The sequence below is a fragment of the Streptomyces sp. NPDC085524 genome, from assembly GCF_044541755.1.
GTDB lineage: Bacteria > Actinomycetota > Actinomycetes > Streptomycetales > Streptomycetaceae > Streptomyces.
The window spans coordinates 1-54,869 of sequence record NZ_JBITTH010000005.1 but is presented as its reverse complement, the minus strand read 5'-3'; the positions used below and the strand labels follow the sequence as shown (position 1 = coordinate 54,869).

Sequence of the window (54,869 nt, the reverse complement as noted above, 5' to 3'; positions counted from 1 at the left end):
CGACCGGGTGGTTACTGTGCAGTCACTTAGGCCGAGAACGCGGCCGACCGCACATCGGAGGCATTCGGATGGCTCTGCTCGACAAGGACGGCGTACGACTCACCGTCGACGACACGCTCGCCACGGTGACACTGACCAATCCGGCCAAGCGAAATGCCCAATCCCCCGCGCTCTGGCGGGCTTTGGCGGAGGCCGGACGGTTGCTGCCGGGCACTGTCCGGGTCGTCGTGCTGCGCGGCGAAGGCAAGTCCTTCTCCGCGGGACTCGACCGGCAGGCGTTCACCCCCGAGGGCTTCGAGGGCGAGCCGTCCTTCCTCGATCTGGCACGTGGTTCGGACGAGCTGCTCGACTCCACCATCGCCGAGTACCAGGAGGCTTTCACCTGGTGGCGTCGCAATGACATCGTCTCCGTCGCCGCCGTGCAGGGGCATGCGATCGGCGCCGGCTTCCAGCTCGCGCTCGCGTGCGACCTGCGCGTGGTAGCGGAAGACGTCCAGTTCGCCATGCGCGAGACCAGCCTCGGCCTGGTCCCCGACCTCGCCGGCACCCAGCCGCTGACCTCGCTCGTCGGCTACGCCCGTGCGCTGGAAATCTGCGCCACGGGCCGCTTCGTGCACGCCGAGGAAGCGGAGCGGGTCGGCCTCGCCAACCTCGTGGTCCCGGCGGACGAGCTCGACGCGGCCGTCCAGGACCTCGCCACGGCCCTGCTCGCCCCGCCGCGGGACGCCGTGATCGAGACCAAGGCGCTGCTGCGGGACGCGCAGTCGCGCCCGTACGACGACCAGCGCACCGCCGAGCGCGCCGCCCAGGCCCGCCGCCTGCGGGACCTGGCGGGCCTCTCGGACTGACGCCGCCCCGGGCCCGGTCCCCGAACGCTCCTGCGGCTGCCGCCGGGAGGTTCGCGGGCCGGGCCCCGGCATGTCCGCGCGCCACACCGGTCACCCCCTCCCCGCAGCCCCCGGGAGGCCCGCTCCCGGACGCCGCGGATTCCTCCGGGTGCGCCGCCCTGGGAGCGCCATGCGGGCCGTGCGCTTACGGTGGTCGGGAGTCCGCACGCGCGAAGGGCGCTGCATCCTTCGAGGCGCCTCGTTCCCGGGGCACCTCATTCCTGAGGAGATGCGATGACCGAATCCGCATCGGGAAGCTCCGGGCGGCAACCCGCACCCGGCGACCGGGGCCGTACGACCATCGCCGACGGGGTGGTCGAGAAGATCGCGGGGCTGGCCGCCCGCGAGGTGGTCGGCGTGCACGCCCTGGGCAGCGGCAGTGGCCTGTCCCGTACGTTCGGCGCGGTCCGCGACCGCGTCCCGGGCGGCGCCAAGGCCTCCGTCAGCCGCGGGGTCAAGGCGGAGGTCGGCGAGGTCCAGACCGCGCTCGACCTGGAGATCGTCGTCGACTACGGCGTGGCGATCCGCCAGGTCGCCCGGGAGGTCCGTGAGAACGTCATCTCGGCGGTCGAGCGGATGACCGGACTGGAGGTCGTCGAGGTCAACATCGCCGTCAGCGACGTCAAGCTGCCCGACGAGCCCGACGAGGAGCCGGAGACCCGGCTCCAGTAGCCCGGAAAGCAGCCGAGAGGAGCCAGCACATGAGGATGGCGGTCGCCGGCATGTTTGCCGGCATGGCCCTGGGGTTCGCCGGATACTTCGGCGGTTTCGGAGCCTTCCTGCTGGTGGCGGCCCTCGGAGCCGTCGGCTTCGTCGCCGGGCGCTTCCTCGACGGGGACCTGGAACCGGGGGACCTGTTCCGCCGCCGCGACGACCGGCACGGGTGAGGCGCCCATGAACGACCCGACGAGCGACCCGACGAGCGCCCGGACCGGCCACCCGACGAGCACCCCGACGAGCGCCCGGACCGGCGACCCGACGAGCGCCCCGGCGGGCGACCCGACCGGCAGGCCGGGCAGTGCGGCCAGGGCCACCCCGCCCAGGGCCGCTCCCGCCGACCGGGGTGCCACCCGGATCGCCGACGGGGTCGTCGCCAAGATCGCCGGCCAGGCGGCGTGGGAGGCGCTGCCCGCACCCTCGGGTGCCCCCCCGCACGCCACCGTCACCGTGCACCACGACATCGCCCGGGTCCGGGTCAGCCTGGAGCTCGACTACCCCTCCGACCTCGCCGCCCAGTGCGCGGCCGTGCGGCAGCGGGTCACCCTGCGCGTCGAGGAGTGCGCGGAGATGTCCGTACCCGAGGTCGACATCGACATCGAGCACCTGCACTCCACGCAGACCCGGCTCGGCGCCGGGCGGGACCGGCGGCTGCGGTGACCGCCCCGGCCGCCCGGTTCCGGTCCTCCCGGCGCATCCCGGCCGCCCTCACGGCGCTCGCCGTGCTCGGCGTCGCGGCGCTCTTCCTCTACGACCTGGCCGCCGTACGGGCCGACCGTCCCGGCATGCGCTGGCGCCGCGAGCTCGCCGTCCGGCTCGACCGGCTCACCCCCGCGGACCTGGCCGTGCAGCTGACCGGCGGGGCCCTCGCCGTGGCCGGGGCGCTGCTGCTGTTCCTCGCGTGCACCCCCGGCCTGCGGCGGCTCCTCCTGATGCGGCCCCCCGGGGAGGCCGCCGGGGTGCGGGCCGGGCTCGGCCGCAGGGACGCCGCGCAGGTGCTGCGGGACCGGGCCATGGAGGTGTCCGGGGTGCGGTCCGTGCGGGTCAAGGTGGGCCGGTCCCACGCGGTGGTGCGGGCCACCTCGCACTTCCGCGAGCTGGACGACGTACGGGCCGACCTGGACGAGGTGCTCGCCGTCGCCATCGGGGAACTCGGCCTCGCGCACCCGCCGCGGCCGCGCGTACGGGTCAGGAGGTGAGCGGGAGGTGCTCGGGAGGGTGAACCGGATCCTGCTGGCGGTGGCCGGAGCGGTCCTGCTGGCCGTCGGGGTCGTACTGCTCACCGGCTCGTGGCCGCTGCACGGCCGGCACGCCCCGCTGCTCACGGCCGCGGACCGGGCCCGGTACGGGCAGGCCGGCGGCTGGTGGTGGGCGGTGCTCGCCGGTCTCGCCGTGTGCGTGCTGCTGGCGCTGTGGTGGCTGCTGTCCCAGCTGCGGCGGGCGCGGCTGGCCGCCGTCGAGGTCGACACCGGGGACGGGGCCTTCGCCGTGCTGCGGGGGCGCGCCCTGGAGGAGGCGGTCGCCGCGGAGGTCGGCGCCCTCGACGGCGTGGCCCGGTGCAAGGCCTCGCTGCGGGGCCGGCGCGGGTCGCCGGCCCTGCGGCTCGCGATGGAACTGGAACCCCACGCCGTGCCCGCCGACGCGCTCTCCGCGCTCGCGGGCCCGGTCATGACCCACGCCCGTACCTCGGCGGGCCTCCCGGAGCTCCCGGCGGAGGCCCGCCTCAAGGTGACCTCCCACCGGGCGCAGCGGGTGGTGTAGGGCGCCGGCGGTGGGCGCCCGGGCCGGAGGGGCACCGGCCCCGGAGGGTCAGAAGCCGTGCCGGGAACCGCCGTCCACCGGGAGCATCACGCCCGTCAGGTACGAGGCGGCGGGGGAGAGCAGGAACGCGGCCGTGCGGCCGAACTCCTCGGCGGTCCCGTAACGGCGCAGCGGGATGCGGGACTCGTTGCCCGCGCGGGCCGCCTGCGCGTCGCCGGACAGCGCGTCGAGTTCGCGCACCCGGTCGGTGTCGATGCGCGCCGGGAGCAGGCCGACGACGCGGATCCCGCGCGGGCCGAGGTCCACGGACAGGGACTTCGCGAAGCCCGCCAGGCCCGGCCGAAGGCCGTTGGAGATGGTCAGGCCGGGGATCGGCTCGTGGACCGAACCGGACAGGACGAAGCCGATGACCCCGCCCTCGCCCAGCTCGGCCGCGGCCGCCCGGGCGAGGCGGACCGCCCCCAGGAAGACCGCGTCGAAGGCGGCCGCCCACTGCTCGTCGGTGTTGTCCGCGGCGAGGCCGGGGGCCGGGCCGCCGACGCTGACGAGGATCCCGTCGAAGCGGCCGAAGTGCTCGCGGGCGGCGGCGATGATCCGGCCGGGCGCCGAGGGATCGGCGTTGTCGGCGGCCACGCCGACGGCGTTCGGGCCGAGTTCGGCGGCGGCGTCCGCTGCGCGCTTCGCGTCCCGGCCCGTCAGGACGACCTTCGCGCCGTCGGCGGTCAGTTCACGGGCGGAGGCGAAGCCGAGGCCGCGGGTGGCCCCGGTGACTACGTAGACACGGTCTTTCAGTCCAAGATCCATGCCGACACGCTACGCCGTCGCGGGCTCGGCCTCCACGGCGGCGGCCTTGGCCGCCTCCTCCTCGCGGTCCCGCTTCTCCCGCCGTACGAGGACCAGCCAGCCGACCGGCACCGCGGACGCGAACAGCCACCACTGCACGGCGTACGCCATGTGCGCGCCGATCGAGTCGTGGTCGGGCTCGGCGATGATCTCGGGGCCGCCGTCGGCCGGGGCCGGACCGGTGAGCTCCATGTAGCCGCCGAGGACGGGCCGTCCCAGGTACTCGGCCTGCTGCGCGCTGTTGATCAGCATCACCTGGCGGTCCGGCAGGCCCTTGCGGTCCTTGATGCCGCTGCCGCCGCTCGTCTCGTCGGCCTTCAGCCGGCCGGTGACGGTGACCTCGCCGGAGGGCGCGGCCGGCACCGGCGGATAGGCGCGGGGGTCGTCGCCGCCGGGCACCCAGCCCCGGTCGACCAGCACCACCCGGCCGTCGGAGAGGACGAGCGGGGTCACGACGTGGAAGCCGACCTTGTCGTCGTTGGAGGTCCGCATCCGCACGGCCACCTCGTGCGCGGTGTCGTACGTGCCGGTCGCGGTGACGGCCCGCCAGACGTCCGCGCGGGGGACCGTGTGGCCGGGGGAGGTGACCTGTGCCACGGGGACGGGCTTCGCCCGCAGGTTCGCGGTGATGAGCTCGTTCTGCGCGACCCGGTGCTCATGGCGGTGGTACTGCCAGAACCCCAGCTTGATCATCACGGGGATGAGGACGAGGGCGACGAGGGTGAGGCACACCCACTGCCGGGTCAGCACAAAGCGGTACACGCAGACGACGTTACCCCCAGCGCGGAAGACCCCGGCGGCCGGGTGGCCGTCCGGGGTCCGGAGACGGAACGGGGGGACGGGGTGCGGGGGAGTCAGACGCGGTCGACGATGCCCACCTTCCCCTCCGCGCGGGCGCAGTGCGCCCCGCAGAACCACTGGCCCTCGACCTCGACGCCCTGTCCGATGATCTGGACCCGGCAGTGCTCGCAGACGGGCGCCATGCGGTGAATGGCGCAGGAGAAGCAGTCGAAGACGTGCACCGCGCCCTGCGCGTGCACTTCGAAGGACATGCCGTAATCGTTTCCGCAGACCTCACAACGTGCCATGCGCCGAATGCTGCGCACGCCGGGGGACCGGAACAAGATCCAGCGGGGTGAGTCGCCGCGCCTGCACCCACCCGGCGCAACGGGTCAGGATTCCGCCGGGGAATCCGCGTCCGCCACGTCCCGCAGCAGCTGGGTGAAGGCCGCCTCGTCGACGACGGGGGTCCCGAGGGACTTCGCCTTGACCGTCTTCGAGGTCGCCGAGTCGGGGTCGTTCGTCACCAGCAGGCTGGTGAGCCGCGACACGCTCGTGGCGATGTGCAGGCCCGCCTCGACCGCGCGGTCCTCCAGCAGCTCCCGCTCCACCGAGGTGTCGCCGGAGAAGGCGATCCGCATCCCCTGCTTCAGCGGCTTGCCGTCCTCGTAGCGCCCCGGGTTCGGGTACGGGCACGGCGGCCGCTTGCGCGAGGGCCGCCAGCTGCTGTTCCCGTACGAGGACTGGTAGCCCACCCGCGGAGCGGCGGCGGAGTCCGACCACTCCGTCAGCGGCCGGCACTCCAGCAGGGGCAGCCGTACGCCGCCGCGGGCGGCCGCGTGCAGCGACGGGCGGAAGGCCTCGGCGAGCACCCGGGCGTCGTCGAGCGCGTGGTGGGCGCGCTGCTGGACCACGCCGAAGTGCGCAGCGAGCGACTCCAGCTTGTGGTTGGGCAGCGGGAGGTTCAGCTCCTTCGACAGGGCGATCGTGCACAGCCGCTGGCGGACCGGCGCGGTCACCTCGGCGCGGGCGTACTCCCGGGCGATCATCTGCCAGTCGAAGATGGCGTTGTGCGCGACGAGCACCCGGTCCGCGAGCCGGCCCGCGAACTCCTCGGAGATGTCCTTGAAGAGCGGGGCGTCGGCGAGCATCGCGCTCGTCAGGCCGTGGATCCACACCGGCCCGGGATCGCGCTGCGGGTTGACCAGGGTGTACCAGTGGTCCTCCACGTTGCCCTGCGCGTCGAGCCGGTAGACGGCGGCGGAGACTATCCGGTCGTCGCGAGCGAGCCCGGTGGTCTCCACGTCGACGACCGCGTACCCCTTCGGGTACGCGGTCGGCCACGTCGTCTCTGCGGTCGTACGGTCGGCGAGCATGGTCACAGAGGATATCGGCCCCGACCGACAGCCGTGGCCGCGCCGGCCTACTGCCCCAGCTCCGCCAGCAGGTCCCCGGCGCTCACCCGGGCGAACTCGCCTGATGCTTCGGCCGGTCCGGGGAAGAGCCGGTACGCGGTCCCCGAAGCCCCCGCCGGGGCCGTGCCCGCGTGCACCGTCGCCAGGAACACCCGCTTCCCCGCCGCCACTTCGGCGCCCTCCGCGTCGGCGTCCGCCGCCCGGCGCCGCTCCTGCGGCGGCTCCAGGGCCAGGACCCGGGCGGCGAAGGCGGCCACCGGCTCGCCGTCCCCGGCCCGGTAGGACCACAGCTCGTCCGGCAGCCCCGGACCGGCGCCCCGGCGCACGACGGCCACCTCGCGGGAGCGGGCCGCGGCCCGCCACACCGCCAGGTCCCACATGCTCGTACGGACGCCGGAGCCGAAGTGCTCCCACACGTCGCGGGCGACGGACCCCAGCCGGTCCCCGTGCGCGGCCACGCTCTGGAAGCCGCCCGACGGCGGCAGGTGGACGTCCGCCCACAGGGCCCGGCGCGAGGCCAGGTCCACCACCATCGGCATGCAGACCCGCGACTGCCCGGCCAGGTCGAAGCGCTGGCGGACGGTGCGCGGATCGTACGAGGAGTCGCGGGGGCGGTCCGCCGGCAGGGCCATGAAGCCGGCGAAGGCGTCCGGGAGCTCGTCGAACGGCACGTTGTTGTAGCTGAAGACCAGCGGGACCGCGAAGGCGTCGCCGCTCGATGCGAGCGCGGCCGGGTCCAGGTCCACGTACTCGGTGGCGCCGTCCGGCGCGGGCGCCGAGGTCAGGTCGCCCGAGTGGGTGGCGGCCCCGGCCGGGCCGTGCCGCAGCGAGGTGTAGTCGCACAGACCGGTGAACCGCCACCCGGAGTCGAAGAAGGCGACGGACAGGTCGAGGTCGGTGATGACCCCCGCGGGCTCCGTCCAGTGCAGGAACAGCCGCAGCACCTCGCCCTCGGGCAGCGTCTGCGTACTGCCGCGGGGCACGGCCACCAGCGCCCTTGCGGCAGTGCGCTCGCCGAACGGCACGGTCAGGTCCGCGAGGCCGGAGTCGAGGACGGCCAGCTCGTACGGTTCCCCCTCGGCCGCGGCGAACCGGCGCAGCACCTCCCCCTCCAGCCGCGCCACGACGTCCCGGGCGAGCGGCGCGGGCAGCGGGGCCCGCTCCTCCCACGCCACCTGGGAGCGGGCGACCTCGCCGCGGGGGAAGAACACCCGGCGCCCGCCCCGCCGGTCCTCGGCCCGGGCCCGCAGCGCGCCGAGCGCGGACAGCAGCGGGCCCGCGCCGACGGCGGGCAGCCCCCGCTCCAGCGCCTTCTCCAGCTCGGGGACGAGCTCCTCGCCGGGATGCAGGCGCAGCAGATGGTCCAGGCGGCGCACGAGTTCCCCGGGCCGCTGCCCGGCCAGTGCGGCCGCCGCTCCCGCGTCCCCGCGGGCGAGGGCCTCCTCGATCCGGCCGGCCCAGGTGGCGGGGCGGATCCGGTCCCCGTCCACGCGGACGGCGTCCGGGTGCGCCGCGGCCGTCTCCAGCAGCGCCGCGCCGAACGGGGTGGCGGCGGACAGGGTGGTGCCCCGCAGCACGGCGAAGGCCAGCGCGGCCCGCGGGTGCCGGGCCTGCTGCTCGAAGGGGTGCAGGCGCTCGGCGGCCCGCTTCCAGGCGACGGGGTGCCGCAGCAGGTCTTCGACCAGGTACTCCGGGTTCAACGCGTCCAGCACCGCGAGGAGTTCCCGGCGCAGGCGCCGCCCGGGGTTCGCGAACCGGGGCAGCGGCAGCAGGCCCGCATCCCCGCCGGAGACCACCGCGAGCAGCCGCAGCACGTCGGTCGCGGTGGTGAGCCGGGTGGCGAGCAGCGCCCGCGCCGCGTCCTCGGTCCGCCAGTCGCGCAGCAGCGTGCCGAGGACCAGCGCCTTGGTCTCCCGTACGGGGATCTCTTCGGGCAGCCAGCCGAGGTCCGCCGGGGCGGAGGCGATCAGCAGGGCCAGGTCCTCGCGGTCCTCGGGGGACAGCGGGGTCTGCCGGGCGAGCAACGAGGCGACCACGCGGGCGCAGTCGCCGGGCAGATCGGTGCCGAGGCGCAGCAGCCGCAGCGGGCCGACCGGCAGGTTCTTGGCCTTGCGGCCGGCCCGCTCGGCGCGCTCGTCCCGGTCCGGGTGCAGGAAGGGATCGGCGGGGTCGACGCGCCGGTTGCAGACGGGGCAGCCGGTGTGGTCGGAGCCGTCCCAGCAGGCGCGGCACACGAGGTGGGCGCAGGGCGCGACGGGGTGGACCGTGCCGTGCTCGCCGCAGAGCACGCACGGCTGCTCGGGTTCCTGGAGCAGCAGGGCGAGGACGCGGCCGACGTACCAGCGCTCGGTGTCGTGCGGGATGGAGAAGGGGAAGCGGCGGAAGAGCGGCTTGTGCACCCGGTCGGCGCCCATCAGCTCGTCCACCAGTGCGAGCAGTCGCAGCCGCTCCTCGGCCAGGTCGGTCGGCGCGAGCACCGACAGGGCCGCGTGCAGCTCGGGGGCGAGCGCGTGCCCGCGCTCCAGGAGCTCGCCCTCCAGGGGCCGGACCCCTTCGCGGCCGGGCGAAGCGGCGGCCGGCGGCTGGTCGACGTAGACGGCGCCGAGCCGGCGCAGCAGTACGGACTCGATGGCAGACACTGGTGGATCCCCCTCCGGACACGACAGAGCGGGGGCGGAGAGTGGGCGCGCGGGATCTTCGACAGAGGTGAGACGGATGCACGCCGGGGAGCCGCCCCCGCACCGCCGATCCCACCACGGGCCCGCGCGCCGCGGCAAACCGATTAGCTGCGCGGTGGCAGCAGGGTCGAGGTGAGGGCCTGTACGGACAGCAGGAACAGCCGCTCCGGATCCGCCGGGCGGGCCAGCGCGCGGGCCAGCGCCGGATCGTGCGGGGCCGTGGCCGGATCCCAGAGCTCGCTCTCGGCGGGGGACTGGGCGGGGGAGCGCTCGCGGTTGCGCTCCACGAGCAGGAAGCCGACGATCTGGAACTGGATCGCGCGCACCACGTCGGCCGCCCGCGCCCCGCGCAGCCCGGCGACGTGCACCTCGTGGACGAGGGCCTGCTGCGCCGGCAGGAACATCCGCTCGGTGAGCCCGCGTTCGTGGACCATCGCGATCAGGTGCGGTCGCGCGCGCAGCTCGCGGCGCAGGATCCGGGCGACCGACAGGATCCGCTCGGCCGGGCCGTGGCCCGCCGGTCTGATCGCGCCCATCTCCTGCACGGTCCGCTCCACGAGGGCGTCCAGCAGCTGCTCGCGGTTGCCGACGTGCCAGTAGATGGAGGTCACCGCGGTGCCCAGCTCGGCGGCGAGCTTGCGCATGGTGAGGGCGGCCGGACCGTGCTGCTTGACCAGGGACGCGGCGGCGTCCAGTACCTCGTCACGGGTAAGCGTGCTTCTGGCCATGGATCCGGTCCGCCAATCTGTCGCATCGTCAGAAACTGGCACATCGTCAGTTCTGTTCGTGCAGAGGTCTTTACCCTTCATCGGTGGCGGTGTAACTGTGTTACAGAACCGACTCCGCTCAAGACGAGGGTGGTGCGTGAACATGGCACGCGTACGGTACGGAGCGCGAACCGAGGCAGAGATCGCGGCATCGCGCGAGAAGAACTCCAAGCTCCCCGACATCTGGTCCACCGGCGTCGTCGCCGTCTGGGAGACCGACCCGGACGTGGTGGCGGCGGTCCTCCCGCCCCCGCTCAAGCCCGCCGAACGGCCCCTCGTACGGGCCAACATCAGCAAGGTCGACCTGCCCGGCTACCCCCTGGGCGCCGGCTCGGTGGCCGTCGCCGCCCAACACGGCGGGGTCGAGGGCTGGTACCCGCTCGTCATGCCCATGAGCATGGAGCGCGCGCTGACCGGCGGCCGCGAGGTCTTCGGCGAGCCCAAGAAGCTCGGCGAGATCAGCGTCGAACGCGACGGCCTCGTCGTCCGGGCCGCCCTCGCCCGGCACGGGATCGCCTTCGTCGAGGTGCGCGGGGCCGTCGACCGCGAGCTGCCGCTGCCCGAGCCCACGCAGAAGGTCGACTTCTACTTCAAGTTCCTCCCCGCGGTGGACGGCTCGGGCTTCGACGCCGACCCGGTGCTCGTGCACTGCACCCGCAACGAGAAGGTCCGCAAGCTGGAGCACATCACCGGTGACGTGGTGCTCCGCGAGTCGATGTACGACCCGGTCGCCGACCTTCCGGTGCGCCGCGTCCTCGAGATCACCATCGGCGAGAAGACCACCGACCAGCAGGGCAAGGTCGTCGAACGGGTCAGCGCCCAGGCCCTGCTCCCGTACATCCACCAGCGCTACGACGACCCGATGCAGATCCTGGACGCACCCCCGTCGGGAAGCACGGAAGGCAGCGTCTGACATGCGACTCGAACCAGGACAGGTGGCCGTCGTCACCGGAGCGGCCAGCGGCATCGGCCTCGCCATGGCCCGCCGCTTCGCCGCCGAAGGACTGAAGGTGGTCCTCGCCGACGTGGAGGAGGGCGCCCTGAACAAGGCCGCCGCGGAGCTCACGGACGACGGGGCGGAAGTCCTCGCACGGACCGTGGACGTCAGCGACCGCGACTCCGTCATCTCCCTCGCCGACGCCGTCTACGACGCCTTCGGCGCCGTGCACGTGCTGTGCAACAACGCGGGAGTCGGCTCCGGCGCCGAAGGCCGGATGTGGCAGCACGAGCCCAACGACTGGAAGTGGGCCTTCTCCGTCAACGTCTGGGGAGTCTTCCACGGCATCCAGGCCTTCGTCCCGCGCATGATCGAGGGCGGCGCCCCCGGCCACGTCGTCAACACCTCCTCCGGCGACGGCGGCATCGCCCCGCTGCCCACCGCCTCCGTGTACGCGGTCACCAAGGCGGCCGTGGTGACGATGACCGAGTCCCTCTACGCCCACCTCAAAGCCGAGGGCGCGGCCGTCGGCGCCTCCGTCCTCTTCCCCGGACCGCACATGCTGCGCACCGGGCTGTGGGAATCGCACCGCAACCGGCCCGAGCGCTACGCGAAGGAACGGCCGCGCAAGTCCCCGTACCGCAGCCTCGACCAGTACGAGGCAGCCATGAAGCAGGCCGGGCACGAGGTGAACTTCACCCCCGTCGAGGAGGTCGCGGAGCACGTCGTCGACGGCATCCGCGCCGACCGCTTCTGGATGCTCCCGGCCAGCGAGCACAGCGACCGGCAGATCCGCGCCCGGTCGCAGTCGATGCTCGACCGCGCCAACCCCGCCTACCTGGAAAGCTTCATCCTCGACTGAGGGGCCCGCAGTGAGTGACGCACCGTACGAAGACCCGTACCTGATCATCTCCTCCGACTGCCACGCGGGACTGCCGACCGAGCAGTACCGCCCCTACCTCGACTCCCGCTTCCACCCGCAGTTCGACGAGTTCCTGGGCCAGCGCGACGCCCGCCGTGAGGAGGCCACCCGCCTCGGCGTGCGCAACGAGGCCTTCGCCGAGAAGTGGTTCCACGATCACGAGGAGGGCCTCAGGGGCGGCTGGGACACCACGCAGCGGCTCAAGGAACTCGACGGCGACGGCGTGGCCGCCGAGGTCGTCTTCCCCGACGCGGACGCCGTCGACAGCCAGACCGCGGCCCCCTTCGGCGTGGGCCTCGGCCTCTCCGGCGACCAGGACCCCGAACTGGGCATGGCGGGCGCGCAGGCGCACAACCGCTGGCTCGCCGAGTTCGTGGCCGACGGGACCGTCGAGCACGCAGCACGCCACTGCGGCGTCGCCCTGCTCCCCATCACCGGAGAGCCGGACAAGGTCGTCGCCGAGATCCACCGGGCCAAGGAGTCCGGGCTGGGCGCGCTGATGATCCCCTCGATGTGGGTGGACAAGGCGCCCTACCACGACCGCCGCTACGACCCGATCTGGGCGGCCGCGGCCGAGACGGCGATGCCGATCGTGACCCACTCGGGGGCCGCGCCCCGCCACGAGTACGGCGATCACCTGGGCATCTACGTCTCCGAGGTCACCTGGTGGCCCTCGCGCCCGCTCTGGTTCCTTCTCTGGTCCGGGGTCTTCGAGCGCCACCCGGGCCTGAAGTTCGGCGTGGCCGAGTCGGGCTGCTGGTGGCTGCCGAACCAGCTCTGGTTCATGGACCGCCTCTACCTCGGCGCGCACGGCGGCAAGAAGCTCTCGCCCTTCGCGGAGCTCAAGCGGCCGCCGAGCGAGTACCTCGACCGCCAGGTCTTCATCTGCGCGACGAACACCAAGCGCCGCGAACTCGCCCAGCGCTACGAGATCGGCGTCGACAACATCCTCTGGGGCTCGGACTTCCCGCACCCCGAAGGCACCTGGCCCAACACCCGCAACTGGCTGAAGAACACCTTCCACGACATCCCGGTGGCCGAGACCCGCCGGATGCTCGGCCTGGCGGCGGCCGACGTCTTCGGCTTCGACACCGAGAAGCTCGCCCCGATCGCCCGCCGGATCGGCCCCACCCCGGCCGAGCTGGGCCAGTCCCCCGACCAGGCCGCGGTGGAGGCCTCCTGGGCCCGCTCCCGCGAGGTGGGCCGGCACTGGCTGACCGAGAACGACTTCCCGGTGCTGGGGGTGGACGCGTGACCTCGCAGGACCGCTACACGGTCATCTCGGCGGACTGCCACGCGGGCGCCGACCTGCTGGACTACAAGCCGTACCTGGAGAAGCGGTACCACGACGAGTTCGACGCCTGGGCCGCCACGTACGTCAACCCGTACGAGGACCTCCTCGCGGACACGGCGGACCGCAACTGGAACTCGGCGCGCCGCCTCGCCGAACTCGAAGCGGACGGCATCGTCGCGGAGGTCCTCTTCCCGAACACGATCCCGCCGTTCTTCCCCAAGGCCTCCCTGATGGCGCAGCCCCCGACGGCCGCCGAGTACGCGATGCGCTGGGCGGGGCTGCAGGCCCACAACCGCTGGCTGGCCGACTTCTGCGCGGACGCGCCGGGGCGGCGGGCGGGTGTGGTCCAGATCCTCCTCAACGACGTGGACGCGGCGGTCGCGGAGATCCGCCGCACCCGCGAAGCCGGCCTCACGGGCGGCATCCTGCTGCCCGGGGTCCCGCCCGGCTCCACCGTCCCCGAGCTGTACTCGGAGGCGTACGACCCGATCTGGGCGGTCTGCGACGAGCTGGGCGTCCCGGTCAACCACCACGGCGGCTCGGCGTCCCCACCGCTGGGCGACGAACCCGCCGCCCGCGCGGTGTTCATGGTGGAAACCACGTGGTTCTCGCACCGCGCCCTGTGGCACCTCATCTTCGGCGGCGCGTTCCGCCGGCACCCCGGCCTCAAGCTGGTCCTCACGGAGCAGGGCTCCGGCTGGATCCCGGGCGTGATGGAGATGCTGGACTACTACCACGGCCGCCTGGTCGCGGCCTCGGGCACGGCGGAGTCCAAGTTCGGGGCGGGGCTGGCGGACGCGATGGGCAAGGGCCCGAGCGAGGTCTGGCGGGACAACTGCTTCGTGGGAGCCAGCTTCATGCGCCCCCACGAGGTCCCGCTGCGGGACCGGATCGGCCTCGACAAGATCATGTGGGGCAGCGACTACCCCCACGACGAGGGCACGACCCCCTTCTCCCGCGAAGGCCTCCGCATCGCCTACGCGGGCCTCCCGCGGGAGGAGGTCGCCGCGATGGTCGGCGGCAACGCGGCCCGCGTGTACGGCTTCGACCTCGCCCTGCTGGACGCGGCCGCCGCGAAGCACGGCCCGCTGGTCTCGGAGATCGCCGAACCCCTGACGGCGGTCCCGGAGGGCGCCACCAGCCCGGCCTTTGCCCGAGGGGGGTCGGTCCGGGTCTGGTAGCCCCTGTTTCCCGCCGGGGCGGCTCAGTAGGACCTGAGCCGCCCCGGCGGGAAGAGTCCGCTTCCCAGCACGGGAGTGCTCGCCGTGAGGTCGATGCGCAGCTGATCGATGTCCGCCAGCGGGGTCAGATTGATCGCCGGACCGCATTGGTGGATGCTCAGGTGCGTCAGGTGCTGCAGGCCACGCAGGGGTTCGAGACCGCCCGTCAGCGTGCATCCGCTGATGTACAGGTCGATGAGGGCCTCGTGACGCGCGAGCGAGGCGGGATCGAGCGAGGGGTGGTTGAGGAGCTGCAGGGTGCGTAGCCCCGGAGGTCCGATCCGGTCGAGTTCGGCTGCCTGCGCGGGGCCGGTCACCGTGAGCCACTCCAGGCCGCTCCAGTCTTCGATCCCCCGCAGGCTCATGTGTCCGGCACCCGCGTAGAGGCCGAGGCCGGACAAGGGTGAGGGAAGCGGCAGGTCTTCGACGGAGGCGGCTTCCGGGGCGAAGTCCAGGCCCAGATGGGACAGCTGGGCAAGCTCGGCGACCGGTGTCAGGTCCAGTCCGTCGGGCATGCGGTAGAGGTACAGGGTCTCCAGCGGGAGGTGCTGGACACCGCGCAGGTCGACGGTCGAGCAGTCGTCGAAGCCGAGCAGCTTGAGCCGGGGGAACGCCGAGAGCGGCGACAGGTCGCCCAGCGCGGGGTTGGATGCGAAGAAGAGTTCTTCCAGGCCCTCGTGGTTCAGCAACCCGGGCGGTATCCCGTGCTGGCCCTCCAGGCGGATGCGGTCGAAGTGCCGCAGCCGGGGCAACTGCGCCAGCTGGTCCGCTGTGTGCACCTGCAGGAAGACCGCGGGTCCGAGCGAACCGTCGGCGAGCACGGCGTCCGCGTAGGCCTCGGCGTCGAACCTGCGCCAGCTCGCGGACAGTTCGTGGCACACGGTGAAGCGCGTGTCGTCGCGGAACCTCGACACGAACTCCAGCGCTCGCGGGGTGCCGACGACGGCGGCGGTGCGGATGGTGGCGGCGGCCGCCGCTTCGCCCATACCTTCGTCCTCCCCGGCGAGCTCACGCAGCTCCGCCGGCCCTTGCAGCAGATCCAGGACCAGCTCGCCGACCTTGCCCAGCTCATCGGCCTCGGTGAGGGTGAACGGCGGCAGTAGCTCCGCCGTGCGGGACCTGATCTCGGAGTGGATCGCCGGGGCCAGCTCCGGGGCGTGTTCCAGACAGGTCGCGGCCAGCAGGATCAGGCGGTTGTGGGCGCCCTTGACTTTGTCCGCGCGCTTCAGCAGGTCCCGCAGGATCCGCGTCCGCTCGTCCGGGCGGGCGTGTCCCACCGCCATGCGGACCACGTCGTCCCACGTGTCGTCGTGGGCGTTCCTCACCAGCACGCCGAAGTCCCGGGACTCCACCGCCGCCTTCGCGCCCAGGTAGTCCTGGAAGGTGCGGTGGACGAAGCCCACCGAGCCCTTCACCGGCTCGCGCAGCAGCCCGCTGCGGATCAGCAGGTGGGAGAAGACCTGCTCCGCGGTGCCCTGCGCCCGCACCTGCGGCATCGCCTCGAGCCACTCGCCCAGCATCTCGACCGCTTCGTCGAGGCCCGCCTCCACCTGGCCGTTGCGGATCAGCCAGTACGCGAACCGCTGCAGCAGCGCGATCTGTTCGTCCCGGGTGAGGTAGACCCCCTCGACCCCGGCGATCTCGCGCTCCGTGTCCCGCCGGACCAGCAGCATGTCCAGCGCGGCGTCGTACAGCTCCTTGCGGGCCCGCGGCAGCTGCATCCGCCGGTCCTGGTTCAGTGCGCACAGCAGCGCGCACATCAGCGGGTTGGTCGCCAGCCGGGCCAGGTCGCGCCGGGCTCCCACGGCTTCCAGCAGCGAGGCCTCGTACGCGTCCACCTCGTGGCCCTGCGCACGGGCCGCCGCGTGCCAGTGCCCGACGAACGCCCGGATGTCCTCCTGCTCCATCGCCCGCATGGAGTGCGAGGCGAATCCCTGGCCCGCGAGCCAGTCCTCCGGTATCGCGGAAGGGCGTGTGGTCACCACGTACCGGGCCTTCGGGAAGGCGGAGACGAGCGAGCGCAGCCAGGTCTCCGTACGGGCGCGCAGCCGCTGCGGGACCTCGTCCACCCCGTCCACGAGGACCAGCGCCCGGCCGCTGGCCATGAGGTCCTCCACCCAGCCGGGCGGTGCGGAGAGCGGGACGCCGCAGGCGCGCAGGAACTCCTCGGGAAGCGGCAGGCTCTCGGAGGAGGTGAAGGAGCGCAGGCGCAGCACGAACGGGACGCAACGGCTCCACGGCCCGGCGGTCTGCCGTGCGGCGTTGAGCGCCAGCCACTGGACCAGGGTGCTCTTCCCCGAGCCGGCCGGGCCGCGCAGCAGTACCCGTTCGCTCGCGGCGAGCGCCTGCTCGGCCCGCACCGGGGTCCGGTGCACCTCGGGCCCGCCCGGCAGCAGGGGCTGCTCGCCGCTCACGGCGAGGCTGATGTAGGCCACCTCCAGCTCCCATTCCCGGCGGGAGCTGAGGGTGAGGCCGAACAGCTGGAGCCGCCCGTGCGCCTCGGCGACGTACCGCGCGTACCGTTCCTCGAAGGCGTACGCCGCCCCGGCCCCGGCGGAGCCCAGCCGGTCCAGGGAGCGCGCCAGTTCCCCCGTCCGCCGCACCAGCTCCACGTCCGCCCGGGCCCCGAAGGCAGGCAGGGTCGTCACGTACTCCACCGCGTGCGTGCAGCACAGCCCGACCAGCCGCCGGTACAGGGCGTCCGCGCCCTCGCCGAGCCCCGGCGGGGGAGCCGGCAGGGCCGCAGCCAGTGCCGCCGGGTCCAGGTCCGCCGAGAAGAGGGCCCCCGCGTCCAGCGGGCCCAGCGCCGCGAAGGCATCGCCCACCGCCGCCACCGCCGCCAGGCGTTCGTGTTCCGGGAGCCGGGCGGTGGCCTCCTCCAGGCGGGCCGCCAGCACCTCCGACAGCCGTCGCATCTCCGGCTCTCCCAGCTCCGCCGGGGGTGTGCGCCAGCGCGGCGCCGGCCCGGCCGGGTCCGCCGCCAGCCCCGCCCCCGGGGCCCGGGCCAGGAGGGACTTCACCACCGCGCCCGCCGCCGTACCCGCCACCCGTAAGAGAACCGTCTCGAATCCCGTCATTCCCCACCCTCCCCGAACCACCGGTAACCCCGATGGATACCGATCGGTAACAACCTCTAGCGGCGCCCCCGAAGCCGCCTCTATGGTGCGGACATGCCGAACCTGCCCGATGTCGTGCTGTGGTCCATACCCGCCTTCGTACTGCTCACCGTCGTCGAGCTGGTGAGCTACCGCCTCCATCCCGACGAGGACGCCGCCGGGTACGAGACCAAGGACGCCGTCACCAGTGTCGGCATGGGGCTCGGCAGCATCGGCTTCGACCTGCTGTGGAAGATCCCCGTCGTCGCCATCTACACCGCCGTGTACGAGCTGACCCCGCTGCGGGTGCCGTTCCTGTGGTGGACCTTCCCCCTCATGCTGCTCGCCCAGGACTTCTGCTACTACTGGCAGCACCGCGGCCACCACGTCATCCGCATTCTGTGGGCCTGTCACGTCGTCCACCACAGCAGCCGCAAGTTCAACCTCACCACCGCCCTGCGCCAGCCGTGGACCAGCGGCACCTCCTGGCCGTTCTACCTGCCGCTGATCGCCCTCGGCGTGCACCCGGCCGCGATCGCGTTCTGCTACTCCGTCAACCTCGTCTACCAGTTCTGGATCCACACCGAGCGGATAGACAAGCTGCCGCGGCCCTTCGAGTTCGTCTTCAACACCCCCTCCCACCACCGCGTCCACCACGCCTCCCAAGGCGGATACCTGGACCGCAACTTCGGCGGGATCCTGATCATCTGGGACCGGATGTTCGGCTCCTGGGTCGGTGAGACCGAGAAACCCGTCTTCGGCCTGACCAAGAACATCAACACCTACAACCCGCTGCGCGTGGCCACCCACGAGTACGCCGCCATCGCCCGGGACGTACGGTCCGCCGACAGCTGGCGCGAGCGCGCCGGGCGCGTCTTCCGCGGCCCCGGCTGGCAGCCGGCCCAGGCCCCCGCGCAGACCGACGCCCCGGCCCCGCAGGCGGCGGAGCGCGCCGCGTGAGCGCCACGGAGTCCCGTACGCCGTCCTGGGCGCGGCCCGCCCCCGCCGGAGCCGGAACCACCGCACGGGCCCTGCTCGCCGGCTTCGCCGTGGCCACCGCCGTCGACCTCGGCTCGCTGCTCGCCGGCTGGCACCTCGGCCACGTCATCGCCAAACCGCTGCTGATGCCGCTGCTCGTGGCGTACGTGATCGTGCGCGGCGCGCCCCGGCTGCTGGTCGCGGCCCTGCTGTTCGGCTGGGGCGGGGACCTCGCCCTGCTCTTCGACGCCGAGCCCGCCTTCCTCGTCGGCATGGGCTCCTTCGCCGTCGGGCACGTCTGCTACCTCGTGCTCTTCGGCAAGCGGGCCGCGAACCCGCTGCTCGGGGGCGCGTACGTGCTCGCGCTCGTCGGGACCGTCGCGATGCTCTGGGCCGACCTCCCGGCGGACCTGCGCATCCCGGTCGCCGGCTACAGCCTGCTGCTCACCGCCATGGCCTACCGCTCCAGCGCGCTGGGCCTGCGGGCCGGGATCGGCGGGGCGCTGTTCCTGCTCTCCGACACCCTCATCGCCACCGGTGTCGCCGAATGGCCCCAGCTGCCGCGGCCGGACTTCTGGATCATGGCCACCTACGTCGTGGCCCAGTACCTGCTGGCCACCGGCGCGATCGGCGGCCCGGCCGCCGGCCCGGCCGCCGGCCCGACCACCCGGGAAGCAGGCGTACGGTAGGGGGAGTCTTACAAGACTCAACCATTTCCCCGATCCGGAGGACTGCACCACCATGCGCGCCACCGTCATCCACGCCCCGCACGACATCCGCGTGGAGGAGGTGCCCGACGCTGCGATCCAGCGCCCCGAGGACGCCGTCGTCCGCGTCCTGCGTGCCTGCATCTGCGGCAGCGACCTGTGGGCCTACCGCGGCGAGGCCGCGCGCCAGCCCGGCCAGCGCATCGGCCACGAGTTCCTCGGCGTCGTCGAGGAGACCGGCCCGTCCGTGAGCGGGCTGAAGGCCGGGGACCTCGTCGTCGCCCCCTTCATGTGGTCCGACGGCACCTGCGACTACTGCTCCGAGGGGCTGTACACCTCCTGCGTGCACGGCGGCTTCTGGGGCTCGGTCGGCTTCGACGGCGGCCAGGGCGAGGCCGTCCGCGTCCCGCACGCCGACGGCACCCTGGTGAAGCTGCCCGCGGACGCGGTCTCCGACGACCACCTGCTGACCGGTCTGCTCGCGCTCTCCGACGTCATGGGCACCGGCCACCACGCGGCCCTCGGCGCCGGTGTGCGCAAGGGCTCCACGGTCGCCGTCGTCGGTGACGGCGCGGTCGGCCTGTGCGGCGTCCTGGCGGCCAAGCGCCTCGGCGCCGACCGGATCATCGCACTGGGCCGCCACTCGGTCCGTACGGACATCGCCAAGCTCTTCGGGGCCACCGACGTCGTCGCCGAGCGCGGCGAGGCGGCCGAGGCTGCCGTGCGCGAGCTGACCGGCGGCCAGGGCGCGCACTCGGTCATCGAGGCCGTCGGCACCGAGCAGTCCATGCGCACCGCCGTGAACATCACCCGCGACGGCGGGGCCATCGGCTACGTCGGCGTCCCGCACGGCAGCGGCACCGGCCTCGACCTCGGCGTCATGTTCGACCGCAACATCACCCTGCGCGGCGGCGTGGCCCCGGTCCGCGCGTACATCCCGGAGCTGCTGGAGGACGTCCTCTCCGGCGCGATCGACCCGGCGCCCGTGTTCGACCGCGCGGTGTCCCTGGACGAGGTCCCGGACGGCTACCGCGCGATGGACGACCGCAGCGCGCTCAAGGTACTGATCAAGCCCTGACGCCCCGTACGGGAAAGGGCCGGGCGGGATGTTCCCCGCCCGGCCCTTTCCCGTATCAGCTGTCAGCCGGTTACTTGACGGCCTTCAGCGCGTCGACCACGCCGTAGCCGTAGTAGCCCGTCTGGCCCCACTTGCTCTGGCAGGTGGTGGCGTTGATCAGCGTGCCCGTGTTGTCGTAGATCTGCGTCGGGCAGTCCGTCTTCGTGGCCTGGGCCTTCAGCATCGCCTGGAGCTGCGAAGGCGTGGCCGACGGGTGAGCGCTCTTGAGGAGCGCCGCCACGCCGGCGACGTGCGGGCCGGCCATCGAGGTGCCCTGCTTGTAGCCGTAGCCGCCGCCCGGGATGGTGGACAGCACGCGGCCGTTGGCGTCCGGGGTCGCCGGGATCTGCCACTTGTCACCGCCCGGAGCTGCGACGTCGACGACGCCCAGGCCGTAGCTGGAGTAGTACGACTTGAAGCCCTTGTCGCCGGTCGCGCTCACCGTGACCACACCCGGCAGCTGCGTGGGCAGGTCCAGGCAGACCTTCGGGTCGATGGTGCGCGGCACCGGGGTGGTGTCGTTCGGGCTGGTGGTGTCCTCGATGGAGGCGCCCGCCAGGTCGTGGTTGGAGTTGCCGGCCGAGGCGACGCTGAGGACGCCCTTGCGCTCGGCGTACTTGGTGGCCCGGGAGAGGGCCTCCACCAGCGCCTTCTGGTCGTCGTCGTTCTTGCAGGTGTAGTTCCACGGGTCGACGTAGTAGCTGTTGTTGGTCACCTCGATCCCCTTCTCGGCGGCGAACATGAAGCCGCAGACGACCGCCTCGGTGTAGAAGAGGCTCGTCGCGGGCTCGCTCACCTTGATCGCTGCGACCTTGACGCCGGGCGCCACGCCGCTGATGCCGAGCCCGTTGCGCGGGGCGGCTATGGTGCCCGCCACGTGGGTGCCGTGGTCGCTGCCGTCCGCGTACGGGCGCCAGGCACCCTCGGTGGTGTCCGCGACGCCGCCGACGCAGTTGGCCGACTGCTCCTTGGAGAAGTTCGGGGCCAGATCGGGGTGGGTGTCGTCGACACCCGTGTCGATGACGCCCACGGTGACGTCCTGGCTGCCATCGTTGATCTTGTGAGCCTGATCGGCCTTGATCGTCCGCAGGTCCCACTGGTTGGACTCCAGCGGCTCCTGACCCTCCTGGGCCGCCGCTGCGGCCTTAGCGGCGTCCGCCGCGCTCAGCTGCTGCGTCGCGCCCTCTTCGGTGGTCGCCACCGTCTGGAGGGGGGCGGTACGGGTGGCGCCGACCGAGACGAAGAGGCCGCGGTTGGCGCGCAGCGTCTTGGCGAACTCCGGGTTCTGCGAGTGCGCGACGATGACGCCGATCTGCTCGTAGGACGTCACCACCGTTCCGCCCGCGCGCTCGATGGCCTTCTTCGCGGCCTTCACCGTGGCGTACGAGTTCAGGTTCGCCACGTACGACAGCTTCGGGCCGGTGGTCTCGGCCTTCGATGCCGCGGCCGCGTCCGCCGTGTTGCCCAGCGGGGCGGCCGAGGCCGCGACCGAGGGCAGGAAGGCGAGCGAAGCGGTGAGCGCCAGGCCGACCGGTACGGCGAGTGCACGCCGACGGCCGGATCCCAGATGAGCCATGGGTTCTCCAGATCATCCTTGAAAAAGCCGCCCGTGCGCGGTCGCGACGGACGGGTTCATGACAGGCGAACCTAGCGTTTTCGTTCCCCTCTGCGCCATCAGTTCGAGAAATCAGTTCCCAAAGAATCAGTGGGTGTTGAACCGTCGCGACACGCCGTCCGTGCCGTTGACAGGGGGGATCAGCACCACCGTCCCCCCACGGAGGTTGTTTTGTCCGTCTTCCCCCCTGCACCCGCGTCACAAGGAGAGCCGCCCGTGACCACCGAAGCAGCGCCGCCGCCGGGCAGCGCGGGAACGCCACTGGCGGGCCCCACGGCCGATGAGTTCGATCGCGTCCAGCAGAGCGCCGAGTTCGCCGAACTGCGCACCTCCTACCGCTCTTTCGCCTTCCCCCTCACCGTGGCCTTCATCGCCTGGTACCTGCTCTATGTGCTGCTGTCCAACTACGCGGGCGGCTTCATGGGGACCAAGCTCTTCGGCAACATCAACGTCGCCCTCGTCCTCGGCCTCGCCCAGTTCGCGACGACCTTCCTCATCGCCTGGCTGTACTCGCGCCACGCCGCCTCCCGGCTCGACCCGAAGGCCTCGGCCATCAAGGCGCGGATGGAGGCCGGGGAATGAGCGCGGCACTGCACACGACCACGGTCGCGGCGGGCGCCAGTGAGCACCGTCCGCTGATCATCACCCTGTTCGGCCTGTTCGTCGTCGCCACCCTGATCATCACCATCTGGGCCGGCCGCCAGACCAAGGACGCCGCCGACTTCTACGCGGGCGGCCGCCAGTTCACCGGCTTCCAGAACGGCCTGGCCATCTCCGGCGACTACATGTCCGCCGCGTCCTTCCTCGGCATCGCCGGAGCCATCTCCCTCTTCGGCTACGACGGCTTCCTCTACTCCATCGGCTTCCTCGTCGCCTGGCTGGTCGCCCTGCTGCTCGTCGCCGAGCCGCTGCGCAACTCCGGCCGCTACACGATGGGCGACGTCCTCGCGTACCGGATGCGCCAGCGGCCCGTCCGCACCGCGGCAGGCACCTCCACCATCGTGGTCTCGATCTTCTACCTGCTCGCCCAGATGGCCGGCGCCGGCGTGCTCGTCTCGCTCCTCCTGGGCATCACCAGCGACGGCGGCAAGGTGGCCGTGGTCGCGCTGGTCGGCGTGCTGATGATCGTCTACGTGACCATCGGCGGCATGAAGGGCACCACCTGGGTCCAGATGATCAAGGCGGTGCTGCTGATCGCGGGCGCCCTGCTGATCACCCTCATGGTGCTGGTGAAGTTCAACTTCAACATCTCCGCCCTGCTCGGCCAGGCCGCCGAGAACAGCGGCCAGGGAGCGAAGTTCCTGGAGCCCGGGCTCAAGTACGGCAAGGACTCGCTCACCAAGCTGGACTTCATCTCGCTCGGCCTCGCCCTGGTCCTCGGCACCGCCGGCCTGCCGCACATCCTGATCCGCTTCTACACCGTGCCCACCGCCAAGGCCGCCCGGAAGTCCGTGAACTGGGCCATCGGCATCATCGGCGCCTTCTACCTGATGACCATCGCACTCGGCTTCGGCGCCGCGGCCCTCCTCAAGCGCGCCGACATCCTGGCGTCGAACAAGGCGGGCAATACGGCGGCCCCGCTGCTCGCCCAGGAGATCGGCGGCGGCGCCGGCTCCACCGGAGGCGCGATCCTGCTCGCCGTGATCTCCGCGGTCGCCTTCGCCACCATCCTCGCCGTGGTCGCGGGCCTGACCCTGGCCTCGTCCTCGTCCTTCGCACACGACATCTACGTCAACGTCATCCGCAAGGGCCGGGCCACGGAGAAGGAGGAGGTGCGCGCCGCCCGCTGGTCCACCGTGGTCATCGGTGCCGCCGCCATCTTCCTCGGGGCCCTCGCCCGCGACATGAACGTCGCCGGCCTGGTCGCCCTCGCCTTCGCGGTCGCCGCGTCCGCCAACCTGCCGACGATCCTCTACAGCCTCTTCTGGAAGCGCTTCACCACCCGGGGCGCGCTCTGGTCGATCTACGGCGGCCTGGTCTCGGCGGTCGGGCTGGTGCTCTTCTCGCCGGTCGTCTCCGGCAAGCCCACCTCGATGTTCAAGGAGGCCGACTTCTACTGGTTCCCGCTGGAGAACCCCGGCATCATCTCCATCCCGCTGGGCTTCCTGCTGGGCTGGCTGGGAACCGTCCTGTCCAAGGAGAAGGCCGACCCGCAGAAGTTCGCCGAGCTGGAAGTGCGCTCCCTCACCGGAACAGGGGCTCACTGAGATCGTCCGAACACCCAGCGTGGCCGCGTCGTACCTTCTCACGACGCGGCCACGTTACGTCTCGTTCATTCGGGCAGCTCTGCACGACACACACGTCCCGTAGTCTCGGGTGTAGAACGCGTGAGGTAGATCCACTGTCGCGCGTACCTCTACTTCCGGACAGGGGAGGGGGCCAACAGTGCTTCTCGACACGTACGGCCGCGTGGCCACTGACCTGCGGGTCTCGCTCACCGACCGGTGCAACCTGCGCTGTACCTACTGCATGCCCGAAGAGGGCCTGCAGTGGCTCGGGAAGTCCGACCTCCTCACCGACGACGAGATCGTCCGGCTGATCCGCATCGCGGTCACGCAGCTCGGGATCACCGAGGTCCGCTTCACCGGCGGCGAGCCGCTGCTGCGCCCCGGCCTGGTCGGGATCGTCGAGCAGTGCGCGGCCCTCGAGCCCCGCCCCAAGATGTCCCTCACCACCAACGGCATCGGCCTCAAGCGCACCGCGGTGGCCCTGAAGGCGGCCGGCCTGGACCGGGTGAACGTCTCCCTGGACACCCTGCGGCCCGAGGTCTTCAAGACCCTCACCCGGCGCGACCGGCACAAGGACGTCATCGAGGGCATGGCCGCAGCCCGCGATGCCGGCCTGACCCCCGTCAAGGTCAACGCCGTGCTGATGCCCGGGCTCAACGACGACGAGGCCCCCGACCTGCTGGCCTGGGCCGTGGAGAACGAGTACGAGCTCCGCTTCATCGAGCAGATGCCGCTCGACGCCCAGCACGGCTGGAAGCGCGACGGCATGATCACCGCCGGGGACATCCTGCAGTCCCTGCGCACCCGCTTCACGCTCACCGAGGAAGGCGCCGACGAGCGCGGCTCCGCCCCGGCCGAGCGCTGGGTGGTCGACGGCGGACCGGCCACCGTCGGCGTCATCGCCTCGGTCACCCGCCCCTTCTGCGGAGCCTGCGACCGCACCCGGCTCACCGCCGACGGCCAGGTCCGTACGTGCCTCTTCGCCACCGAGGAATCGGACCTGCGCGCCGCCCTGCGCTCGGGCGCCCCCGACGAGGAGATCGCCCGGCTCTGGAAGGTCGCCATGTGGGGCAAGAAGGCCGGGTCCGGCCTCGACCTCCCGACCTTCGCGCAGCCCGACCGCCCGATGTCGGCGATCGGCGGCTGAACGGCGAAACAGCCGCCGCGCAACGGCGCGGCGGCTGCGCGAAGGGTCAGAGGCGCTCGGAGCCCTCGGGCTGCACCCACTCGTCAAGCTTCACGACGTCCTTGAGGAAACCGCGGACCCCCAGGAACTGGGAGAGGTGTTCGCGGTGCTCCTCGCACGCCAGCCAGGTCTTGCGCCGCTCCGGCGTGTGCAGCTTCGGGTTGTTCCACGCCAGGACCCAGACGGCGGCGTCTCGGCAGCCCTTGGCGGAGCAGGTGGGGGTTTCGTCGGAGCCGGGGAGATCAGAGGAAGTCACGGCTCAACCCTAGAACGGAAAGGCGACGCCGAGCAGCCACGGGGGGAGCTGCCCGGCGTCGGTCCGTCGCTCCGACGGGGGATGCGGAGCGCGTGAGCAGTATGTCACGCAGGACCCGGTGCGGTGCACCGGAACTTCATGATTGATCTGAGGTTTTCCTGAGGTTTGCCGCGTCCAGCGCGGGGCGCACCGGACTCGGGATGAAGTTCGACGGCAGCGAGGGCGTCGACTCGCGCCCCGCGTTGGCGATGACCACCGCGACATAGGGGAGCAGGGCGCCCGCCACGAGCGTCACGATCGCCACGGGACGCTGCACGTTCCACAAGAGCACCGTCGCGATGACCGACAGCGTCCTGATCCCCATCGAGATCACGTATCTGCGCTGGCGGCCCCGCACGTCCTCCGCGAGCGCCATCCGCGCCCCGGTGATCCGGAAGACCTCCGGCCCGTTCCGCTTCTGCCGCTTCGTCCCTGCCACGCTCCACCACCTGATCACCCGCCGGACGCTCCCCGGTCCGGACGCCTACCACCGTACGCCGGGTCCCCGACGGCGAGGAGAGCGGGTGCCCCACCGGCTCGCCCGAACGGGTCCGCCCGAAATGCGAGCTACGCCGTACGGGTCGAGACTGGGCCCACGTGCGCACAATGCGCCAGGAGGAGGCGGGACATGTCTTGGTTGTGGGCGATCATCGTCGGTTTCGTGCTGGGCCTGATTGCCAAGGCCATCCTGCCGGGCAAGCAGCACCAGCCCCTCTGGCTGACCACCCTCTTCGGCATCATCGGTGCGGTCCTGGGCAACGCGGTCGCCACGTGGATCGGCGTGAACGACACCAGGGGTATCGACTGGATCCGCCACCTGCTGCAACTCGCGGGAGCCGTCCTCATCGTCGGCCTCGGCGAGATGGCCTACAAGTCGATCCGGGGCGGCAGGCACCAGACCACCTGAGCGCGTCCCGGAACACGGCGGAGGGGCCGGCACGGACAGTTCGTCCGTACCGGCCCCTCCCGTGTCGCGTGGCCCGCGTCAGCCGTCAGGCGCCGGTGACCTCGACCGCGGCCAGGTTCTTCTTGCCGCGGCGCAGCACCAGCCAGCGCCCGTGGAGCAGGTCCTCCTTGGCGGGGACCGCGTCCTCGGCGGTGACCTTCACGTTGTTCACGTAGGCGCCGCCCTCCTTCACGGTCCGGCGGCCGGCCGACTTGCTCGCGACCAGACCCGTCTCCGCGAGCAGGTCGACGACCAGGCCCGGCTCCGCCACCGTGGCGCGCGGCAGCTCGGACAGGGCCGCGGCCAGCGTGGCCTCGTCCAGCTCCGCCAGCTCGCCCTGGCCGAACAGCGCCTTCGACGCGGCGATCACGGCGGCGCACTGGTCGGCGCCGTGGACCAGCGTCGTCAGCTCCTCCGCCAGTGCCCGCTGCGCGGCACGCGCCTGCGGCCGCTCGGCGGTCTGCGCCTCCAGCGCCTCCAGCTCCTCACGGCTCTGGAAGGACAGGATCCGCATGTAGGTGGAGATGTCCCGGTCGTCCACGTTCAGCCAGAACTGGTAGAACGCGTACGGCGTGGTCAGCTCCGGGTCGAGCCAGACGGCCCCGCCCTCGGTCTTGCCGAACTTGGTGCCGTCCGCCTTGACCATCAGCGGGGTCGCCAGCGCGTGCACGTGCGCCTCCGGCTCCACCCGGTGGATCAGGTCGAGGCCGGCCGTCAGGTTGCCCCACTGGTCGGAGCCGCCCTGCTGGAGGGTGCAGCCGTGGCGCCGGTACAGCTCCAGGAAGTCCATGCCCTGGAGCAGCTGGTAGCTGAACTCCGTGTAGCTGATGCCCTGGTCGGACTCCAGCCGCTTGGCGACCGAGTCCTTCGTCAGCATCTTGTTGACGCGGAAGTGCTTGCCGATGTCCCGCAGGAACTCGATGGCGGACATGCCCGCCGTCCAGTCCAGGTTGTTCACCATGACCGCGGCGTTCTCGCCCTCGAAGGACAGGAACGGCTCGATCTGCGAACGCAGCCGGTTCACCCACTCCGCGATGACCGCGGGGTCGTTCAGGGTGCGCTCGGCGGTCGGGCGCGGGTCGCCGATCTGCCCGGTGGCCCCGCCGACCAGCGCCAGCGGCCGGTTGCCGGCCAGCTGGAGCCGGCGCATCGTGAGCACCTGGACCAGGTGCCCCACGTGCAGGGAGGCCGCGGTCGGGTCGTAGCCGCAATAGAAGGTGACGGGACCGTCCGCGAACGCCTTGCGCAGCGCTTCTTCGTCGGTGGACTGGGCGAACAGCCCGCGCCACTTCAGTTCGTCGACGATGTCCGTCACGATCTCTCGACTCCTTCGGAGGATGGAAGTTGCAACACTTAGTTGCAAGGGATCAGTCTAGGCCGGTCAGACGCCCTTGCTCACCGAACTCATGTTGAAGTCCGGGATGCGGACAGGAGGCATCGCGGCCCGGGTGAACCAGTCGCCCCACTCGCGCGGCAGGGTCTTCTCGGTCCGCCCCGCCTCCGTCGCCCGCGACAGCAGGTCCACGGGGGACTCGTTGAACCGGAAGTTGTTCACCTCGCCGACGACCTGCCCGTTCTCCACCAGGTAGACGCCGTCCCGGGTCAGACCCGTGAGCAGCAGGGTGGCCGGGTCCACCTCGCGGATGTACCAGAGGCAGGTCAGCAGCAGACCCCGCTCGGTGGAGGCCACCATCTCGTCCAGGGACTTGTCCCCGCCCCCGTCCAGGATCAGGTTCCCGAACGCGGGGGACAGCGGCAGACCGGTCAGCCCGGCGGTGTGCCGGGTCGTGGTCAGCCGGGCCAGCTCGCCGTCCCGGATCCACTCGGTCGCCGTGACCGGCAGGCCGTTGTCGAAGACCGAGGCGTCGTCGCCGGAGCTGTGCGCGATCACGAACGGCGCGGACTCCAGGCCCGGCGCGCCCGGGTCGCTGCGCAGGGTCAGCGGCAGCCCGGACAGCTTCTCGCCGATCCGGGTGCCGCCCCCGGGCTTGGAGAAGACCGTACGGCCCTCGACCGCGTCGCGGGCCGCCGCGGACCACATCTGGTAGATCAGCAGGTCGGCCACGGCCGTGGGCGGCAGCAGCGTCTCGTACCGCCCGGCGGGCAGGTCGATCTTCCGCTCCGCCCAGCCCAGCCGTACGGCGAGCTCCGCGTCCAGCGCGATCGGGTCCACGTCCTTGAAGTCCCGGGTGGCGCGGCCGGCCCAGGCCGAACGCTGGCGGTCCGGGGACTTCGCGTTGAGCTCCAGGGTGCCCTTGGGCTGGTCGTGGCGCAGGCGCAGCCCCGTCGAGGTGCCGACGTACGTGGAGACGAGCTCGTGGTTGGCGAAGCCGTACAGCTCGCGGCCGCCCGCACGGGCCCGGGCGAAGGCCTCTCCGAGGGCCGGAGCGAAGTCGGCGAACACCGCGGAGGAGGTCTCGGCCGGCGCGTCGGTGAAGTCCGGCGAGGCGGGCGTCCCGGTCACCAGCGGCTGCGCGTCCTCGGCGGGCCCGGCCCCGCGGGCGGCGGCCTCGGCGGCCCGCACCAGCGGCTCCAGGTCGGCCGCCGTGACGGCGGAGCGCGAGACGACCCCCGAGGCCGTGCCCTCCTTGCCGTCGACCGTGGCGATGACGGTCAGCGTCCGGCCGCGGGTGACGCCGTTCGTGGTCAGCGCGTTGCCGGCCCAGCGCAGGTTGGCGGTCGACTCCTCGTCCGCGATGACGACGCAGCCGTCGGCGGTGGACAGTTCCAGGGCCCGCTCGACGATCTCGTGCGGCTTGGTCGATCGGCTCATCGGCCGGCCTCCTGCGTGGTGTTCAGGATGTTCACGTCGCGGAACAGCGCGGACGGGCAGCCGTGCGAGACCGCAGCGACCTGGCCCGGCTGGGCCTTGCCGCAGTTGAAGGCGCCGCCCAGGACGTAGGTCTGCGGGCCGCCGACCTTCTCCATCGAGCCCCAGAAGTCGGTGGTCGTGGCCTGGTACGCGACGTCGCGCAGCTGCCCGGCCAGCCTGCCGTTCTCGATGCGGAAGAAGCGCTGCCCCGTGAACTGGAAGTTGTAGCGCTGCATGTCGATCGACCAGGAGCGGTCGCCGACCACGTAGATCCCGCGCTCCACCCCGCCGATCAGGTCCTCGGTGGACAGCCCGCCCGGATCCGGCTGGAGCGACACGTTCGCCATGCGCTGCACGGGCACGTGCCCGGGGGAGTCGGCGTAGGCGCAGCCGTTGGAGCGCCCGAGCCCGGTCAGCTTCGCGATGCGGCGGTCCAGCTGGTAGCCGACCAGGGTGCCGTCCTTGACCAGGTCCCAGCTCTGCGCTTCGACGCCCTCGTCGTCGAAGCCGATGGTGGCCAGCCCGTGCTCGGCGGTGCGGTCACCCGTCACGTTCATGATCGGCGAGCCGTACTTCAGCTTGCCCAGCTGGTCGAAGGTGGCGAACGAGGTCCCGGCGTACGCGGCCTCGTAGCCCAGCGCCCGGTCCAGCTCGGTGGCGTGGCCGATGGACTCGTGGATGGTGAGCCACAGGTTGGACGGGTCCACGACCAGGTCGTAGCGCCCGGCCTGCACGCTCGGCGCCCGCATCTTCTCGGCGAGCAGGCCGGGGATCTCCTCCAGCTCGGCGTTCCAGTCCCAGCCGGTCCCCGTCAGGTACTCCCAGCCGCGCCCGGCGGGCGGGGCGATGGTGCGCATCGAGTCGAACTCGCCGGTGGAGGCGTTGACGGCGACCGCCGTGAGCTGCGGGTGGATCCGCACGCGCTGCTGCGTGGTCACGGTGCCCGCGGTGTCGGCGTAGAACTTGTTCTCGTGCACGGCGAGCAGCGAGGCGTCCACGTGCGCGACGCCGTCGGCCGCCAGCAGCCGCGAGCTCCAGTCGGCGAGCAGCGCCGCCTTCTCCGCGTCCGGCACCTCGAAGGGGTCCACGTCGTAGGCGGAGATCCAGGTCCGCTCCGCGTGCACGGGCTCCTCGGCGAGTTCCACCCGTTCGTCCGAACCGGCGGCCTTGATCACCTGCGCCGACAGCTTCGCCATGGCCACGGCCTGCGAGGCCACCTTGGCGGCGCCGTCCATCGTCAGGTCCACGCCGGAGGCGAACCCCCAGCTGCCCCCGTGCACGACCCGGACCGCGTACCCGAGGTCGGTGGTGTCGGACCCGCCGGAGGGTTTGGCGTCCCGCAGCCGCCAGGAGGCGCTGCGGATGCGCTCCAGCCGGAAGTCGGCGTGCTCGGAGCCCAGCGCGCGGGCCCGCGCGAGCGCCGCGTCGGCGAGCGCCCGCAAGGGCAGCGCGGTGAAGGCCGCATCGATGGAATGGGGCACTGAAGTCCTCCCGGGGTCGGGGCCGGTCGCCCCGATCATGTCGCGATCGAGGCTTGTGTGCCTACATCTTTCTGTAGGGACTCGACAGAGCCCGTCGCAAGGCCCTGTCGGAGGTCGATTCTCCGTACGGGGGATGGGACCTATAGGTTTTCGGTATTCAGACCGCTATCGAAAGGGTGATCCGTTGAGCCGCTCGGTTCTCGTCACCGGAGGTAACCGGGGCATTGGCCTCGCCATCGCCCGAGCCTTCGCGGAGGCCGGAGACAAGGTCGCGATCACGTACCGGTCGGGTGAGCCGCCGGAGGCGCTCACCTCGCTCGGCGTTCTGGCGGTCCGCTGCGACATCACCGACTCCGAGCAGGTGGAGCAGGCCTACAAGCAGATCGAGGACGCGCACGGCGCGGTCGAGGTGCTCGTGGCCAACGCCGGGATCACCAAGGACACGCTGCTGATGCGCATGTCCGAGGAGGACTTCTCGACGGTCGTCGACACCAACCTCACCGGCACCTTCCGGGTGGTCAAGCGCGCGAACCGGGGCATGCTCCGGGCCAAGAAGGGCCGCGTCGTCCTGATCTCCTCGGTCGTCGGACTCCTCGGCTCGGCGGGCCAGGCCAACTACGCAGCCTCCAAGGCCGCCCTCGTCGGCTTCGCCCGCTCGCTCGCCCGTGAGCTGGGTTCGCGCAACATCACCTTCAACGTGGTCGCCCCCGGTTTCGTGGACACCGACATGACGAAGGTGCTCACCGACGAGCAGCGCGCGGGCATCGTGGGCCAGGTCCCGCTCGGCCGCTACGCGCAGCCCGAGGAGATCGCCGCAGCCGTGAGCTTCCTGGCGTCCGACGACGCCGCGTACATCACCGGAGCCGTCATTCCCGTTGACGGCGGATTGGGCATGGGTCACTGATCACCATGAGCGGAATTCTCGACGGCAAGCGCATCCTCATCACCGGGGTGCTGATGGAGTCGTCCATCGCCTTCCACGCCGCCAAGCTGGCCCAGGAGCAGGGCGCCGAGGTCATCCTCACCGCGTGGCCCCGCCCTTCGCTGACGGAGCGCATCGCCAAGAAGCTGCCCAAGCCGGTCAAGGTGATCGAGCTCGACGTCACCAACGACGAGCACCTGGCCCGCCTGGAGGGCCTGGTCCGTGACGAGCTCGGCGGCCTCGACGGCGTCGTCCACTCGATCGGCTTCGCCCCGCAGGACGCCCTCGGCGGCAACTTCCTGAACACCCCGTTCGAGTCGGTCGCGACCGCCATGCACGTCTCGGCGTTCTCGCTGAAGTCGCTGGCCATGGCCTGCAAGCCGCTGTTCCCGGCGGAGGGCGCGGCCATCGTCGGCCTCACCTTCGACGCGCAGTTCGCCTGGCCGCAGTACGACTGGATGGGCCCGGCCAAGGCCGCGCTCGAGGCCACCAGCCGCTACCTCGCCCGCGACCTGGGCAAGGAGAACATCCGCTGCAACCTGGTCTCGGCCGGCCCCCTCGGCTCGATGGCCGCGAAGTCCATCCCGGGCTTCTCCGACCTGGCGGACACCTGGAACCACCGCTCCATGCTGGAGTGGGACATGAGCGACCCGGAGCCCACGGGCCGCGGTGTCGTCGCGCTGCTGTCGGACTGGTTCCCGAAGACCACCGGCGAGATCGTCCACGTGGACGGCGGTCTGCACGCGATGGGTGCCTGACCGGCCCCCGAGCACGTACGGCGGCGGCCGCGCCTTCCCCCTTCGGGGAGGCGCGGCCGCCGCCGTTGTGCGTACCGGTTCGATCGGATGTCCACGGGCTGATCGGATCTTCCCGAGTCGAAAACCGGGACATATGCCTGCAAACTGGCCAGGCCGGGATCTTCCCGGATCTTGCGGGGAGGAGGTGCGGGAGTGCGCGCGAGGGCGAGCGGAGCGGTATCGCTGCTGGTCGCAGCCGTGGTCCTGACCGGTCTCCTGATCCCCGGAGCGACCGCCCGGCCCGGCGGCGAACCCGCGGCCGGCCCGGAGGCGGCCCTGGCGGTCGTCGACCTCGCGGACCTCCCCGCAGAACCCCCCGTACAGCCCGCGCGGCCCCCCGCCGGGGAACTCTTCGGCGCCGACTGCGACACCAGGATCTCCGGCTCGATGGTGACGGCGCGCTGCCACAACGGCTACCCGGAGACCGACCTGGTGCGGCTGCACGTCGAATGCGACCGCTGGTGGGACCTGGACGGCGACAGCGCCCCCGTCCCCGTCGGCCCGGCCGGCCGCGTCGAGCTCGCCGGCCGCTGCTGGAAGGAAGTCCGCTCGGCCTGGGTCAGCCACCAGCGGCCGTGAGGCCCCCGGGCTCCCTGCCGAGGCAGACGAAGGGATAGCCCGCGGCCTCCGAGGCCGCCGCGTCCCCGTCGCCCCGCCGGATCGCCTCGATCAGCCGCGCGTGGTCCAGGTGGGCCTCCGGGCGCAGCTCCGTCCCCACGTCCGAGCGCAGCCAGTCGGCCACCAGGTCGCCGAGGTCCGCGTACAGCTCGATCAGCACGTCGTTGTGCGAGGCCGTCACCACCGCCATGTGCAGGCTCACGTCCGCCGCGATGAACACCTCCGCGTCCCCGCCCGCCCAGGCCTCCTCGCGCCGCGCCAGCAGCGCGTCCAGCTGTACGAGGTCGCGCTCGGTGCGCCGCTCCGCCGCCAGCCGGGCCGCCGAGGACTCCAGCGTCGAGCGAAGCTCGGCGATGTGCCGCGGATCGGCCCCGGCGAAGCGGCGGTGCATCACGCCGGCCAGCTCGCTCGTGGCGAGCACGTACGTGCCCGAACCCTGCCGGATGTCGAGCAGCCCGTTGTGCGCCAGCGCCCGTACGGCCTCGCGCACGGTGTTGCGCGCGACGCCGAGCAGCTCCACCAGCTCCGGCTCGGTGGGGATGCGGGAGCCGACCGGCCACTCGCCGGAGGTGATCTGGTTCCGCAGCTGGGTGATCACCTGGTCGACGAGAGCGGAGCGCCGGGGCGACGTCAGCGGCATGGGGACCTCTCGGAAAGCGTGTTATTTACATGCAAGTGACTGGACAACCAATCATCCCATGATTCTATGATGGCGGAATGCTCGACGAAGACATCCAGTCCCGGCAGGCCACCGCCACTGCCGCCGCCCCCGTCCGGCAGGCACCGGCCCGGCCGGCCTGGCTCGGCCCGCTGCTCGTCGTCGGCATCGTGCTGGCCGCCCTCAACCTGAGGCCCGCCGTCACCAGCCTCGGCGCCCTCTTCGAGGAGGCCCGCGAGGGTCTCGGCATGAGCGGCACCGTCGCCGGACTGATCACCTCCGTCCCCGCCCTGTGCTTCGCCGTCTTCGGCGTCGCCGCGCCCCGGCTCTCCCGCCGCTTCGGCCCGGCCGCCGTCGTCTGCGCGGCCATGGCCGCCGTCGCCGCCGGACTGGTGATCCGCACCTACGCGACCGGCGCCGCGGGCTTCCTCGCCGCCAGTGCGCTGGCACTGGCCGGCATAGCCGTGACCAACGTCCTCGTCCCGGTCATCGTCAAGCGCTGGTTCCCGGAGAAGCTCGGCACCATGACCGGCGTGTACTCCATGGCCCTGGCAGCCGGCACCTCCCTCGCCGCCGCCGCGACCGTTCCGCTCACCGGCGCCCTCGGCGGCGACTGGCGCACCGGCCTGCTCATCTGGGCCGTGCTCGCGGTGATCGCCGTACTCCCGTGGCTGCCCATCGCCCGTTCCGCCCGCCGGGAGGAGCGCGCGGCCGCTGCCGGGACCGTACGCACGGAGGGCACCGGCCCCCGCATCGTCCGCAGCCGCACCGCCTGGGCCCTGTCCTGCTACTTCGGCCTCCAGGCCACCGGCGCGTACATCACCATGGGCTGGCTCCCGCAGATCTTCCGCGACGCCGGGGTCTCCGCCTCCACCGCCGGAGTGCTCCTCGCCCTCACCATGGCCGTGGGCGTGCCCCTCTCCTTCGTCATCCCCGGCCTCGCCGGCCGGATGAAGAACCAGGGCGCCATCGCCGTCACCCTGGGCCTCTTCGGCCTCACCGGCTACGTCGGCCTGTACCTCGCCCCCGTCGCCGGAGCCTGGGCCTGGGCCCTGCTCATCGGCGTGTCCAACTGCGCCTTCCCCCTCGTCATCACCCTCATCGGACTGCGCGCCAAGTCCCCGGCCGGGGTCGTCAAGCTCTCCGCCTTCGCCCAGAGCGCCGGCTACCTCATGTCCATCCCCGGCCCCCTCCTGATCGGCGCCCTCTACCAGCACAGCGGAGGCTGGGACCTGCCGCTCGCCCTGATGGCGGGGCTCCTCGTACCGCAGATCGTGCTGGGCGTCCTGGCCGGCCGGGACCGCACGATCGAGGACGAATGCGGCATGGCAGACTGACCGGCATGTCGCCCGTACTTGAACCCAACCCGCAGAACGGCCACAAGAAGCTCGGCCTCGTGCTCGGCGCGATGCTCGTCGTGACCGTCGTCATCGCGATCGTCGCAACGCTCGCCTCCCCCTGAGGTAGGGGTAACCCCACCACCCCTAGGGGGCCAGGGTCAGGGTGAAGTGGGGTGTGCCCCCGATGTGAACGGCTCCCTCGGATCCATAGATTCGAGGGCAGAGAGCCAGTCCCGTCCGCACACCCACGGAGGCGGCCATGTCGGCCCCCACGCACACCCGCACCCGCCCGTCCGCCCACGCCTCCCGGTTCGGCGCGGACGCCCGGCTGCACTGGTGGGCCCTGGCCCTGCCCGCCCTCGCCTTCGGCCTCCTCCTGCTGCTCCTCGCCGGATCGGGCCAGGCCGAGGCCGCCACCGGCGAGGGCCCGGCGCTGGTCCAGGTCGCGCAGCAGCTCCTGCGCGCCGTCGCCTGACCCTTTCAACACCCTGCGCCGCGCCCCCCGTTTCGTGCGAAGCTGGGAGTCATGAGCGCCGACACACCCCGCAGGATCGCCCTCCTCCGGCACGCCAAGGCCGACTGGCCCCAGGTGTCCGACCACGACCGACCGCTGGCGGAACGCGGCCGCAAGGACGCGCCGGCCGTCGGTCTGAAGCTCGCCGAAACCGGCATCGCCTTCGACCTGGCCCTCTGCTCCACCGCCGCCCGTACGCGCGAGACGTGGAAGCTCGCCGTCCAGGAGATGCCGCACCGGCCGAAGACCCACTACGAGGAACGGCTCTACGACGCCTCGCTCGGCGAGCTCATCGCCCTGCTGAACGAGACCTCCGACGAGGTGGCCGACCTCCTGGTCATCGGACACAACCCCGGAATGCACGCCCTCGCCGACGCCCTCTCCGGGAGGGCGAAGGACGACACGCTCGCACGGATGACCCGTACCGGCTTCCCCACCGCGGCGCTCGCCGTCGTCTCCTTCACCGGCTCGTGGAAGTCCCTGGAGCACGGGGTCGGCACCCTGCTCGACTACTGGACCCCCAAGGACCACTGAACGAAAAGGCCCCGGCAGCCCTGCGGCAGCCGGGGCCCACTCGTACGAGTCACGCCAGGTCGGCGGCCTCGACCTCCTCGCGGGTGATCCCGAGCAGGTACAGCACCGCGTCCAGGAACGGCACGTTCACCGCGGTGTGCGCGGCCTCGCGGACCACCGGCTTGGCGTTGAAGGCCACGCCCAGCCCGGCGGCATTCAGCATGTCCAGGTCGTTGGCGCCGTCGCCGATGGCCACCGTCTGGGCCAGCGGCACCCCGGCCTCGGCGGCGAACCGGCGCAGCAGCCGGGCCTTGCCCGCGCGGTCCACGATCTCGCCGGTGACCCTGCCCGTGAGCTTCCCGTCCACGATCTCCAGGGTGTTGGCCGAGGCGAAGTCCAGCCCCAGGCGCTCCCGCAGATCGTCCGTCACCTGGGTGAACCCGCCGGAGACCACGCCGACCTGGTAGCCGAGCCGCTTCAGCGTACGGATCAGGGTCCGCGCGCCCGGCGTCAGCTGCACCTCGGCACGGACCTTGTCCACGACGGAGGCGTCCAGCCCCGCGAGGAGCGCCACACGGGCGTGCAGGGACTGCTCGAAGTCCAGCTCGCCGCGCATGGCCCGCTCGGTCACCTCGGCGACCTCGGCCTCGCAGCCGGCGTGCGCGGCGAAGAGCTCGATCACCTCGTCCTGGATCAGCGTCGAGTCCACGTCCATGACGACCAGGCGCTGGGCCCGGCGGTGCAGCCCGGCCGAGACCACGGCCACGTCGACCCCGATCTGCGAGGCGGCCGTGGCCAGCGAGGTGCGCAGCGGCTCGGTCTCGGTACCGGAGACGGCGAACTCCACCGCCGTCACCGGGTACTTGGCGAGCCGGAAGATACGGTCGATGTTGCCGCCGGTCGCGGTGATCCGCGAGGCGATGGCGGCGGTGGACTCGGCGGTCAGCGGGTGCCCGAGCACGGTGACGTGGGAACGACCGCTGCCGCGCGGCCGGTTGTCACCGGTGCCGGAGAGGATCTCGGCCTGCATCCTGAGCGACTCGGCCCAGCTGTGGACGGTGGCCCGCAGCTCGCCCTCGGCTCCGCCGGCGGGCTTGGTGACGAGGGCGCACAGGACGATGCGGCCACGGGTGACGACCTGCTCGATGTCGACGACGTCGACGGAGTAGGCGGCGAGGGTGTCGAACAGCCCGGCGGTGATCCCGGGACGGTCCTTGCCGAAGATCTTGACGAGGAGGGTGGGGACGTCGGAGGTCTGCGATGCGCTCATGGTCCCCTCACCGTATCCTCCCCGGCCCGGTATCCGGCCCCCTGTCCCACCCTCCGGGACCGAAAGTCAGCGATGGACCAGCAGGGCGACCGAGATGCCCGAGACCTGGTGGTACTCCGTCTGCCGGTAGCGGTCCCGCAGCACCTTGGCGTATTCGGCCGGGACGGTGGTGAAGGGGTCGCCGCCGTCGTCCTTGGAGACCAGCCAGATCCGCGGCGGCGCGAGGGTGTCCAGCGCACGGGCGGGGTCGCCCGTCAGGGCCGACCACAGGTCGTTGCGCTGTTCGCCGCTCTGGCCCAGCAGCACGTCCCGCAGCTTGATGCGGTCGGGCAGGTAGTACTCGACGCCCATGTCCACGCCCCACCACAGGGCCCACTGCTGCTGCCCGTACGCCGCCGCGTCGCCCGGCCGGTAACCCGCGGCGACGATGCCGGCGGCCGCCCGGTAGTCCAGCGGTGTGAACCAGGTCATGGGCCGGGGGTAGGTGTAGGCGGCGTGGGAGAGCGGCCGGTGCATCGTGATGTGGTCCGGGACGACCATCACCGCCAGCACCAGCAGCGCCGCCATGCCGCCGCGCACGCGCACCTGGGCGATTCCGGCGCCCGCCGTCACCGCCCAGGCGGGCAGCACGAAGAACAGGTACTTCGGCATGAAGTAGGAGACGTCGGCCTGCTGCGAGATCACCCAGATCGCCACCACCGGCAGCACGGCCGAGACGGTGCCGAAGAGCGCGGAGCGCCGACGGTCGCCGCCCCACGCGAAGGCCGCGGCCAGGAAGAGCGCGGGGGCCAGCATGCTGCTGGAGAAGATCTGCGGCCAGATGCCGGCCAGGTCGCTCAGCGTCGGCTCGGGTATCCACCCGATCTGGCGCTCCGCCTGGCTCTTGCCGAGCTTGATCAGCGGGTACGTCGCTGCCACGCCGAGGCCGGCCGCCGCGGAGAAGCCGACCGGGATCCGCCAGTTCCGGGGCTCCTTCGACCAGTGCAGAGCCGCCCCGAAGGCGTGCGCGCCGAGGAAGACCAGCGATACCAGGTGGAGGTACCCGGCCGCCGCCACCGACACCCCGTAGCAGAGCCAGCGCACCGGGCCCGGCCGCTCGAGCGCCCGCAGCAGCAGGAGCATCGCCGCCGCCGCGACCAGCACCACGAAGGCGTACGACCGGGCCTCCTGGGCGTACCGGGTGACCGCCGGGATCAGCGCGAACACCAGGCCGGCGGTCAGCCCGGCGCGCATGCCGAACATCCGCTTGCCGGTCAGCGCCACGCACCCCGCGGCGGCGGCCATCGCCAGCACGGTGGGCAGCCGGAGCACGGCAGGGGAGTCGCCGAAGATCCCGATCCAGTAGTGCAGCGTCAGGTAATAGGCCCCGTGCACGGCGTCGACGTTCTGCAGCATGCCCAGCAGCGCGCCGGTGGGCCTGCGCACCACCGAGAGGGTGGCGAGCTCGTCGTGCCAGAGCACGGGGGTGCTGATCCGGTACAGCCCGGCGACCAGGGTCGCCAGTACGGGCACCAGCCAGAACAGCCGGGACACCGGGTGTTGCCGGAGCGACCGCCCGGCCCTGCGGGCAGCGGCCCGGGGTACGAGGGGCGGTGCCGGGTGCTCGGTCACGGCCGGCGCGGCGTGGTCCGTACGGGTCATTGCAGTCCTGGGAGCGAGGGGGGAGGTGGGGCCTTGGAGAAACCCTATTGTCCGACAGGGCTTCCGCCGGGGGCTCCGGTCCGGGCCCCGGTCCGGCTGCCGGCCCGGTCGAGACGTCCCGTATCGCACTCTCCGGGCGGCTTTCACCCCCGTCAACGGACAGACGCAGACGCCGTATCGTGGCCCCGATTCCACATGTGGGCTTGGGCCTGAAATAGTTCCCCCGGATGTTCGCCATCCCTAGACTCCCTGATGTCAGGGGGATTCTCGGGGGACTTAAGTGGGGCTGGAGTGCCGGAACTCGTACTGGAATTGAATGGAAGGACCTGGACGCTCGATCCGTCCAGGTCGTACTCGCTGGGGCGCGACCCCCAGGGAGACGTGGTGATCGACGACGCCCGGGTGTCGTGGCGGCACGCCACCATCGCCTGGAACGGCCGGGGTTGGGGCATCGAGGACCACGGCAGCACCAATGGCACCTACGTGCACGGTGCGAGGGTCCAGCAGACCGAACTCGTGCCCGGCACGCCGGTCCACCTGGGCAACGCCACCGACGGCCCGCGGCTGAATCTGAGCGCCGCCGCCGCACCGCAGCAGGCCGTGCCCCAGCAGCACGCGCAGCAGCCCCAGCAGGCCTACGCGCAGCAGGCGGCCCCGGGCTACCAGGCCCAGCAGCAGGCGCAGCAGGCGTGGGAACAGCAGCAGCACGCCCAGCAGCAGTACGCGCAGCCGCAGCAGCAGGCCCAGCCGCAGCAGCACTTCCCGCACCAGCAGGGAGCCGCCGCCGCGCCCCGCCCGGCGCAGGGCGGCGCGCCCGGCTACAGCGACCGCAGCCCGACGACGTTCCACCAGCTCTCGCTGGGCCACGTCATGCGCATCGGCCGTGCGCTGGAGAACGAACTGGTGGTCTCCGACCTCCAGGTCTCCCGCCACCACGCCGAGTTCCGTTCGATGCCCGGCGGCCGGTTCGAGATCCACGACCTGGGCAGCCACAACGGCACCTACGTCAACGGTCAGCCGCTGGCCAAGTCGAGCAGCGCGCAGATCGGCCCGAACGACATCGTCGGCGTCGGCCACTCGACGTTCCGCATCGTCGGCGACCGCCTCGAGGAGTTCGTCGACACCGGCGCGGTCTCCTTCTCGGCCCGCCACCTCACCGTCACCGTCGACGGCGGCAAGCAGATCCTCAAGGACGTCACCTTCGGCGTCCCGGAGAAGTCGCTGATCGGCGTCATCGGCCCGTCCGGCTCCGGCAAGTCGACCCTGCTCAAGGCGCTCACCGGCTACCGGCCCGCCAACCAGGGTGACGTGCTCTACGACAACCGCAACCTGTACAAGCAGTTCGCGGAGCTCCGCCAGCGCATCGGCCTGGTCCCGCAGGACGACATCCTGCACAAGGAGCTGAAGGTCAGCACGGCCCTCAAGTACGCGGCCAAGCTGCGCTTCCCCGGCGACACCGCCGAGGCCGAGCGCGCCGCCCGCATCGACGAGGTGCTGCGCGAGCTCAAGCTCGACATCCACAAGGACAAGAAGATCACCGCGCTCTCCGGTGGTCAGCGCAAGCGCGTGTCCGTGGCGCTGGAGCTGCTCACCAAGCCGTCGCTGATCTTCCTGGACGAGCCGACCTCGGGCCTCGACCCGGGCATGGACCGCGACGTCATGCAGCTGCTGCGCGGCCTCGCCGACGACGGCCGCACGGTCCTCGTCGTCACCCACTCGGTGGCCGAGCTCTCCATCTGCGACAAGCTGCTGGTCATGGCCCCGGGTGGTTCCGTCGCCTACTTCGGCCCGCCGGACGACGCGCTGAACTTCTTCGGCTACAGCACGTGGGCGGACGTCTTCTCGGCGTTCGAGAACTACCGCGACTACGACTGGGCCGGCCGCTGGAAGGGCTCGCAGCACTACCAGCTCTACGCCGCCGACCTCGACGCGGTCGCCCCGCAGTCGGTCGCCATGCCGCCGGCCCAGCAGATGCGCCCGAGCACGCCGCAGGGCTGGGGCTCGCAGCTGTTCACGCTGATGCGCCGCTACGTCTCCGTGATCGCCTCGGACGTGGGCTTCCTCGCCCTGATGGTGCTCCTGCCCGCGGTCCTCGGCGTGGTCTCCACGGTGATCCCCGCGAAGTTCGGCCTCGCGCCGCCGGTCGCGCCGTCCCGCTTCAACGGCGACGCCGGCACGATCATGCTGATCCTCGCGGTCGGCATGTGCTTCTCGGGTGCGGCCAACTCGGTCCGAGAGCTGATCAAGGAACGCGTGATCTACGAACGTGAGCGCGCGACCGGTCTGTACCGGTCCGCGTACCTCATGTCGAAGGTGATCGTCCTCGGCGTCATCACGGCCATCCAGGGCGTGATCATCTGCGCGATCGGCTTCTTCCCGCGCGACCTGCCCGCCGAGGGCCTGATCATGCCGCCGGCCGTCGAGATCTGCCTGTCGGTCATCGCGCTCGGCTTCACCTCGATGATGTTCGGCCTGGTGATCTCCTCGCTGGTGAAGACCGCCGAGAAGACCATGCCGCTGCTGGTCATGTTCGCGATCGTCCAGGTCGTGTTCACGGGCATCCTCTTCCAGGTGTACGACTCCCCGGGCCTGGAGCAGTTCGCCTGGCTGATGCCCTCCCGCTGGGCCATCGCCGCCGCCGGCACCACGCTGAACCTCGGCAAGCTCATGCCGCCGTGGGACGCCGACAACCCGACCAACACCGACCCGCTCTGGGACGCCACGGTCGGCCAGTGGAGCCTGAACATCACCATCCTGCTGCTCCTCGGCGTCGCCTGCGGCTTCGCGGTCCAGCGCCTGCTGCGCCGCCACGAGCCGGAGGTCATGCGCGCCGGCAAGTAACCCGGCCCGCGTGGCACCACGCACGAAACGCCTCAGGGGCGGCATCCGGAATCCGGGTGCCGCCCCTGAGGCGTATGGGGGTCGAGGTGTCGGCGGGGCCTAGTAGGCGCTGTTGACGTTGTCCATCGAGCCGTAGCGGTCGGCCGCGTAGTTGCAGGCGGCGACGATGTTGGCGACCGGGTCGTACAGGTCGAACTTCGTACCCTTGACGTGGTACGTGTTGAAGGTCGGCTGGATGACCTGCAGCAGACCCTTCGAGGGGATGCCGTTCTTGGCGTTGATGTCCCAGTTGTTGATGGCCATCGGGTTGCCGCTGGACTCGCGCATGATGTTGCGGTGGATGCCGGCGTAGGTGCCCGGAATGCCCTCGCGCTTCATGATGAAGAGCGCTTCCTTGATCCAGCCGTCCAGGTTGTTCGCGAAGACGGGGGTGCGGGCGGCGGAGCGGCTCGCGGCGGCCTTCTGCTCGCGGTCCTTCTTCGCAGCGGCCTCGGCCTTGGCCTTGGCGTCGGCGTCCGCCTTGGCCTTGGCGTCCGCCTTGGCCTTCGCGGCGGCCTTGGCGTTCGCGTCGGCGATGGCCTGCTGGGCGGAGAGGTGGCCGTGCATTGCCTTCGTCTGCGCACCGTCGACGACCTTGGTCCAGGCGACGGGGGCGGCGGCGACGTTCACCTCGGTGACCTCGGCGGCGTCGGCCGGGACCAGGGAGAAGGCGAGCGCGGCGACGCTGAACGTGGCGACACCGGCAATGGACAGCTTGTGTGCCTTCGTCAGACGACTGTGACCGGGAGTGCTGGAAGCAGACATGATCGGGCAACCTCTTCGAATCGCGGGGGCCGCAGGAAAGCGCCGTGTGGATCCGGGATCCGCGGCGCTGTGCGGCGAGGGCAATTCTTAGCGGTGGCAAAAAGCTGTGGCAAAGGTGTGACGTACGATCCTGCTTAGTGGATCAAGGGCGGGCGCCGAGGCCGGAATTCCGGCCTCGGCGCTAGGCGCACCCGTACTGACGGGACCTTTATCCATCCACTAGGGAACTTCGTAAGTGATCTGGGTCCTATGTGCGGGGTCACATCGGACATGCGCCGAGTTCACCATCCGTTGCGCCAGCAATGCAATCAGTTACGGATCTCATCCTTGAGTAGCAGATGGGCGTCACCGAACTCGTGCCAAAGGCAGAGACGGTCCATCGCCTCGGCATACCCGCGCCGTACGGCGTCCCGTCCCGCCACCGCCTCCAGCATCAGCAGATGGGACGCCTCCGGCTCGTGCAGCCCGGTCAGCAGCCCGTCCACCACCCGCACCCCGCGCTCCGGCGTCACCACCAGGCCGGTCCACCCGCCGGCCGCGCGCACCACCCCGTCCGGATCCGCCGCCGACTCCAGGGCCCGCACGGAGGTGGTCCCCACCGCGATCACCCTGCCGCCCGCGGCCCTCGCGGCGTTCACCAGCCAGGCCGTCGTCGCCGGCATCTCGTACCGCTCCGGGTAGGGCGGCTCGTGCGCCTCCTGCGAGGCCACCCCCGTGTGCAGGGTCAGCGGCGCGAACTGCACCCCCCGGCTCACCAGCCGCGCCACCAGCTCCGCCGTGAACGGCCGGCCCGCGCTCGGCATCTCCGCCGAGCCCGCCCCGTCGGCGGCCGGCACCGCGAAGACCGTCTGGTACGCCGACAGCGGCTGGTCCCGCTCCGTGTACGCGTACCGGATCGGCCGCCCGTACGCCTGCAGCAGCGCCGGCACCTCCGTGGACGGCCGCGCCCACCACAGCCGGTCCGCCCCCGCGGCCAGGGGCTCCTCCAGTACGAGCCGGTGCCCGCCCGGCAGCCCCACGAGGCCGCCCGCGGGCCCGCCGGCCCGCCTGCGGGTCGTACCCCGGCCGGCCGGCTCCCGCAGCTCCACCGCCCAGCGCCCGTCGTCACCCCGGGTCGAGAAGTGCACGACCACCGCCTCGCGGCCCAGCCGGGCGTCCACGGCGGCCGCCAGCGTGGCCGACGTGTTCACCACCAGGACGTCCCCCGCCCGCAGCAGCCCCGGCAGTTCCCGGAAGGCGTGCAGCGACGCCTCCGTACTGCCCCGCGAGACCAGCAGCCGTACGGAGTCCCGCCCCAGCCCCGGCCCGCGCTGCTCGGCGGGGACCCGGGCCAACAGCTCCGGCGGAATGTCCGCTATGCGAAGCCTGTCCCCTATATGCAGCCCCTCCCCGGCCCTCGCCCCGGTCTTCACAGCGCCGCCTCCGCACTGCTCGCCGGGGCACCGGCCGGCCCGTGCGCGGCCTCGCCGGGTGCTCCGTCGGCACGGGGCTCCCCGCCGGCGTCGTCGGCCGACGCGGCTGCCGCCCCCTCAGCCACGGCCCCGCCCGCCGCCAGGCGCTCCGCCGTGTACCGCCCGCTCGGCAGACCCCGCTCCAGCAGCCCCAGCAGCACCGGCGCCACCTCCTCCGGCGCGGGCAGCCCCGCCAGGTCCTCCCCGGGCTCGGCCGCCGCCATCATCCGCGTCCGCATGGACCCCGGATCCGCCCACCACACCCGCAGCCCCGGCTCCTCCACGGCCAGTACGGCCGACATCAGGTCCCCGGCCGCCTTCGTCGCCCCGTACGCCCCCCACGTCGCGTACGGAACCACTGCCGCGTCCGAGCTGATGTTCAGCACCGCCCCGGCCGCCGAGGCCCGCAGCAGCGGCAGCCCCTCCTGGAGCAGCCCCAGCGGCCCCACCACGTTCACCTCGAACGCCTCCCGCAGCCCGTCCAGCGCATGCTCCGCCAGCGGCACCAGCGGCTCCGCCCCCAGCACCCCCGCGTTGTTCACCAACAGGTCCAGCCCGCCCAGCTCCCGCGCCGCCGCGACCAGCGCCGCCCGGTGCGCCGCCGAGGACACGTCCCCGGGCACCGCCACCACCCGCCCGCCCCCCTTGTCCAGCTCCGCCGCGGCCTCCTCCAGCGCCCCCGCACCCCGCGCACTCAGCACCAGGTCCCAGCCGCGCGCCGCCAGCTCCCCGGCCAGCGCCCGGCCCAGCCCACGCGAAGCCCCCGTCACCATCGCCACCGCCATGACCGCACCCTTGCCTTCCGTACCGATCAGCAGATGCCCCCAACCTAGGAAGCCCGCACCCGCCGCCGCGTCGGCCGCGAGCCCCACCCGCACCAGTCCCTTGGACCTACGCCCGAGGGCCGATCCCGCAGGTCACGGTCGTGGGTACGGTGAGCCCATGCACAAAGGTCCGGAACGCACCGGCTTGGCCGCCGTGAGCACCGCGCTGCTCGCCATGAGCCGCCGACTGGAGGTCCGCGACGTCCTGCGCACGATCGTCGTATCGGCCCGCGAGCTCCTGGACGCCGAATACGCGGCCCTGGGCGTCCCGGACGACCACGGCGGCTTCGCCCAGTTCGTGGTGGACGGCATCAGCCCGGAGCAGTGGCGGGCCATCGGCCCCCTGCCCCGCCAGCACGGCATCCTCGCCTCGATGCTCCACAAGGACGCCCCCGAGCGCCTGGCCGACGTACGGAAGGACCCCCGCTTCGGCGGCTGGCCCGCCGCGCACCCCGAGATGTCCGACTTCCTCGGCCTGCCCGTCCGCGACGGCGAGGAGATCCTCGGCGCCCTCTTCCTCGCCAACAAGAAGGGGCCGGGCGCCTTCACCGACGAGGACGAGGAGCTCCTCGCCCTCCTCGCCCAGCACGCGGCCATCGCCCTGACCAACGCCCGGCTCTACGAGCGCAGCCGCGAGCTCACCATCACCGAGGAGCGCTCCCGCCTCGCCCACGAGCTGCACGACGCCGTCAGCCAGAAGCTCTTCTCGCTCCGCCTCACCGCCCAGGCCGCCGCCGCCCTCGTCGACCGCGACCCCGCCCGCGCCAAGGACGAGCTCCAGCAGGTGTCCGCCCTCGCCGCCGAGGCCGCCGACGAACTGCGCGCCGCCGTCACCGAGCTCCGCCCGGCCGCCCTCGACGAGGACGGACTCGTCGCCACCCTCCGCACCCACGTCCAGGTGCTCGACCGGGCGCACACCGCGCACGTCACCTTCACCTGCGACGGCGTACGGGCCCTGCCCGCGACCCAGGAGGAAGCGCTCCTGCGCGTCGCCCAGGAAGCCCTCCACAACGCCCTGCGCCACTCCGGCGCAGACCGCGTCGAGGTCACCCTGGCCCGCACCGCCGACGGCGGCGCGGTGCTCAAGGTCATCGACTCCGGCAAGGGCTTCGCCCCCCGGACCGTCCGCCGCGCGGGCCGCCACCTCGGCCTGGTCTCCATGCGGGACCGGGCGGGCGGCGTCGGCGGCAGCCTCACCGTGCACTCGGAACCCGGCAGGGGCACCACGATCGAGATGGAGGTCCCCGGTGGCTGACGACACCGGCCGCATCCGCATCCTGCTGGTCGACGACCACCAGGTGGTCCGCCGCGGCCTGCGCACCTTCCTGGAGGTACAGGAGGACATCGAGGTGGTCGGCGAGGCCTCCGACGGCGAGGAGGGCGTCGCCCGCGCCGAGGAGCTCCGGCCCCACGTGATCCTCATGGACGTGAAGATGCCGGGCACGGACGGCATCGAGGCCCTGCGCCGGCTGCGCGGCCTCGCCAACCCCGCGCGCGTCCTGATCGTCACCAGCTTCACGGAACAGCGGACGGCGATCCCCGCGCTGCGCGCCGGAGCCGCCGGATACGTCTACAAGGACATCGACCCCGACGCCCTGGCCGACGCGATCCGCTCCGTCCACGCGGGCCACGTGCTGCTCCAGCCGGAGGTGGCGCAGGCCCTCCTCTCCCAGGAGGAGCAGAACCCGCCCGGCACCGGCCGCCCCGGATCCCTCACCGACCGGGAGCGCGAGGTCCTGGGCCTGATCGCGGACGGCCGCTCCAACCGGGAGATCGCCCGCGCGCTGGTCCTGTCCGAGAAGACCGTCAAGACGCACGTCTCGAACATCCTGATGAAACTGGACCTCGCGGACCGCACCCAGGCCGCGCTCTGGGCCGTCAGGCACGGGCTGGCGGAGTAATCGGACCAATCCGAGATTCATACGGTCGGGTGTATGTAGCCCGGACGGCGCATCCCGATCACGGGCCGGCCGTTCTCCATGACGTGCCGCGACGGCTGGTCGCGGCAGACGCACTGGAGGACGAGAACGTGAAGAACTTCAAGAAGGCCGCAGCAGTCACCATGATCGCGGGCGGCCTCATCGCCGCCGGCGCCGGTGTCTCCTCGGCGCACGGCGGTGCGTCGGCGGAGGGCGAGGCCCTGAACTCGCCCGGCGTGGCCTCCGGGAACCTGCTCCAGGTCCCGGTCCACGTCCCGGTCAACGTCGTGGGCAACTCGGTCACCGCGATCGGCCTGCTGAACGGCGCCTGGGGCAACACGGGCGTGAACTCCTAACGGCGGCCCTCGCACCGCTCCGCAGGCTTCGGACCGCTGCGCCGGACTCCGTCCGTCCGATGGCCCGGACCCGCAGAACGGTGCCCCGCACCCGGCCCCGCTTCCCCTCTCTCCCCGGGAAGCGGGGCCGCAGCCGTGGTCGGCGAATTCAGCCCCGCCGGCGATCGAGGCACGGGGCGCGGGCGGAGCCCACGCGGCCGGGGCGCACCCCCAGCCCGCCCCGCCCGGCCCGCGCTAGCGCCCCCGCTCCTCCACGGCCGAGTTGTACGCCGCGACCAGCGCCCGCCGCGCCACCCGCTCCACCGGCCGCAAGGCCTCCGCCCGCGCCGCCATCTCGGACGAGGACACCGCACCCCCGTGCCCGCTCTCGTACGCCAGCGACACCATCAGGTCCACCCGCTGCGCCAGCGACAGCACCCGCACGGCCCGCGCCGGATACCCGGGCGCCAGGGCCTTGTCCGACGGCCCCGCCTCCGCCCGCGCCCGGTACGCCGACAGCGCGGCCTCCGCGACCGGCCCCGACCCCGCCACGTCCAGCTGCGTCAGCACCACCGTCGCCTCGCGCAGCGCCTCCGCCAGCTCCCGCTCCGCCTCACCCAGCGAGGGCACGTCCGCCGGCGGGGCCTCCCGCACCGGCAGGCAGTGCCACACCACGGAGACGTGCACGTCACCCGCGGGGCCCGCCTCGGCCACCTCCGGCACCAGGCCCAGCGCAGCGCCCACGCACACCACGGCCTCCTCGGCCTCCAGTGCCCGCGCGTTGAACTCCGGCGGCCCGCTCAGCCCCAGCGGATGCCCCGGGGCCGGCAGTGCGACGCGCAGCCCGCTCGCCCCCAGCGCCCGCAGCCGGCCCAGGCCCAGCGTGAGCCCCACCGGCTCCGCCTCGCCCGGCAGCCCCGCCACCCGGTGCACGGAGTCCTCGCCCACGATCGACAGCACGGCCTCGTCGGGCGAGACCAGACCGGCCAGCAGTGCGTTCCCCCAGGCGGCCAGCCGCCCTGAACGTGGTTCGAAAAGCATCCCCCCACTCTACGGATCCGGCCCCGCGCCGGGCCCCGGCCCCGGACCCCTCCCCGAGTGGCGTAGGTTTTCCCCTGGGGCCGCGCCTACAGGCGCGCACAGAACCGTGACTGCAAGGGGTGACAACACGCTCATGAGCGATGTTCTGGAGCTGGTGGACGTATCCGTGGTCCGCGAGGGCCGGGCGCTGGTGGACCAGGTCTCCTGGTCGGTCAAGGAGGGCGAGCGCTGGGTGATCCTCGGCCCGAACGGCGCCGGCAAGACCACGCTGCTGAACCTCGCCTCCAGCTACCTCTTCCCCACCAAGGGCACCGCCACGATCCTCGGCGGCACCCTCGGCAAGCCCGGTACCGACGTGTTCGAGCTGCGCCCCCGCATCGGCGTCGCCGGTATCGCGATGGCCGACAAGCTCCCCAAGCGGCAGACCGTCCTGCAGACCGTCCTCACCGCCGCCTACGGCATGACGGCGACCTGGCAGGAGGAGTACGAGGAGGTCGACGAGCTGCGCGCCCGCGCCTTCCTCGACCGCCTCGGCATGAGCGACTACCTCGACCGGAAGTTCGGCACCCTCTCCGAGGGCGAGCGCAAGCGCACCCTGATCGCCCGCGCCCTGATGACCGACCCCGAGCTGCTGCTCCTCGACGAGCCCGCCGCCGGACTGGACCTCGGCGGCCGCGAGGACCTCGTACGCCGCCTGGGCCGCCTCGCCAGCGACCCGCTCGCGCCCTCCATGGTGATGGTCACGCACCACGTCGAGGAGATCGCCCCCGGCTTCACCCACGTCCTGATGATCCGCCAGGGCAAGGTCGTCACGGCGGGCCCGATCGACCTCGAGCTGACCTCCCGCAACCTCTCGCTCTGCTTCGGCCTCCCGCTGATCGTCGAGCGCAACGGGAACGACCGCTGGACCGCCCAGGGCCTGCCCCTGCGCTAGCGCACACCTGCGCCGACGGAACGCCAACGCCCCCTGTCCCGACCGCGCTTGCCCCGCCTACCATGACGATGTGGACATCGACGCGTGGGTGTGGTGGCTCATCGGTGCGGTCGGACTGGGCATCCCCCTCGTCCTGACCGCGATGCCGGAGTTCGGGATGTTCGCCGTCGGCGCGGTCGCGGCCGCCGTCACGGCGGCCCTCGGCGGGGGAGTGGTGGCCCAGGTCCTCGTCTTCGTGGGCGTGTCGGTCGCGCTCATCGCCGTCGTACAGCCGCTCGCCAACCGCCACCGCGACCAGCGTCCCCAACACCGCAGCGGGATCGACGCGTTGAAGGGCAGGAGCGCCGTCGTCCTCGAACGCACCGACGGCCGGGGCGGCCGGATCAAGCTGGCCGGTGAGGTCTGGTCCGCGCGCACCCTCGACGCGGACACCAGCTTCGAACCGGGCCAGTCGGTCGACGTCGTGGAGATCGACGGGGCGACCGCCGTCGTCATGTGACAACCAGCCTGCTCGCGGGCCCCCGGTCTGCGAGACTCCGTTCAACGGGGCAGCACAGACAGCCGGAAGGGCACGGGGAACCGCATGCAACCGATCATCATCGTCCTGATCATTCTGGTGGTTCTGGTCTTCATCGCACTGGTCAAGACGATCCAGGTGATCCCGCAGGCCAGCGCCGCCATCGTCGAGCGGTTCGGCCGCTATACGCGCACTCTGAACGCGGGCCTCAACATAGTCGTGCCGTTCATCGACTCGATCCGCAACCGGATCGACCTCCGCGAGCAGGTCGTCCCCTTCCCGCCGCAGCCGGTGATCACCCAGGACAACCTGGTCGTCAACATCGACACCGTCATCTACTACCAGGTGACCGACGCGCGGGCCGCCACGTACGAAGTGGCCAGCTACATCCAGGCCATCGAGCAGCTCACCGTCACCACCCTGCGCAACATCATCGGTGGCATGGACCTGGAGCGGACGCTCACCTCCCGCGAGGAGATCAACGCGGCCCTGCGCGGAGTCCTCGACGAGGCCACCGGCAAGTGGGGCATCCGCGTCAACCGCGTCGAGCTGAAGGCGATCGAGCCGCCGACCTCCATCCAGGACTCGATGGAGAAGCAGATGCGCGCCGACCGCGACAAGCGCGCCGCGATCCTCCAGGCCGAAGGTGTCCGGCAGTCGGAGATCCTGCGCGCCGAGGGTGAGAAGCAGTCCTCCATCCTGCGCGCCGAGGGTGAGGCCAAGGCCGCCGCGCTGAAGGCCGAGGGCGAGGCCCAGGCCATCCGTACGGTCTTCGAGTCCATCCACGCCGGCGACGCCGACCAGAAGCTCCTCGCCTACCAGTACCTCCAGATGCTCCCGAAGATCGCCGAGGGCGACGCCAACAAGCTCTGGATCGTGCCCAGCGAGATCGGCGACGCCCTGAAGGGCCTCTCCGGCGCCATGGGCAACTTCGGCCCCATGGGCGGCGGTTCGGGCTTCAGCCCGCAAGGCTCCGGCAAGGACGCCGCCGGCACGGAGGGCGGCGGCATCGGCGCCCAGCGCCGCGAGCAGCCCCCGATCGACTGATCGACCGGCAGGGTCCCGGAGGGACAGGGGAAACCCCGCCCCTCCGGGCACACCGGCGGCCCCCTCAGGCATGATCAGTGAGGCCCCTCGACCTTCATGGCGGGGAGGCGACTCACTCATGCAAAGGGGACGACCCCGCCCATGTCCATCTGGGAATCACTCGCGGTCTTCACCGCCGGCATCGGCGCCGGCACCATCAACACCATCGTCGGCTCCGGCACCCTGATCACCTTCCCGGTGCTGCTGGCCACCGGACTGCCGCCGGTCACCGCCAACGTGTCCAACACCCTCGGCCTGGTGCCCGGGTCCATCAGCGGAGCGATCGGCTACCGCAAGGAGCTCCAGGGCCAGCGCGCCCGCATCCTGAGGCTCGGCGCCGTGTCCCTCGTCGGCGGGCTCGCGGGAGCGGTCCTGCTCCTCACCCTGCCGTCGGACTCCTTCGACACGATCGTGCCCGTCCTCATCGGACTCGCCCTCGTGCTCGTCGTCTTCCAGCCCCGCCTCGCCGCCTACCTGCGCCGCCGCCAGGAATCCGCAGGAGGCGAGCCCGGCAACCCCGACGGCCGCCCCGCACTCCTCGGCGGCATGCTGCTCGCCAGCGCGTACGGAGGCTACTTCGGCGCCGCACAGGGCGTCCTCTACGTCGGCCTGATGGGCCTGCTGCTCCACGAGGACATGCAGCGGATCAACGCCGTGAAGAACGTCATCGCCGCGCTGGTGAACGGAATCGCGGCGGTCTTCTTCCTCTTCGTCGCGGAGTTCGACTGGACGGCCGTCCTGCTCATCGCCGTCGGCTCCACCATCGGCGGGCAGATCGGCGCCAAGGTCGGCCGGCGGCTCTCGCCGACCGTTCTGCGCGCGGTCATCGTGACCGTCGGCATCCTCGCGATCGTCCAACTCCTGATCCGCTGAGTGGCGTAGAAGATCTACGCCACTCAGCGGACCGGCACATCAGGCGGAACGCTCAAGCCACTCCGGCAGCACGTCCCGCCCGTTGACCCCCAGGGCCAGCAGCATGGCGTCCGCCGGAGACGGTACGAAGGGCTTCCGGAGGAGCGGCATCCCCGCCTCCTCCGGAGTCCGCGCCGCCTTGCGGTGGTTGTCCTCGGCACACGAGGCCACCGTGTTCAGCCAGGTGTCCCCGCCCCCCTGGGCCCGCGGAAGCACGTGGTCCACGGTCGTCGCGCGCTTCCCGCAGTACGCGCACCGGTGTTGGTCCCGGACCAGCACCCCCCTCCGTGACCAGGGAGCATGTCTTCGGAAGGGCACCCGGACGTACCTGCAGAGCCTGATCACCCGGGGCATCGGAAGATCCATGGTCGCGCCGCGCACACGGAGATCGGGGTGCGACTGTTCGACGACGGCCTTGTCCTGGAGCACCAGGACCACAGCCCGGTTCAGCGTCACCGTCGACAGCGGCTCGAAGCTCGCATTCAGCACCAGCGTGTCCCGCATCTCGCCCACCTCCCGTGTGCAGGCCCGCGACCACCCTGGCGGCAGGGCCCGCAACCACTCTGGCCGCGCGCGCCACGCGGGACAACGCAATAAAAATGCCCGGTCCAGGCCGTCTTTAGACCAGGACCGGGCAAACACCAGGAGAAGAGATCAGGCGGCGGGCGCCTCGTACTCACCGATCAGCTGGGCCCGCCCCAGCGTGTGGAACCGCAGATTGAATCCGACGGCCGCGGGAGACGCGTCCTCGCCGGGCCCGAGCTTCTCCTGGTCCACCGCGTAGACGGTGAACACGTACCGGTGCCGCTCCCCGGCCGGCGGAGCGGCCCCGCCGAATTCCTTGGTCCCGTAGTCGTTGCGCACGTGCACCGCCCCGGCCGGCAGCCCTTCGAACTTCCCGCTGCCCGCCCCGGCCGGCAACTCCGTCACGGACACCGGGAGGTCGAACAGCACCCAGTGCCAGAACCCGCTCCCCGTCGGCGCATCCGGATCGAAGCACGTCACGGCAAAACTCTTCGTCCCCTCCGGGAAGCCCTCCCACCGGAGCTGCGGCGAGAGGTTCCCGCCCGACAGCACCTGGGCGGGACCCAGATCGGCACCGGGCGCCAGATCCGGGCTCGTCACCGTGAACTCGTGCACCTCGGGGTGGAAATCGTGCGGAAGGGGAGCCCTGCTCTGCTCGGCCACCACGGAACCTCCTGTCTCGGATGGGAAGACTGATCAACCGGGATCCTAGGGGCCGACACACCCTCAGGTGCCGTCCCGCACCGACAACGTCGGAGGGCCCGGACCGCCACCGCGGTCCGGGCCCTCACCCGATGTCTCAGAACCAGTTGCGCTGCGAACCGACCGAGGCGATCCACTGGTTCAGGTACGCCGCCCAGTCCGTGCCCTGGTACGACTGCAGCCCCACCTGGAAGCAGCGGTAGGTGTCACTGCCCTCGGTGAAGAGGCCCGGCTTCTTGTCCATCTCCAGGACGACGTCCATCTCGTTCCCGTCCGAGACGAAGGTCAGCTCGACCTGGTTCAGCCCCCGGTACTGCGACGGCGGCAGGAACTCGATCTCCTGGTAGAAGGGCAGCGTCTGCCGCGTCCCGCGGATGTGCCCGCGCTCCATGTCCGCGCTGCGGAAGGAGAAGCCCAGCTGCCGGAACGCGTCGAGGATCGCCTGCTGCGCCGGCACCGGGTGCACGTTGATCGGGTCGAGGTCGCCCGCGTCCACCGCGCGCGCGATCTCCAGCTCGGTGCTGACCCCGATGTTCATCCCGTGCAGGTGCTGACCCCCGAAGTGGGTGATCGGCGTCTCCCAGGGGATCTCCAGCCCGAAGGGCACCACGTGCACGGCACCGGCCTGCACCTGGAAGGCACCGCCGAGACGCTGCTTGGTGAAGACGATGTCCTGCTTGTACTCCTGGTCACCGCCCTCCACCTCCACACGCGCCTGAAGCCCGACCGACAGCCCCTCGATCTGCTGCTCCACGGACCCGCCCTGGATCCGCACCTCGCCCTGGACGATCCCGCCCGGCACGACGTTCGGCTCGGTGATGATCGTGTCCACCGAAGCACCGCCGGCACCCAGGCTCGCGAACAGCTTCCTGAACCCCATGCTCAAACTCCCCTTGAAGGCACTGTGTGAAGGTGTGGCGACTGCGCCGCGACTACCTCTTACAAACGCGGAACCTTAGGCCCCGGTTGCAGGCGCGCGCGTTCCACTACGCTCGACCGGATGAGCGCGCGCCCCGACCGTACGCCCCTGGCCCGGTCCTTCTTCGACCGCCCGGTCCTCACGGTGGCCCCCGACCTCCTGGGCCGCACCCTCGTCCGACGCACCGAGGACGGCCCCATCGAGCTGCGCATCACGGAGGTGGAGGCGTACGAGGGCGAGTCCGACCCCGGATCCCACGCCTACCGCGGCCGCACCGCCCGCAACGCATCGATGTTCGGCCCGCCCGGACACGCGTACGTCTACTTCATCTACGGCATGTGGTTCAGCCTCAACCTGGTGTGCGGCCCACCGGACCATGCGAGCGGTGTCCTGATCCGCGCGGGCGAGATCACGACGGGCGCCGAGCTGGCCGCCAAACGTCGAATTTCAGCCAGATACCCCAGGGAACTGGCCAAAGGCCCGGCCCGTCTGGCCACGGCCCTGGATGTGGACCGCTCCCTCGACGGCACGGACCTCTGCGCGGGCCCCGATTCCCCCTTGTCCCTCCTCGCCGGCACCCCCACCTCACCCGACCTGGTGAGCAGCGGCCCGCGCACCGGAGTCGGCGGAGCCGGCGCGGCCCACCCGTACCGTTTCTGGATCACGCACGACCCGACGGTGAGCCCGTACAGAGCCCACGCGCCACGCCGCCGCTCAACTTGACTCGCCCCATGCAGACGCCTAACGTAGCCCGAGCCGCTTGAACGGGGCACTGCCTTCAGCAGACCCCCGGAGCGGCCAAACCACTACCTACGACTTACCCCTGGCGGGGTCCTGTTCGGCATGCCCGAATTCCCGGCCGGCGGCTCGATTATGAGCTGCAAGGGAAAAGCGCTAACGTAGCGGAGCGCCGAAAGGCGCAGACCCCCAACGGTCACCGAATTCAAATCCAAGTCGGAAACGGCCCGGAAATGATCTGGTAGAGTTGGAAACGTAAGACAGCAGAACAGAAGCCCGGAGGAAAGCCCGAGAGGGTGAGTACAAAGGAAGCGTCCGTTCCTTGAGAACTCAACAGCGTGCCAAAAATCAACGCCAGAAGTTGATA

Annotated in this window: 56 protein-coding genes; 33 read left to right on the top strand and 23 right to left on the bottom strand. The window is 71.8% G+C overall.

The features are described 5' to 3' along the window. Window positions 1-68: 68 nt before the first annotated feature. The 6 genes from ACIGFK_RS08970 (at window position 69) to amaP (ending at window position 3,365) form a co-directional block, all read left to right on the top strand. Window positions 69-848: an enoyl-CoA hydratase/isomerase family protein gene (locus ACIGFK_RS08970; RefSeq protein WP_376658872.1), complete on the top strand. Its 780-nt coding sequence runs from the start codon at window positions 69-71 to the stop codon at window positions 846-848. A 273-nt stretch (window positions 849-1,121) separates the two neighbouring features. After that, window positions 1,122-1,559 carry an Asp23/Gls24 family envelope stress response protein gene (locus ACIGFK_RS08965; protein WP_376658871.1) on the top strand — a complete coding sequence of 146 codons (438 nt, stop codon included), beginning with the start codon at window positions 1,122-1,124 and terminating at the stop codon, window positions 1,557-1,559. Window positions 1,560-1,588: 29 nt separating this feature from the next. Then, the gene (locus ACIGFK_RS08960) at window positions 1,589-1,774 is read left to right on the top strand and encodes a hypothetical protein (RefSeq protein WP_376658870.1); all 186 of its coding nucleotides are present in this window, start codon (window positions 1,589-1,591) and stop codon (window positions 1,772-1,774) included. A gap of 7 nt (window positions 1,775-1,781) precedes the next feature. Beyond that, entirely contained in the window at window positions 1,782-2,264 is a 483-nt protein-coding gene (locus tag ACIGFK_RS08955) for a hypothetical protein (protein ID WP_400051071.1), read from the top strand. Then, window positions 2,261-2,803, top strand: coding sequence for a DUF6286 domain-containing protein (locus ACIGFK_RS08950; protein WP_376658869.1), 543 nt, complete (start codon window positions 2,261-2,263; stop codon window positions 2,801-2,803). Before ACIGFK_RS08955 ends, ACIGFK_RS08950 begins: the two co-directional genes overlap by 4 nt. A gap of 7 nt (window positions 2,804-2,810) precedes the next feature. Continuing rightward, the gene (amaP, locus tag ACIGFK_RS08945; protein WP_386465359.1) at window positions 2,811-3,365 is read left to right on the top strand and encodes an alkaline shock response membrane anchor protein AmaP; all 555 of its coding nucleotides are present in this window, start codon (window positions 2,811-2,813) and stop codon (window positions 3,363-3,365) included. Between the two features lie 48 nt (window positions 3,366-3,413). Here the strand turns inward: amaP and ACIGFK_RS08940 are convergent, their stop codons facing one another. The 6 genes from ACIGFK_RS08940 to ACIGFK_RS08915 all read right to left on the bottom strand — a co-directional run bounded on the left by ACIGFK_RS08940 (window position 3,414) and on the right by ACIGFK_RS08915 (window position 9,809). Then, on the bottom strand, window positions 3,414-4,169 hold the full coding sequence (locus ACIGFK_RS08940; protein ID WP_376658867.1) for an SDR family oxidoreductase: 756 nt from the start codon (window positions 4,167-4,169) through the stop codon (window positions 3,414-3,416). A gap of 9 nt (window positions 4,170-4,178) precedes the next feature. Further along, complete coding sequence (locus ACIGFK_RS08935; protein ID WP_376658866.1) at window positions 4,179-4,970, bottom strand: SURF1 family protein; 792 nt, start codon at window positions 4,968-4,970, stop codon at window positions 4,179-4,181. A gap of 92 nt (window positions 4,971-5,062) precedes the next feature. After that, window positions 5,063-5,296, bottom strand: coding sequence for a hypothetical protein (locus ACIGFK_RS08930; RefSeq protein ID WP_215139859.1), 234 nt, complete (start codon window positions 5,294-5,296; stop codon window positions 5,063-5,065). Window positions 5,297-5,380: 84 nt separating this feature from the next. Then, window positions 5,381-6,370 carry a DEDDh family exonuclease gene (locus ACIGFK_RS08925; protein WP_400051068.1) on the bottom strand — a complete coding sequence of 330 codons (990 nt, stop codon included), beginning with the start codon at window positions 6,368-6,370 and terminating at the stop codon, window positions 5,381-5,383. Between the two features lie 41 nt (window positions 6,371-6,411). Beyond that, window positions 6,412-9,042: an MXAN_6230/SCO0854 family RING domain-containing protein gene (locus tag ACIGFK_RS08920; protein ID WP_400051066.1), complete on the bottom strand. Its 2,631-nt coding sequence runs from the start codon at window positions 9,040-9,042 to the stop codon at window positions 6,412-6,414. A gap of 143 nt (window positions 9,043-9,185) precedes the next feature. Continuing rightward, window positions 9,186-9,809 carry a TetR/AcrR family transcriptional regulator gene (locus ACIGFK_RS08915; protein WP_376658863.1) on the bottom strand — a complete coding sequence of 208 codons (624 nt, stop codon included), beginning with the start codon at window positions 9,807-9,809 and terminating at the stop codon, window positions 9,186-9,188. 142 nt (window positions 9,810-9,951) lie between these two features. Here ACIGFK_RS08915 and ACIGFK_RS08910 point away from each other — a divergent pair, with 142 nt between their 5' ends. From ACIGFK_RS08910 to ACIGFK_RS08895, 4 genes are read left to right on the top strand one after another with little or no spacing between them, the layout of a single operon-like run. Further along, on the top strand, window positions 9,952-10,761 hold the full coding sequence (locus tag ACIGFK_RS08910) for an acetoacetate decarboxylase family protein (protein ID WP_400051064.1): 810 nt from the start codon (window positions 9,952-9,954) through the stop codon (window positions 10,759-10,761). A 1-nt stretch (window position 10,762) separates the two neighbouring features. Further along, a complete protein-coding gene (locus ACIGFK_RS08905; RefSeq protein WP_386465370.1) occupies window positions 10,763-11,647 on the top strand; it encodes an SDR family NAD(P)-dependent oxidoreductase in 885 nt (294 codons plus the stop codon). A gap of 10 nt (window positions 11,648-11,657) precedes the next feature. Continuing rightward, the gene (locus tag ACIGFK_RS08900) at window positions 11,658-12,962 is read left to right on the top strand and encodes an amidohydrolase family protein (protein WP_386465374.1); all 1,305 of its coding nucleotides are present in this window, start codon (window positions 11,658-11,660) and stop codon (window positions 12,960-12,962) included. After that, the gene (locus ACIGFK_RS08895) at window positions 12,959-14,182 is read left to right on the top strand and encodes an amidohydrolase family protein (RefSeq protein WP_376658859.1); all 1,224 of its coding nucleotides are present in this window, start codon (window positions 12,959-12,961) and stop codon (window positions 14,180-14,182) included. Before ACIGFK_RS08900 ends, ACIGFK_RS08895 begins: the two co-directional genes overlap by 4 nt. Window positions 14,183-14,205: 23 nt before the next feature. Here the strand turns inward: ACIGFK_RS08895 and ACIGFK_RS08890 are convergent, their stop codons facing one another. Then, window positions 14,206-17,298: an NACHT domain-containing protein gene (locus tag ACIGFK_RS08890; protein WP_400051062.1), complete on the bottom strand. Its 3,093-nt coding sequence runs from the start codon at window positions 17,296-17,298 to the stop codon at window positions 14,206-14,208. Between the two features lie 93 nt (window positions 17,299-17,391). Here ACIGFK_RS08890 and ACIGFK_RS08885 point away from each other — a divergent pair, with 93 nt between their 5' ends. The 3 genes from ACIGFK_RS08885 to ACIGFK_RS08875 are packed head-to-tail and all read left to right on the top strand — an operon-like array spanning window position 17,392 to window position 20,079. Further along, the gene (locus ACIGFK_RS08885) at window positions 17,392-18,276 is read left to right on the top strand and encodes a sterol desaturase family protein (protein ID WP_376662140.1); all 885 of its coding nucleotides are present in this window, start codon (window positions 17,392-17,394) and stop codon (window positions 18,274-18,276) included. After that, the gene (locus tag ACIGFK_RS08880; RefSeq protein ID WP_376662141.1) at window positions 18,273-18,983 is read left to right on the top strand and encodes a lysoplasmalogenase; all 711 of its coding nucleotides are present in this window, start codon (window positions 18,273-18,275) and stop codon (window positions 18,981-18,983) included. Before ACIGFK_RS08885 ends, ACIGFK_RS08880 begins: the two co-directional genes overlap by 4 nt. Before the next feature lie 52 nt (window positions 18,984-19,035). Next, window positions 19,036-20,079, top strand: coding sequence for a zinc-dependent alcohol dehydrogenase family protein (locus ACIGFK_RS08875; protein ID WP_376662142.1), 1,044 nt, complete (start codon window positions 19,036-19,038; stop codon window positions 20,077-20,079). Window positions 20,080-20,149: 70 nt separating this feature from the next. On the opposite strand, the gene ACIGFK_RS08870 is transcribed toward ACIGFK_RS08875, so the two are convergent. Then, the gene (locus ACIGFK_RS08870; protein ID WP_376661294.1) at window positions 20,150-21,694 is read right to left on the bottom strand and encodes a S8 family serine peptidase; all 1,545 of its coding nucleotides are present in this window, start codon (window positions 21,692-21,694) and stop codon (window positions 20,150-20,152) included. Between the two features lie 255 nt (window positions 21,695-21,949). On the opposite strand from ACIGFK_RS08870, the gene ACIGFK_RS08865 reads away from it, so the two are divergent. The 3 genes from ACIGFK_RS08865 (at window position 21,950) to moaA (ending at window position 25,108) form a co-directional block, all read left to right on the top strand. Further along, window positions 21,950-22,315 carry a DUF485 domain-containing protein gene (locus tag ACIGFK_RS08865; protein WP_376661293.1) on the top strand — a complete coding sequence of 122 codons (366 nt, stop codon included), beginning with the start codon at window positions 21,950-21,952 and terminating at the stop codon, window positions 22,313-22,315. Then, on the top strand, window positions 22,312-23,940 hold the full coding sequence (locus ACIGFK_RS08860) for a cation acetate symporter (protein WP_376661292.1): 1,629 nt from the start codon (window positions 22,312-22,314) through the stop codon (window positions 23,938-23,940). The genes ACIGFK_RS08865 and ACIGFK_RS08860 overlap by 4 nt, the downstream gene beginning before the upstream one ends. Before the next feature lie 178 nt (window positions 23,941-24,118). Continuing rightward, the gene (gene moaA, locus ACIGFK_RS08855) at window positions 24,119-25,108 is read left to right on the top strand and encodes a GTP 3',8-cyclase MoaA (protein WP_386465383.1); all 990 of its coding nucleotides are present in this window, start codon (window positions 24,119-24,121) and stop codon (window positions 25,106-25,108) included. Window positions 25,109-25,154: 46 nt separating this feature from the next. Here moaA and ACIGFK_RS08850 read toward each other — a convergent pair whose 3' ends face one another. Continuing rightward, complete coding sequence (locus tag ACIGFK_RS08850) at window positions 25,155-25,403, bottom strand: hypothetical protein (protein WP_376661290.1); 249 nt, start codon at window positions 25,401-25,403, stop codon at window positions 25,155-25,157. A 136-nt stretch (window positions 25,404-25,539) separates the two neighbouring features. Further along, window positions 25,540-25,818: a DUF3099 domain-containing protein gene (locus ACIGFK_RS08845; protein WP_376661295.1), complete on the bottom strand. Its 279-nt coding sequence runs from the start codon at window positions 25,816-25,818 to the stop codon at window positions 25,540-25,542. A gap of 252 nt (window positions 25,819-26,070) precedes the next feature. Here ACIGFK_RS08845 and ACIGFK_RS08840 point away from each other — a divergent pair, with 252 nt between their 5' ends. Next, the gene (locus ACIGFK_RS08840) at window positions 26,071-26,349 is read left to right on the top strand and encodes a GlsB/YeaQ/YmgE family stress response membrane protein (protein ID WP_376661289.1); all 279 of its coding nucleotides are present in this window, start codon (window positions 26,071-26,073) and stop codon (window positions 26,347-26,349) included. 85 nt (window positions 26,350-26,434) lie between these two features. Here the strand turns inward: ACIGFK_RS08840 and tyrS are convergent, their stop codons facing one another. The 3 genes from tyrS to ACIGFK_RS08825 form a co-directional block, all read right to left on the bottom strand. Further along, window positions 26,435-27,703: a tyrosine--tRNA ligase gene (gene tyrS / locus ACIGFK_RS08835; protein WP_376661288.1), complete on the bottom strand. Its 1,269-nt coding sequence runs from the start codon at window positions 27,701-27,703 to the stop codon at window positions 26,435-26,437. Between the two features lie 66 nt (window positions 27,704-27,769). Then, entirely contained in the window at window positions 27,770-29,161 is a 1,392-nt protein-coding gene (locus tag ACIGFK_RS08830; protein ID WP_376661287.1) for a metallopeptidase TldD-related protein, read from the bottom strand. Beyond that, window positions 29,158-30,720, bottom strand: a complete 1,563-nt coding sequence (locus tag ACIGFK_RS08825; protein ID WP_400051059.1) for a TldD/PmbA family protein — start codon at window positions 30,718-30,720, stop codon at window positions 29,158-29,160. Before ACIGFK_RS08825 ends, ACIGFK_RS08830 begins: the two co-directional genes overlap by 4 nt. Window positions 30,721-30,865: 145 nt before the next feature. On the opposite strand from ACIGFK_RS08825, the gene fabG reads away from it, so the two are divergent. The 3 genes from fabG to ACIGFK_RS08810 all read left to right on the top strand — a co-directional run bounded on the left by fabG (window position 30,866) and on the right by ACIGFK_RS08810 (window position 32,979). Next, window positions 30,866-31,585 (top strand): 3-oxoacyl-[acyl-carrier-protein] reductase, encoded by a 720-nt coding sequence (gene fabG / locus ACIGFK_RS08820; protein WP_376661285.1) that lies wholly within the window; start codon window positions 30,866-30,868, stop codon window positions 31,583-31,585. A gap of 5 nt (window positions 31,586-31,590) precedes the next feature. Further along, entirely contained in the window at window positions 31,591-32,361 is a 771-nt protein-coding gene (gene fabI / locus ACIGFK_RS08815) for an enoyl-ACP reductase FabI (RefSeq protein ID WP_376661284.1), read from the top strand. A 192-nt stretch (window positions 32,362-32,553) separates the two neighbouring features. Continuing rightward, window positions 32,554-32,979: a hypothetical protein gene (locus tag ACIGFK_RS08810; protein ID WP_376661564.1), complete on the top strand. Its 426-nt coding sequence runs from the start codon at window positions 32,554-32,556 to the stop codon at window positions 32,977-32,979. On the opposite strand, the gene ACIGFK_RS08805 is transcribed toward ACIGFK_RS08810, so the two are convergent. Further along, the gene (locus ACIGFK_RS08805) at window positions 32,960-33,658 is read right to left on the bottom strand and encodes a FadR/GntR family transcriptional regulator (protein WP_376661563.1); all 699 of its coding nucleotides are present in this window, start codon (window positions 33,656-33,658) and stop codon (window positions 32,960-32,962) included. The genes ACIGFK_RS08810 and ACIGFK_RS08805 overlap by 20 nt on opposite strands. A 77-nt stretch (window positions 33,659-33,735) precedes the next feature. On the opposite strand from ACIGFK_RS08805, the gene ACIGFK_RS08800 reads away from it, so the two are divergent. From ACIGFK_RS08800 to ACIGFK_RS08785, 4 genes are all read left to right on the top strand, one after another. Continuing rightward, on the top strand, window positions 33,736-35,013 hold the full coding sequence (locus ACIGFK_RS08800) for a CynX/NimT family MFS transporter (protein ID WP_400051056.1): 1,278 nt from the start codon (window positions 33,736-33,738) through the stop codon (window positions 35,011-35,013). 5 nt (window positions 35,014-35,018) lie between these two features. Next, window positions 35,019-35,138 carry an SGM_5486 family transporter-associated protein gene (locus tag ACIGFK_RS08795; protein ID WP_376661561.1) on the top strand — a complete coding sequence of 40 codons (120 nt, stop codon included), beginning with the start codon at window positions 35,019-35,021 and terminating at the stop codon, window positions 35,136-35,138. A gap of 137 nt (window positions 35,139-35,275) precedes the next feature. Beyond that, on the top strand, window positions 35,276-35,491 hold the full coding sequence (locus ACIGFK_RS08790) for a hypothetical protein (protein WP_386473212.1): 216 nt from the start codon (window positions 35,276-35,278) through the stop codon (window positions 35,489-35,491). A 51-nt stretch (window positions 35,492-35,542) separates the two neighbouring features. Then, window positions 35,543-36,064, top strand: coding sequence for a histidine phosphatase family protein (locus ACIGFK_RS08785; protein ID WP_376661559.1), 522 nt, complete (start codon window positions 35,543-35,545; stop codon window positions 36,062-36,064). A gap of 49 nt (window positions 36,065-36,113) precedes the next feature. On the opposite strand, the gene serB is transcribed toward ACIGFK_RS08785, so the two are convergent. Together serB and ACIGFK_RS08775 are read right to left on the bottom strand one after the other, a co-directional pair. After that, window positions 36,114-37,313: a phosphoserine phosphatase SerB gene (gene serB, locus ACIGFK_RS08780; RefSeq protein WP_376661558.1), complete on the bottom strand. Its 1,200-nt coding sequence runs from the start codon at window positions 37,311-37,313 to the stop codon at window positions 36,114-36,116. Window positions 37,314-37,379: 66 nt separating this feature from the next. Next, entirely contained in the window at window positions 37,380-38,954 is a 1,575-nt protein-coding gene (locus tag ACIGFK_RS08775; RefSeq protein ID WP_400051053.1) for a glycosyltransferase family 39 protein, read from the bottom strand. Window positions 38,955-39,206: 252 nt separating this feature from the next. On the opposite strand from ACIGFK_RS08775, the gene ACIGFK_RS08770 reads away from it, so the two are divergent. Further along, complete coding sequence (locus ACIGFK_RS08770) at window positions 39,207-41,795, top strand: FHA domain-containing protein (RefSeq protein ID WP_376661556.1); 2,589 nt, start codon at window positions 39,207-39,209, stop codon at window positions 41,793-41,795. A 99-nt stretch (window positions 41,796-41,894) separates the two neighbouring features. On the opposite strand, the gene ACIGFK_RS08765 is transcribed toward ACIGFK_RS08770, so the two are convergent. The 3 genes from ACIGFK_RS08765 to ACIGFK_RS08755 all read right to left on the bottom strand — a co-directional run bounded on the left by ACIGFK_RS08765 (window position 41,895) and on the right by ACIGFK_RS08755 (window position 44,922). Beyond that, window positions 41,895-42,599, bottom strand: a complete 705-nt coding sequence (locus tag ACIGFK_RS08765; protein WP_376661555.1) for a transglycosylase SLT domain-containing protein — start codon at window positions 42,597-42,599, stop codon at window positions 41,895-41,897. 308 nt (window positions 42,600-42,907) lie between these two features. Next, window positions 42,908-43,981, bottom strand: a complete 1,074-nt coding sequence (locus ACIGFK_RS08760; RefSeq protein WP_400051230.1) for an S-adenosylmethionine:tRNA ribosyltransferase-isomerase — start codon at window positions 43,979-43,981, stop codon at window positions 42,908-42,910. A 26-nt stretch (window positions 43,982-44,007) separates the two neighbouring features. Beyond that, entirely contained in the window at window positions 44,008-44,922 is a 915-nt protein-coding gene (locus ACIGFK_RS08755; RefSeq protein WP_376661603.1) for an SDR family NAD(P)-dependent oxidoreductase, read from the bottom strand. Window positions 44,923-44,992: 70 nt separating this feature from the next. Between ACIGFK_RS08755 and ACIGFK_RS08750 the strand changes: the two genes are divergently transcribed. The 3 genes from ACIGFK_RS08750 to ACIGFK_RS08740 all read left to right on the top strand — a co-directional run bounded on the left by ACIGFK_RS08750 (window position 44,993) and on the right by ACIGFK_RS08740 (window position 47,149). Next, on the top strand, window positions 44,993-46,129 hold the full coding sequence (locus ACIGFK_RS08750; RefSeq protein WP_400051050.1) for a GAF domain-containing sensor histidine kinase: 1,137 nt from the start codon (window positions 44,993-44,995) through the stop codon (window positions 46,127-46,129). Beyond that, window positions 46,122-46,775 carry a response regulator gene (locus ACIGFK_RS08745; protein WP_376661605.1) on the top strand — a complete coding sequence of 218 codons (654 nt, stop codon included), beginning with the start codon at window positions 46,122-46,124 and terminating at the stop codon, window positions 46,773-46,775. The genes ACIGFK_RS08750 and ACIGFK_RS08745 overlap by 8 nt, the downstream gene beginning before the upstream one ends. A gap of 128 nt (window positions 46,776-46,903) precedes the next feature. Further along, a complete protein-coding gene (locus ACIGFK_RS08740) occupies window positions 46,904-47,149 on the top strand; it encodes a chaplin (protein WP_384595688.1) in 246 nt (81 codons plus the stop codon). A gap of 234 nt (window positions 47,150-47,383) precedes the next feature. On the opposite strand, the gene ACIGFK_RS08735 is transcribed toward ACIGFK_RS08740, so the two are convergent. Continuing rightward, the gene (locus tag ACIGFK_RS08735) at window positions 47,384-48,169 is read right to left on the bottom strand and encodes a hypothetical protein (RefSeq protein WP_376661606.1); all 786 of its coding nucleotides are present in this window, start codon (window positions 48,167-48,169) and stop codon (window positions 47,384-47,386) included. 133 nt (window positions 48,170-48,302) lie between these two features. On the opposite strand from ACIGFK_RS08735, the gene ACIGFK_RS08730 reads away from it, so the two are divergent. The 4 genes from ACIGFK_RS08730 to ACIGFK_RS08715 all read left to right on the top strand — a co-directional run bounded on the left by ACIGFK_RS08730 (window position 48,303) and on the right by ACIGFK_RS08715 (window position 51,579). After that, a complete protein-coding gene (locus tag ACIGFK_RS08730) occupies window positions 48,303-49,103 on the top strand; it encodes an ABC transporter ATP-binding protein (RefSeq protein WP_376661607.1) in 801 nt (266 codons plus the stop codon). 70 nt (window positions 49,104-49,173) lie between these two features. Continuing rightward, a complete protein-coding gene (locus tag ACIGFK_RS08725) occupies window positions 49,174-49,602 on the top strand; it encodes an NfeD family protein (RefSeq protein ID WP_400051048.1) in 429 nt (142 codons plus the stop codon). Between the two features lie 84 nt (window positions 49,603-49,686). Next, a complete protein-coding gene (locus ACIGFK_RS08720) occupies window positions 49,687-50,667 on the top strand; it encodes an SPFH domain-containing protein (protein ID WP_376661609.1) in 981 nt (326 codons plus the stop codon). Window positions 50,668-50,808: 141 nt separating this feature from the next. After that, window positions 50,809-51,579, top strand: coding sequence for a sulfite exporter TauE/SafE family protein (locus ACIGFK_RS08715; protein ID WP_400051046.1), 771 nt, complete (start codon window positions 50,809-50,811; stop codon window positions 51,577-51,579). A 39-nt stretch (window positions 51,580-51,618) separates the two neighbouring features. On the opposite strand, the gene ACIGFK_RS08710 is transcribed toward ACIGFK_RS08715, so the two are convergent. The 3 genes from ACIGFK_RS08710 to ACIGFK_RS08700 all read right to left on the bottom strand — a co-directional run bounded on the left by ACIGFK_RS08710 (window position 51,619) and on the right by ACIGFK_RS08700 (window position 53,725). After that, window positions 51,619-52,122: an HNH endonuclease gene (locus ACIGFK_RS08710; RefSeq protein ID WP_376661611.1), complete on the bottom strand. Its 504-nt coding sequence runs from the start codon at window positions 52,120-52,122 to the stop codon at window positions 51,619-51,621. Between the two features lie 150 nt (window positions 52,123-52,272). Continuing rightward, window positions 52,273-52,806 (bottom strand): YbhB/YbcL family Raf kinase inhibitor-like protein, encoded by a 534-nt coding sequence (locus ACIGFK_RS08705; RefSeq protein WP_376661614.1) that lies wholly within the window; start codon window positions 52,804-52,806, stop codon window positions 52,273-52,275. A 136-nt stretch (window positions 52,807-52,942) separates the two neighbouring features. Beyond that, window positions 52,943-53,725, bottom strand: a complete 783-nt coding sequence (locus ACIGFK_RS08700; RefSeq protein WP_376662494.1) for a sporulation protein — start codon at window positions 53,723-53,725, stop codon at window positions 52,943-52,945. A 120-nt stretch (window positions 53,726-53,845) separates the two neighbouring features. Between ACIGFK_RS08700 and ACIGFK_RS08695 the strand changes: the two genes are divergently transcribed. Further along, complete coding sequence (locus ACIGFK_RS08695; protein ID WP_376662495.1) at window positions 53,846-54,487, top strand: DNA-3-methyladenine glycosylase; 642 nt, start codon at window positions 53,846-53,848, stop codon at window positions 54,485-54,487. Window positions 54,488-54,869: the final 382 nt, after the last annotated feature.

Bases quoted from the DNA above. Each gene is read 5' to 3' on its own strand.
- ACIGFK_RS08775 (WP_400051053.1), bottom strand. From the start codon at position 38,954: ATGACCCGTACGGACCACGCCGCGCCGGCCGTGACCGAGCACCCGGCA.
- ACIGFK_RS08830 (WP_376661287.1), bottom strand. From the start codon at position 29,161: ATGAGCCGATCGACCAAGCCGCACGAGATCGTCGAGCGGGCCCTGGAA.
- ACIGFK_RS08910 (WP_400051064.1), top strand. From the start codon at position 9,952: ATGGCACGCGTACGGTACGGAGCGCGAACCGAGGCAGAGATCGCGGCA.
- ACIGFK_RS08960 (WP_376658870.1), top strand. From the start codon at position 1,589: ATGAGGATGGCGGTCGCCGGCATGTTTGCCGGCATGGCCCTGGGGTTC.
- ACIGFK_RS08825 (WP_400051059.1), bottom strand. From the start codon at position 30,720: ATGATCGGGGCGACCGGCCCCGACCCCGGGAGGACTTCAGTGCCCCAT.
- ACIGFK_RS08870 (WP_376661294.1), bottom strand. From the start codon at position 21,694: ATGGCTCATCTGGGATCCGGCCGTCGGCGTGCACTCGCCGTACCGGTC.
- ACIGFK_RS08735 (WP_376661606.1), bottom strand. From the start codon at position 48,169: ATGCTTTTCGAACCACGTTCAGGGCGGCTGGCCGCCTGGGGGAACGCA.
- ACIGFK_RS08885 (WP_376662140.1), top strand. From the start codon at position 17,392: ATGCCGAACCTGCCCGATGTCGTGCTGTGGTCCATACCCGCCTTCGTA.
- ACIGFK_RS08890 (WP_400051062.1), bottom strand. From the start codon at position 17,298: ATGACGGGATTCGAGACGGTTCTCTTACGGGTGGCGGGTACGGCGGCG.
- ACIGFK_RS08965 (WP_376658871.1), top strand. From the start codon at position 1,122: ATGACCGAATCCGCATCGGGAAGCTCCGGGCGGCAACCCGCACCCGGC.
- ACIGFK_RS08905 (WP_386465370.1), top strand. From the start codon at position 10,763: ATGCGACTCGAACCAGGACAGGTGGCCGTCGTCACCGGAGCGGCCAGC.
- ACIGFK_RS08765 (WP_376661555.1), bottom strand. From the start codon at position 42,599: ATGTCTGCTTCCAGCACTCCCGGTCACAGTCGTCTGACGAAGGCACAC.
- ACIGFK_RS08720 (WP_376661609.1), top strand. From the start codon at position 49,687: ATGCAACCGATCATCATCGTCCTGATCATTCTGGTGGTTCTGGTCTTC.
- ACIGFK_RS08695 (WP_376662495.1), top strand. From the start codon at position 53,846: ATGAGCGCGCGCCCCGACCGTACGCCCCTGGCCCGGTCCTTCTTCGAC.
- ACIGFK_RS08715 (WP_400051046.1), top strand. From the start codon at position 50,809: ATGTCCATCTGGGAATCACTCGCGGTCTTCACCGCCGGCATCGGCGCC.
- ACIGFK_RS08860 (WP_376661292.1), top strand. From the start codon at position 22,312: ATGAGCGCGGCACTGCACACGACCACGGTCGCGGCGGGCGCCAGTGAG.
- ACIGFK_RS08930 (WP_215139859.1), bottom strand. From the start codon at position 5,296: ATGGCACGTTGTGAGGTCTGCGGAAACGATTACGGCATGTCCTTCGAA.
- ACIGFK_RS08795 (WP_376661561.1), top strand. From the start codon at position 35,019: ATGTCGCCCGTACTTGAACCCAACCCGCAGAACGGCCACAAGAAGCTC.
- ACIGFK_RS08840 (WP_376661289.1), top strand. From the start codon at position 26,071: ATGTCTTGGTTGTGGGCGATCATCGTCGGTTTCGTGCTGGGCCTGATT.
- ACIGFK_RS08845 (WP_376661295.1), bottom strand. From the start codon at position 25,818: ATGGCGCTCGCGGAGGACGTGCGGGGCCGCCAGCGCAGATACGTGATC.
- ACIGFK_RS08805 (WP_376661563.1), bottom strand. From the start codon at position 33,658: ATGCCGCTGACGTCGCCCCGGCGCTCCGCTCTCGTCGACCAGGTGATC.
- ACIGFK_RS08800 (WP_400051056.1), top strand. From the start codon at position 33,736: ATGCTCGACGAAGACATCCAGTCCCGGCAGGCCACCGCCACTGCCGCC.
- ACIGFK_RS08790 (WP_386473212.1), top strand. From the start codon at position 35,276: ATGTCGGCCCCCACGCACACCCGCACCCGCCCGTCCGCCCACGCCTCC.
- ACIGFK_RS08955 (WP_400051071.1), top strand. From the start codon at position 1,782: ATGAACGACCCGACGAGCGACCCGACGAGCGCCCGGACCGGCCACCCG.
- ACIGFK_RS08940 (WP_376658867.1), bottom strand. From the start codon at position 4,169: ATGGATCTTGGACTGAAAGACCGTGTCTACGTAGTCACCGGGGCCACC.
- ACIGFK_RS08785 (WP_376661559.1), top strand. From the start codon at position 35,543: ATGAGCGCCGACACACCCCGCAGGATCGCCCTCCTCCGGCACGCCAAG.
- ACIGFK_RS08700 (WP_376662494.1), bottom strand. From the start codon at position 53,725: ATGGGGTTCAGGAAGCTGTTCGCGAGCCTGGGTGCCGGCGGTGCTTCG.
- ACIGFK_RS08750 (WP_400051050.1), top strand. From the start codon at position 44,993: ATGCACAAAGGTCCGGAACGCACCGGCTTGGCCGCCGTGAGCACCGCG.
- ACIGFK_RS08730 (WP_376661607.1), top strand. From the start codon at position 48,303: ATGAGCGATGTTCTGGAGCTGGTGGACGTATCCGTGGTCCGCGAGGGC.
- serB (WP_376661558.1), bottom strand. From the start codon at position 37,313: ATGAGCGCATCGCAGACCTCCGACGTCCCCACCCTCCTCGTCAAGATC.
- fabI (WP_376661284.1), top strand. From the start codon at position 31,591: ATGAGCGGAATTCTCGACGGCAAGCGCATCCTCATCACCGGGGTGCTG.
- ACIGFK_RS08915 (WP_376658863.1), bottom strand. From the start codon at position 9,809: ATGGCCAGAAGCACGCTTACCCGTGACGAGGTACTGGACGCCGCCGCG.
- ACIGFK_RS08875 (WP_376662142.1), top strand. From the start codon at position 19,036: ATGCGCGCCACCGTCATCCACGCCCCGCACGACATCCGCGTGGAGGAG.
- ACIGFK_RS08970 (WP_376658872.1), top strand. From the start codon at position 69: ATGGCTCTGCTCGACAAGGACGGCGTACGACTCACCGTCGACGACACG.
- ACIGFK_RS08710 (WP_376661611.1), bottom strand. From the start codon at position 52,122: ATGCGGGACACGCTGGTGCTGAATGCGAGCTTCGAGCCGCTGTCGACG.
- ACIGFK_RS08770 (WP_376661556.1), top strand. From the start codon at position 39,207: ATGTCAGGGGGATTCTCGGGGGACTTAAGTGGGGCTGGAGTGCCGGAA.